Origin of the sequence: Actinomadura decatromicini (assembly GCF_008121305.1) — a bacterium.
GTDB classification, from domain to species: Bacteria; Actinomycetota; Actinomycetes; order Streptosporangiales; family Streptosporangiaceae; genus Spirillospora; species Spirillospora syzygii.
Map to the genome: position 1 here is coordinate 1 of NZ_VSRQ01000015.1, position 55262 is coordinate 55262.

Genomic DNA, 55262 nt, shown 5'->3' on the forward strand with positions numbered 1-55262 from the left:
AAGTAGACGCCGCCGTTGTCGTCGACCTGGCGGGCCAGCGATTCGCTTTGCGCGGCGCCGGAGATGATGCCCAGTTGGTCGCGCAGCCATTGCACCGCCGAGCCCGTCACCGCGATCGACCCCTCCAAGGCATAGACGGGTTTCTCGCGGCCGAATTGGTAGCACACCGTGGTCAGCAATCCCTGCGACGACCGGACCGGCTCGTGTCCGGTGTTGAGCAGCAGGAAGTTGCCGGTGCCGTAGGTGTTCTTGGCCTCGCCCGGTGCGAAGCACACCTGCCCGACCGTCGCCGCCTGCTGGTCGCCGAGCGCGGCGGTGAGCGGGATCTCGCCGCCGAGCGGCCCGTCGCGGCGCGTTACGCCATAGGGCTCGGGCGCGGAGGATGGCTTGATCTGCGGCAGCATCGAGCGCGGGATCCCGAAGAACGACAGGAGTTCATCGTCCCAGTCGAGGGTCTCCAGGTCCATGAGCATGGTGCGGCTGGCGTTGGTCGGATCGGTGACGTGCACACCGCCGTCGACGCCGCCCGTCAGGTTCCAGAGAACCCAGGTGTCGGTCGTCCCGAAAATGGCGTCGCCGTTCTCTGCCGCCTCGCGTACCCCGTCGACGTTCTCCAGAATCCATTGAATCTTGCCGCCGGAGAAATACGTGGCCGGAGGAAGGCCCGCCTTTTGGCGGATGATGTCGCCGCGCCCGTCGCGCTCCAGGGCGGCGGCGATGCGGTCGGTGCGGGTGTCCTGCCAGACGATCGCGTTGTAGTACGGGCGTCCCGTCCGCCGGTTCCATACCACGGTCGTCTCGCGCTGATTGGTGATTCCGAACGCGGCCAGATCCGTGTAATCGAGATTCCTCTTGTGCAGCGTGCTTTGGATGACGGCGCGCGTCCGCTCCCAGATCTCGGTGGGATTGTGCTCCACCCAGCCCGCCCGCGGCAGGATCTGCTCGTGTTCGAGCTGGTGGCGGGCGATCTCGTTCCCGCCGTGGTCGAAGACCATGAAACGTGTGCTGGTGGTGCCCTGGTCGAGCGCTCCGACGAAGTCAGCCATGCGTGGGTTCTCCTGAGGGTGTGCGGTCAGGCCGTCTCGTACTCGGGCTCGGGCTCGGTGGGGACCGACGGGCTCTCGTCGGCGGGCGGCAGGAACCGGCCGACCAGGAGCTTGTAGAGACCGGCGCCGAGCGGGCCGCCGATCAGCGGCCCCACGATCGGCACCCAGAAGTACAGATTCCCGTGCTGGTCCCGCCAGGCGGTGTCGTAGCCGGTCAGGAACGACGCGAGCCGGGGACCGAAGTCGCGGGCGGGATTGATCGCATAGCCCGCGTCGGTGCCGAACGACATCCCGATCGCCACGACCAGCAGCCCGATGAGGAACGGGGCGAGGTTGGCGAGCGGCGGCGCGTTCCGCGCGTCGGTCAGCGCCTTGATCACGAAGAGCAGGATGGCGGTGCCGATCACCTGGTCGCGGAACGCGCCCCAGGTCCCGACCGGCAGCGTCCCGTTGCCCGGCAGGGTGGAGAACACGCCCTGCGTCTTGATCGTGTGCCCGGGGTCGGCCTTGGCGAGCACCTCGCTGTAGTTCCACCGGACGATCAGCGCCGCCAGGAACGCGCCCGCCGTCTGCGCCGCGATGTACGGGACGGTCTTCCGCCACGCGAACTCCCGGAACACGGCGAGCGCGACGGTCACCGCCGGGTTCAGGTGCGCGCCGCTGATCCGGGCCGCGACGTAGACGCCGAGCGTCACGCCGATGCCCCAGGCCCAGGCGATGCTGTCGTGGTCTCCGATGTCCGCGCCGGCGACCTGCGCGACGACGCCGACGCCGAACAGGATGAGGATCAGGGTGCCGGCGAACTCGGCTGCGAGCTCGCCGGCGAGCGCGGGGATTCTCGGACGTTCCGCCATGGGCACTCCTCGTGCTGCTGGGGTGGAAGCTGGCCCCGGGAGGCTGCCCCGGACGCTAGGCCGGGACGGAACGTCCGACAACAGGCGCGTGCCGACAATGTCGGCCACTTTCCCCGCCGCCCGGCGGCGGTTACCCTCCCCGGTGTGCACCAGATCACCGAATCCGGGCAGTTCGGGGCGCACGGCACGGGGATCGCGGCGGGTGCCGACATTGTCGGCGGATCGTCCGCGGAACTAGCATGCGGCCCATGCCCGGACCCGTGCAGTCGATCGAGCGGGCCGCGGCCATCCTGCGCCTCCTCGCCGCCGGTCCGGGACGCCTCGGCGCCGGCGAGGTCGCCGCGTCCCTCGGCCTCGCCCGCGGCACCGCGCACGGCCTCCTCCGCACGCTGGAGCGCGTCGGCTTCGTCGAGCGGGACGACGGCACCGGCAAGTACCAGCTCGGCGCCGCCCTACTGCACCTCGGCACCAGCTACCTGGACGTCAACGAGCTGCGCTCGCGCGCGATCAACTGGGCCGACGCGCTCGCGTCCCGCAGCGGCGAGGCCGTCCGCATCGGGACGCTCCTGGACGGCGAGGTCCTGGTCGTGCACCACGTGTTCCGTCCCGACGACACCCTCCAGGCGATGGACGTCGGCAGCCTGCTGCCCCTGCACGCCACCGCGCTCGGCAAGGCGCTGCTGGCCTACGACGCGAACGCCATGGCGGCCGTCCGCGACGCGGAGCCGGAGTCCTACTGCCGGCGCACGATCACCGATCCGCGCGAGCTCGCACGGGCCGCCGCCCGCGTCCGGGAGAACGGATGGGCCGCGGAGGTCGAGGAGCTGTCCATCGGGGAGGCGGGGATCGCCGCGCCGATCCGCGGGCACGGCGGGCTCGTCGTCGGCGCGATCGGGATCTCCGGCGCCGTCGAGCGGATCTGCGACTCCCGGCGCGTCCCGGAGCCGAGGCTCGTCGCGTTCGTGCGGGACGCGGCCCGCGCCGTCTCCCGCGACCTCGGCGGCTCCCGCTGGTGACGCGCGTCCCGCCCGGGGAGGGGACCGGACGTGACCGAGCGGTTCGTAATGTCGATCGACCAGGGCACCACGTCCACCCGCTGCATCCTGTTCGACCACGCCGGGCGGCTCGTGTCGGTCGCGCGGCGTGAGCACCGCCAGCACTTCCCGAAGCCCGGCTGGGTCGAGCACGACCCGCTGGAGATCTGGCGCAACCTGGAGCGCGTCGCGCCGGAGGCGCTCGCGCGGGCGGGCGCGACGACGTCGCAGATAGCGGCGGTGGGGATCGCCAACCAGCGCGAGACGACCGTCCTGTGGGACCGGCTGACCGGCGTCCCGATCGGCCGCGCTATCGTCTGGCAGGACATGCGCACCGGCGCGCTCGTCGACGAGCTGAACCGCGCCCCCGGCGCGGCGATGGTCACCGAGCGCAGCGGCCTGCCGATCGCGACGTACTTCTCGGCGCCGCGCGTCCGCTGGCTGCTCGACCACACGCCCGGCTTGCGGGCGCGGGCCGAGCGCGGCGAGGTGCTGTTCGGCACGATGGAGAGCTGGCTGATCTGGAACCTGAGCGGCGGCGTCGACGGCGGCGTGCACGTCACGGACGTGACGAACGCCGGCCGCACCCTGCTCATGGACCTGCGCACCCTGAGCTGGGACGACGGCCTCCTCGACTTCTTCGGCGTACCGCGCGCGATGCTGCCGGAGATCAGGTCGTCCACCGAGACGTACGGGACGGCCCGCCGCGTGATCCCCGGCGTCCTGGTCGGCGCGGCGCTCGGCGACCAGCAGGCCGCGCTGTTCGGCCAGACCTGCTTCTCCCCGGGCGACACGAAGTGCACCTACGGGACGGGCGCGTTCCTGCTGATGAACACCGGCACGACGCCGGTCAGGTCCGACAACGGGCTGCTCACCACGGTCGGCTACAGGATCGGCGACGAGCCCGCCGTGTACGCGCTGGAGGGCTCGATCGCGATCACCGGCGCGCTCGTCCAGTGGTTCCGGGACGGTCTCGGCCTGATCAGCACCGCGCCGGAGATCGAGACGCTCGCCCGCTCCGTCGAGGACAACGGCGGCTGCTACATCGTCCCCGCGTTCTCCGGGCTGTTCGCGCCGCACTGGCGCAGCGAGGCGCGCGGGATCATCGTCGGGCTCACGTCCTACATCACGAAGGGCCACCTGGCGCGGGCCGTGCTGGAGGCGACCGGCTGGCAGACCCGCGAGGTCGTGGACGCGATGAACGCCGACTCCGGCCTCGGCCTGAAGGAGCTGAAGGCCGACGGGGGGATGACGTCCGACAACCTCGCCATGCAGATGGTCGCGGACATGCTGAACGTGCCGGTGGAGCGTCCCATGGTGGTGGAGACGGTGTCGCTCGGCGCCGCCTACGCGGCCGGGCTCGCGGTCGGCTACTGGGCGGGGCTGGAGGGGCTGCGCCGCAACTGGCACCGCGCGGCCCGCTGGGTCCCGGCGATGGAGCCCGCGCGGCGCGCCGCCGAGTACGGCAACTGGAAACGCGCCGTGGAGCGCACGTTCGACTGGATCCGCGCGGGCGAGGACCCGGCCGCGCGGCCGTAACAGCGGCGCGTTGTGCGCTTCGCGAAGGGGAATTCGAGTGAGCAGGCTTCAGCAGACGCACGGGCTGACGGACGAGCAGCGCGAGATCGTCGCGACCGTCCGGGCGTTCGCCGAGAAGGAGATCATCCCGGTCGCCGCCGAATTGGAACGTGCCGACGAGTATCCGCACGCGATCGTGGACGGGATGCGCGACCTCGGGCTGTTCGGCCTGATGATCGGCGAGGAGCACGGCGGGCTCGGCGAGTCCCTGCTGACCTACGCCCTCGTCGTCGAGGAACTGGCGCGCGGCTGGATGAGCGTTTCCGGAATCGTCAACACCCATTTCATCGTCGCGTGGATGATCGCCCAGCACGGCACCGCCGAGCAGAAATCGCATTACCTGCCGAGAATGGCCGCCGGTGATATCCGGGGCGCGTTCTCGATGTCGGAGCCGGGCTGCGGCTCGGACGTCTCCGCCATCACGACGCGCGCCGTCCCGGACGGCGACCACCACGTGATCGACGGCCAGAAGATGTGGGTGACGAACGGCGGGTCGGCGAACCTGGTCGCCGTCCTCGTCAAGACCGACCCGGACGCCGGGCACCGCGGCATGACCACGTTCCTCGTCGACAAGACGCCCGGGTTCGGGGAGGTCGCGCCGGGGCTGACCGTCCCCGGCAAGATCGAGAAGATGGGCTACAAGGGCGTCGACACCACCGAGCTGATCTTCGACGGCCACCGCGTCCCATCAGCGCGGATACTCGGCGGGACGCCCGGCCGCGGCTTCTACCAGATGATGGACGGCGTCGAGGTCGGCCGCGTCAACGTCGCCGCCCGCGCCTGCGGGGTCGCCCGCCGCGCCTACGAGCTGGCCCTCGGCTACGCGCGGCAGCGCGAGACGTTCGGCCGCCCGATCGCCGACCACCAGGCCGTGCTGTTCCGCCTCGCCGAGATGGCGACGAAGGTCGAGGCCGCGCACCAGATGACGGTGATGGCGGCGCGCCGCAAGGACGCGGGCGAGCGCAACGACCTGGAGGCCGGGATGGCGAAGTACCTGGCGAGCGAATATTGCAAGGAGGTCGTCGAGGACGCGTTCCGCATCCACGGCGGCTACGCCTACTCCAAGGAGTACGAGATCGAGCGCCTCTACCGCGAGGCGCCGATGCTGCTGATCGGCGAGGGCACCGCCGACATCCAGAAAATGATCATCGGTCGCCGCCTCCTGGAGGGCTGACGGCCCCTCCCCGATACCCACTTTTTTGTGGGTACTTGGCTGGACGCGTCGATGGGGCGAAGGTGGGTGGTGGGCGGTCGACCGGCCGCCCACCAGGGAGAACGGAGGTGGCGCGCTTAATTGACCGGCTGGGCGGCGGTCAGTTTGTCCAGCCGCCGGTGACCCCAGTCGGACAGCGGGGCCAACGCCTCGGAGAGGTCGCGGCCGAACCCCGTCAGGGAGTACACCGTCTTCAGCGGCAGCCCCTCGTGCACCTCGCGGTGCACGAGGCCGTCGTCCTCCATTTCGCGGAGCGCCTGGGTCAGCACCTTCTCGCTGAGCCCCGGAAGCCTCCGGCGCAGTTCGCCGGGACGGTACGGGCGGTCCTCCAGCAGCCAGAGCAGGGCGGTCTTCCATTTGCCGTCGATCACGGCGATCGCGGCGGTCACCCCGCAGACGCCGGTCTCCTGAGCCTGCTTGCGCGTCATCGAATTCCCATTTGCCACTTCGTCGATTCTTTTGTGGAGGTTAATCGATGTCCGATCAGTCTGCCGTCACCGTGATCGGCCTCGGCCCGATGGGACGCGCCTTGGCGGGCGCCTTCGTCCGCGCCGGGCTGCGGACCACCGTCTGGAACCGCACCCCGGGCCGGGACGGCGAACTCGTCGAACTCGGCGCGATCCGCGCCGGATCGCCGGAGGAGGCGGTCGCCGCGAGCGGGCTGACCGTGGTGTGCGTCGTGGACCAGGAGGCGGTGGGCTCCGTGCTCCGGCGCGAGGCGGTCACCAGCGCGCTCAAGGGACGCACGGTGGTGAACCTCTCCGCGAGCACGCCCGCGAAGGCCCGTGACACCGCCGAGTGGGCGTCCGTCCACGGCGTCCGCTACCTGGACGGCGCGATCATGACGCCGATCGGCACCATCGGGACGCCGACCGCCGTGCTCCTCCACAGCGGCCCGAAGGACCTCTACCAGGAGCACCTCCCTGTGCTGGAGGCGCTCGGCGGCACCCACACCCACCTGGGCGAGGACCCCGGCCGCGCCGCCGCGTACGAGATCGCGCTGCTGGACGTCTTCTGGACCGCGATGGCGGGCTACGCGCACGCCCTCGCGGTGGCGCGGGCGGAGGGGATCACCGCCCGCGAGCTGGCCCCGTTCGCCACGGGCATCGGCGCGATCCTCCCGCCGATCTTCGAGGAGCTCGCGGACGGCGTGGACACCGGGAACTACTCCGGCGAGAGCAACCCGATCACCTCGGCGGCATCGTCCATGGCGCACATCATCGACACCTCCGAGGGGCACGGGATCGACTCGGGCGTGATGCGCGCCGTCGAGGGCCTGGCCCGCCGCGTCATCGGGACGGGCCACGGCACGGACGGCTTCATCCGCGTCACGGACCTCCTCCGGGCAGAGGCCGCCGTCCGGTGACCGCGGTCGTCCGGGAGCGGCGGTTATCGTGGACGGCATGGCCAGTCCCGCCTCAGCCCCCGCTCCCGGCCGCCGCCACGAGGAACTGCGCGACTTCCTGCGGACCCGCCGCGCCCGGCTCGCCCCCGCCGACGTCGGCATGCCGGACGGCGGCCGCCGCCGGACGCCCGGGCTGCGCCGCGAGGAGGTCGCGGTGCTCGCCGGGGTCGGGGTGTCCTGGTACACGTGGCTGGAGCAGGGCCGCGACATCAAGGTGTCCGGGGAGGTGCTGGACGCGATCGCCCGCGCCCTCCGCCTCGACCGCGCCGAGCGCGAGCACCTGTACCTGCTCGCCGGGCTGAACCCGCCGCAGGCGGAGGCCGGCCCGGCCGTCCCGATCACGCCGGAGCTGCGCCGGATCCTGGACGCCTGGTCGCCGCGCCCCGCCTACGTCCGCGACCGGCACTGGAACTTCGTCGCGATCAACGACGCGGCGCGCGAGGTGTTCGGGTACGGCGACGTCGACCACAACTGCCTCGTCACGTTCTTCACCAACGTCCGGTACCGGTCGGTGCACGCGCACTGGGTCGCGGCGGCGCCGGGCGTCGTCGCCCGGTTCCGCGCCGACGCCGCGCGCTTCCCCGACGACCCCGAGTTCGCCCGGATCGTCGACGACCTCCTCGCGGTCAGCCCGGAGTTCGCCGAGCTGTGGCCGCGGCACGAGGTGAGCGCGCCCGCGCAGGCGGTCAAGGCGATCAGGCATCCGGAGGCGGGCGAGCTCGTCTTCGAGGGGACGCTGCTGCCGCTCGCCGACCGTCCGGGGCAGATCCTGGTGCTGAACAACCCGCGCCCCGGCACCGGCACGCAGGAGCGGCTCGAAGCGCTGATGGCCCGCCGTGGGCTGATCGCCGCGAACTGACCGGCGTCCGAGGGTGGTGGTGCCACACCCAGTATGAGCAGCGTCTGTCTCATCCCCCTTCCGTGCCGCAGGATCGTTCCCGTAGCGATGACCACGGAGGGAACTGCATGAGGAAGCGTGATTTCGCGGGGACGCGGGTCGGCGCCGTCGGGCTCGGCTGCATGGGGATGAGCGGCGTGTACGGAGAGGCGGCGGACGACGAGGCGTCGGTCGCGCTGATCCGCGAGGCCCTCGACCACGGCGTGACGTTCCTGGACACGGCGCAGGCGTACGGCGCCGGCCACAACGAGACGCTGGTCGGCCGGGCGCTCGCGGGCCGCCGGGACGAGGCGGTCGTCGCCACCAAGACGGGCCTGATCATCGAGACGACGCCCACCTGGAAGATCACCCGGAACGGGAGCCCGGAGTTCGTCACCGCGTCCGCCGAGGAGAGCCTGCGCCGCCTCGGCACCGACGTGATCGACCTGTACTACCTGCACAGGGTCGACCCGGGGTGCCCGCTCGCCGAAACGTGGGGGGCGATGTCCGAACTGGTCGCGGCGGGCAAGGTGCGCAGGCTCGGCCTGTCGGAGGTCAGCGCGGCGCAGGCGGCGGAGGCGCACGCGATCCATCCGGTCGCGGCGATCCAGTCGGAGCTGTCGCTGTGGACGCGCGACCCGCTGGGCGTGCCCGGGGCGCGCGCGGGGTCCGTCCCCGGCGGCGCGGAGGGGGAGGAGATGGGCGACGTGGTCGGCTGGTGCGCCGCGAACGGCGCGGCGTTCGTGCCGTACTCGCCGCTCGGCCGGGGCTACCTGACCGGGACGGTCACGTCCGCCGACTTCGAGTCCTCCGACTTCCGCGGCGGCAACCCCCGCTTCCAGGGGGACGCGCTCAAGGCCAACATGGCGATCGTCGACGTGGTGCGGACGGTCGCGGAGCGGCACGACGCGACCCCGGCGCAGGTCGCCATCGCCTGGACGCTCGCCCAGGGCGACCACGTCATCCCGATCCCGGGCACGAAGAAGCGGCACTACCTGCTCGACAACGCGGCCGCCGCCGACCTCGACCTGACGGCCGCCGACCTTGCCGAGCTGGACGGCGTCCCCGATCCGGTCGGGACACGGTACTGATGAGGGCGGTCGCCATCCCCGGGTTCGGCGGCGCCGACGTCCTGCGCGTGACGGACGTCGGCGTCCCCGAGCCCGGGCCGGGTCAGGTCTCCGTCGACGTGGCGTACGCGGGGGCGAACTTCGCCGAGATCCTCTACCGGCGCGGCGTCGTGGACGTGCCGCTGCCGTTCGTCCCGGGCATCGAGGTGTCCGGGCACGTGCGGGCCGTGGGCCCCGGCGTCGAGGGGCTGCGCGGGGGCCTGCCCGTCGCGGCGCTGACGATCGTGGACGGCGGCGGCTACGCCGAGGTCGCCGTGACCTCGGCGGACCTCGTCGTCCCGCTCGACGGCCCGCTCGCCGGGCTCGGCCTGGACGTCGCGGCGGCCGTGCCGTCCAACGGGACGACGGCGTTCCTCGTCCTGGACCGCGTCGCCCGCATCGAGCCGGGCGAGAGCGTGCTCGTCCACGCGGCGGCCGGGGGAGTGGGCGGCCTGCTCGGCCAGGCCGCCCGGCTGCTCGGCGCCGGCCGGGTCGCCGGGACGGTCGGCTCCCCGGCCAAGATCGAGGCCGCGCGCGGGTTCGGCTACGACGACGTCGTGCTCCGCGCCGACCTGCCCGGCGCCGTCTCCGCCCTGACCGGCGGACGCGGGTTCGACGTCGTCGTGGACATGGTCGGCGGCCCGGCCCGCCGCGCGAGCCTCGACGCCCTCGCGCCCATGGGCCGGATGGTCGTGATGGGCAACGCGTCCGGCGCGGACGACGTGGGCGTCCCGGCGAACGAGCTGTGGTTCGGCAACAAGACCGTGTCGGGGTTCAACCTGGCCGCGTTCGCTGGAACGTTCCCGCAGGAGGCGGGCCGGGCGCTGCGCCGCGCCGTCACCGCCGCCGCCTCCGGCGGCCTGCGGGTCGGGGTCGAGGAACTGCCGCTGGAGAAGGCCGCCGAGGCGCACCGGCGCATCGAGTCGGGCACCACGACCGGCAAGCTCGTCCTCGCCGTGCGCGGCTAGCGGACCAGGAGGGCCTGCTGCGCCGCGATGGCCTCCGCCGCCCTCGCCACGATCGCCTCGATCAGCTCGGCGCAGCCGGGCAGGTCGTCGATCATGCCGACGACCTGCCCGGACGCCATCACGCCGAGATCGGGACGGCCGTCCACCATCGCCGCCTTCAGCAGCATCGGCGTGTTCGCGGCCATCAGGACCTGCGACCACGACAGGTCCTTGCCGTGCTTCATGGCCTTCCCGTCCGCGATCATCGCGCGCCACGACATCCCGGACAGCCTCTTGAACCGGGCCCCGTTGCGCACCGCGCGGACCAGGCCGCCGAGCCGTCCCGACCGCTCCAGCGTGTCGACCAGCTCGCTGCGCAGCACGCGGTGCGGCATGCCGTCCACCTGCCGGGTCACGACGGTCTCGCCGGTCTTCAGGTAGACCCGCTTGACCGCGTCCGGGACGGAGCTGTCCGACGTCAGCAGGAACCGCGTGCCCATCGCGACGCCCGCCGCGCCGTACGCGAGCGCGGCGGCGAGCCCGCGCCCGTCGAAGAAGCCGCCCGCCGCGATCACCGGGATGTCGACGGCGTCCACGACCTGGGGGAGGAGCAGCGTCGTGGCGACGGCGCCGGTGTGCCCGCCGCCCTCGCCGCCCTGCACGAGCACGGCGTCCGCGCCCCACGCCGCGACCTTCTCCGCGTGCCGCCGCGCGCCGACGGACGGGATCACGACGACGCCCGCGTCCTTCAGTTTCCCGATCAGTTCCTGCTTGGGCGCGAGCGCGAAGGACGCGACTTTCACGTCTTCTTTGATGAGGAGGTCGATGCGGTCGCCCGCGTCACCGGCGTCCGCGCGGAGATTGACGCCGAATGGCGCGCCCGTCCGGTCCTTGACTTCGTGGACGGCGTTGGCGAGCTGGTCGAGCGTCATCGTCGCGGACGCCAGGATTCCGAGCCCGCCCGCGTTGGCGACCGCCGTGACGAGCTTTGGCCCGGCGACCCAGCCCATTCCCGTCTGCACGACCGGATGCTTGACGCCGGCCAGCCGTGTCAGCGGCGTGTCGAGCCGTTGTTCGCTCACCCTTTCGCTCACGACGGGACCTCGCGCTCCCGCAGCCCCTTCGGGTCGAGTTCCTCGCGCATGATCCGCAGTTCTTCGGCGTCAGGAAGGCGGGTCTCGGGCACCTCGTCCGGGACGACCAGCTCGAACCCGGTCGCCGCCACGACATCCGCGACGCTCACTCCTGGATGGACGGAGCGGAGCCGCATCCGCCGATCCGGGGTGTCGAAATCGAGCACGGCGAGATCGCTCACGACCCGGCGGATCTCGTGCGCGCCCCGGTCCCAGCCGACGCCGCTCACCATGTCGACCTTCTCGGTGAACACCCGCGCCGAATGCTTCGGCACCCAGTAGCTCGTCGGATTCAGCAGCGTGTTCCCGGGCCCGCCGCGCACCCCGAGCAATTGCCGCGTCGGACGCTCCCAATCTCCGATGCACGAGATGTTCGTGTTGCCGTGCGCGTCGATCTGGCTCGGCCCCATCACCACGTGCCGCCGCCCGTTCAGCACCAGCCACAAATGGTCGCGGAACGGCAGCCATCCTTCGACCGTCGTCGCGGACGCCCCGAGCGGGACGGGCTCGCCGCTCAGCGCGGGCCCGCCGTCCGTGGTCAGCAGGTCGGGCGCGAACGTCGACCGCGCCAGCCGCGAACCCAGCATCGGCACGAATCCGGCCACCGCCGCCGCGACGATCTCGCCGTCACCGCGGAAAAGGTCCGCGCACGCCGCCGCGCACACTTCGGCCCGTGTCACGTCGCTCATCGGTTCTCCTCCCGCCACACCCGGACCGCGTTCTGATAGGCGGCCTCGTCGCCGGACAGGAACCGGTCGCTGAACTCCGCCCATTTCTCCGGGTCGGCCGCCGACTGGGCGTAGAGCTTCTGGAACTTCTCGTCCCGTCCGAAGTCGGGGGCGCAGTCGGTGAAATGCGCGCCGTTCGGCGTCTCCACCACGCCGGTCACGTGCGCCCGGCTGATCAACAAGGACTGCACCGGCCCTTCCTTGGCGAAGTCCTCGGTGTCGACGAGCCGTTCGCATGACACGTACGTGCGGTCGGCGGCTTTCGCGAAGAGGTCGTCCATGTACGGGTCGGGGCCGAGGTACTGGGCGTTGCCGCGCGCGTCGGCGCGGTTCATGTGGACGAGCGCCGCGTCCATCGTCAATGCGGGGACGGCGACGAGTTCCCGACCGTCCTCATAGGGCGAGCGGATCGTCTTCAATTCCGGGTTGATCCGCAGGACGTCCGAGCCGAGCCCGACCGGCGTGGGCAGGAACGGCAGCCGGTGCGCCGCCGCGTAGAGCCCGAACATGAACATGCCCTCGTCGTACTCGGTCAGCTCGATCGTCCCGGACTGGCGCGCCTGCCGGAAATGCGGCTCGAGCGGAATCGAGTCCATCGTCACGAACGCGGTGACGAGCCGCCGCACCTTGCCCGCCGCGCACAGCAGCCCGACGTCCGGCCCGCCGTACGTCACCACCGTCAGATCCGTGATCGGGGACCGGCAGATCGCCCGGACCAGCGCCATCGGCTTGCGCCGCGACCCCCAGCCGCCGATCCCGAGCGTCATGCCGCTCTCCAGCGACCCGACGACCTCCTCGATCGAAAGCACCTTGGAACTCATTCGGCCCCCTTGGCGACGAAGGCGTCGCGGTGCTCGTCGCCCGCGCCGACGAGGTTCAGCTCGAAGGTGAAACCCTGCTCGTAGCGGTAGCTGCGCTTGACGTCGACCGGGTCGATCCCGTTCAGCGACTCCTTGGCGCGGCGGATCACGTACCGGTCCTTGGCGGCGATCGACGCGGCGACCTCCATCGCCTTCGCCCGCAGTCCGTCCGCCGGGACGACCTCAAGGACCGACCCGTGCCGGTGGAGCTCGTCCGCCGTGACGTTGCGGCACGTGTAGACCATCGCGCGCATCAGGTGCTGCGGGACGAGCCGCGCCAGGTGCGTCGCCGCCCCGAGCGCGCCCCGGTCGACCTCCGGCAGGCCGAAGTAGGCGTCGTCGGAGGCGATCACGATGTCCGCGTTGCCGACCAGGCCGATCCCGCCGCCGAGGCAGAAGCCGTGGACGGCCGCGACCACCGGCACCTCGCAGTCGTAGACGGCGGCGAACGCCGCGAAACAACCGCGGTTGGCGCCGACCAGGGCGGTGTGGCCGTCGGTGCGCTGCATCTCCTTGATGTCGACGCCCGCGTTGAAGCCGCGTCCCTCGGCGCGCAGCACGACCGCTCCGACCCGCTGATCACGGCCCGCCGCGAGGACCGCGTCGGCCAGCTCGTACCAGCCCGCGACGGTCAGCGCGTTGACCGGCGGGGCGGCCACGACGATCTCGGCGACCCCGTCCCGGGTCGTGGTGGAGACTCCCATGCGCTACCTTTCCACCAAACATTTGTTAGAACAGAAGGTAGCAGAGGCGGAACACGGGCTCGCAGAGGAGACGGGATGTCACTGACGCTCGATCTGGACGGCCGGACCGCCGTGGTGACGGGCGGCGTGCGCGGGGTCGGGGCGGGGATCACCCGCGCCCTCCTGGACGCGGGCGCCGACGTCGTCGCGGTGGCCCGGCGCGAACCGGAGACGCTGCCCGGGTCCGGCGGCCGGACGCCCCGGTTCGTCTCCCTGGACGCCCGCGACCCCGACGCCGCGGAGGCGTTCGCGGACGGCCTCGACCGCGCCGACATCCTGGTCAACAACGCGGGCGGCGCCCCGTTCCTGCCGGTCGCCGACGGCCCGCTGCGCACCCACGTGAAGATCCTCGAACTGAACCTGACCACCGCGCTGATCATGGCGCGGGCGCTCCGGCCCCGGCTGCTGGAGCACGGCGGCGGCTCGGTGATCAACATCGGCAGCGTCAGCGGGATCCGGCCGTCGCCCGGCACCGCCGCCTACGGCGCGGCCAAGGCCGGGCTGCAGAGCCTCACGCAGTCGCTCGCCGTCGAATGGGCGCCCGACATCCGGGTGAACCTCCTGACGCTCGGAATGGTCCGCACCGAGCAGTCGCACCTCCACTACGGGGACGAGGAGGGCATCGCGGCGGTGGAGCGGACCGTCCCGATGGGCCGTCTCGCCGACCCGTACGAGGTCGGCACGGCCTGCGTCTTCCTGGCGTCCGACCGGGCCGCCTACATAACGGGGTCGTCGCTGCTGCTGCACGGCGGCGGAGAACGCCCCGCCTTCCTGGACGCCGCGACCGTGAACAAGGAGCAGTGATGAGCGGAGCGAACCCGGGGGTGCGGGAGGTCGTCCCCCCGCAAGAAGGAGAAATGATCTGCAGGGACCGGGTGGTCGCCGTCACCGGAGCCGGGCGGGGCCTCGGCCGCGCCCACGCCCTGGAGTTCGCCCGGCAGGGCGCGCTCGTCGTCGTCAACGACCTGGGCGTCGCCCGCGACGGCACGGGCGGGGCGTCGGCGGGCCCGGCGCACGACGTCGTCCGCGAGATCGAGGCCCTCGGCGGACGGGCCGTCGCGAACACCGACGACATCGCCACCGAGGCGGGCGCCGCCGCCCTGGTCGCCGCCGCCCTCGACGCCTTCGGCCGCCTCGACACCCTCGTCAACAACGCCGGCTTCCTCCGCGACCGCATGCTGATCAACCTCGGCGAGGACGAATGGGACGCCGTCCTGCGCGTCCACCTCAAAGGCCATTTCCTCCCGCTCAAGCACGCAGGACGCCATTGGCGCGCCGAGAGCAAGGCGGGCCGCCCGGTGGACGCCCGGGTCGTCAACACCTCGTCCGGCGCGGGCCTGCTCGGCAGCGTGGGCCAGGGCAACTATTCGGCGGCGAAGGCGGGCATCGTCGGGCTGACGCTCGTCGCGTCCGCCGAGTTGGCCCGCTACGGCGTGACGGTCAACGCGATCGCGCCCGCCGCCCGCACCCGCATGACCGAAGAGGTGTTCGCGCGGACGATGGCGGCCCCCGCCGAAGGCGGGTTCGACACGATGGCGCCCGAGAACGTCTCGCCGCTGGTCGTCTGGCTGGGCTCGGCCGCCTCCCGCGACGTCACCGGACGGGTCTTCGAGGCGGAGGCCGGAAGGATCTGCGTCATGGACGCCTTCCGCCACGGCCCCGCCGCCGACAAGGGCGCCCGCTGGGACCCGTCCGAGGTCGGCGGCGTGGTCGCGGACCTGCTCGCGAGATCGCCCGCGCCCGAACCCGTTTATGGGGCCGGTTGACACAAATGTCACTGAACTGAGAGGGCTTGATCACACGTCGTACTTGTCGCCGGTTCACGCGACAAGGGGGCGTTGATGAGAAGGGGACGGGAACGTCCGGGGCCGCAGGGCCTCGCCCACGAGGGAACGCAAGCGTTCCTCATAGCACCGGACGGCTTCCACCGCAGCGAACCGCGAGGCCGCCGCAGCCGGGCCAGGCCCCGGCTCCGGCTCGCGGTCCGCGCGGCCGTCGCGGGGTGCGCCGGGCTGCTCCTCGGGCTCGGCGTCTCGACCGGCGTCCTGCTGCCCGAGCTGCGGGCCGTCGGATCGTTCGTCGACTTCTACTGCGGCGTCTTCGCGCTGGTCTCCCTCTCGCTGACGGTCATGGTCGGGGTGCTGGCCACCGACCAGGCGATCCTCGCGCCGGGCCGGCGCGTCCGGGCGCAGGCCGCGCACCGCGCGCTCGCCTTCCTCGCCGTCGCGACCCTCGTCCTGCACATCGCCTCGCAGATCGCCCGGCACCGGATCGGCGCGGCGCAGGCGTTCCTCCCGCTCTCCGCCGACCACCTGACCGACTACGGCCTCGGCACCCTCGCGCTCTACCTGATGATCGTCGCGTTCGCGGGCGGGATCGCGCGCGGCCGGTTCGCCGCCGCCCGCCGTCCCTGGACGTGGCGGGCCCTGCACCTCACCGCGTACGCGGCCTGGCCGGTCGGCGTCCTGCACGGGCTGACGTCCGGCCGTCCGCCCGCGGCCTGGGTCACCGCCGGATACCTGCTCTGCCTCGCCGGGGTCGCGCTCGCCGTCGCGGCCCGCCCGGTCCTGCGGCGGCGCGCCGGGAGGACGTCGTGACGACCCTCGCGCCCGCGCGCGTCGCGGTCCGGCACATCGGCCCGCCGCGCCTCACCAAGGGCCTCGAAGGCGGCGCCCGCCTCGGCTGGGACGCCCATCGCGCCCTCCACCCGCACCCCCGCCCGCTCACGGCGGCCCAGCTCATCGCCCTGTGCGAGGCGGGACGCCTGCACGGCCGCGGCGGCGCCGCTTTCCCCTTCGCACGCAAGGTGAAGGCGACCGCCGACAGCGCCGTCCGCCGCCGCAAGCGCACGGTCGTCGTCGTCAACGGCACCGAGGGCGAACCCGGCAGCGCCAAGGACAAGGTGCTCCTCCAACGCGCCCCGCACCTCGTCCTGGACGGCGCGGCCCTCGCCGCCACCGCGCTCGGCTCCGTCGAGATCATCCTCGCGGTCACCGACGAGGAGGCGGCCCGCTCGCTCGACGACGCGATCGCCGAACGCGGCCTCGGCGCCCGCGCCCGGACCGTCCGGCTGCCCGAGCACTTCGTGACCGGCGAGAGCGGCTCGGTGATCCGCGGCATCAACGGCAGCCGACCGATCCCGCCCGGACGCAAGGGCCGCGCCTCGACCAGCGGCGTCGACGGCCTGCCCACCCTCCTCTCCAACGCCGAGACCTACGCGCAGCTCGCCGTCCTCGCCGGGCTCGGCCCCCGCGCCTACGCCCGCGCCGGGACGCCGGACGAGCCCGGCACCGTCCTGCTCACCGTGACCGGCGCGGCCCGGTTCCCCGCCGTCGTCGAGACGGCGGCCGGGGCGCCGCTCGGCCACCTGCTCGACCTGTGCGGGGCCCGCGCGGGGGAGGGCGTGCTGGTCGGCGGGTACCACGGCGCGTGGCTGACCGGCGAGCGCGCGTCCCGGACCCGCGTCTCCCGGGCCGGTCTCGCCGAGTCCGGCGGCGTCCTCGGCGCCGGGATCGTCATGCCGCTCGGCCGCGGCACCTGCCCGCTCGGCGAATGCGCCCGGGTCGCCCGCTACCTCGCCGCCGAGTCCGCCGGGCAGTGCGGCCCCTGCCGCCTCGGCCTGCCCGACGTCGCCGGGGCCTTCGCCGACCTCGCCGCCGGACGCGACGCCGCCGCCGCCCGCGACACCGTCCGCCGCGCCGCCCGGATGGCCGCCGGACGCGGCGCGTGCGCCCACCCCGACGGCTCGGCCCGGTTCGTCCTGTCCGCCCTGGACGTGTTCGCGGACGACGTCGCCCGCCACATCGAGGACGGCGGCTGCGGGCGTCCCGTCCGGGGCGTCCTCCCCGCCGGAACCGACGCGCGGCTGAGCCTGGAGGTCGACTGGAGCCGCTGCGACGGCCACGGCCTGTGCGCGGACATCCTGCGCGGCACCGTCCGGATGGACGAACACGACTATCCGGTGATCCCGTCCGAGCCGATCCCCGACCGCCTGGAATCGGACGCACGCCGCGCCGTGGCCATGTGCCCCGGCCTGGCTCTGCGCCTCGTCCCACGCGTCCGCTGAACCCGGCCTACCAGCCGCGAAAGCGGCACGCGCGGCTGCGAGGCCCTCCGGGTGGAGGTCTCGCAGCCGCGCGCCCCTGTGTGTGCCGATGGGCGGTGTCGCGGTTCAGGACGGGACGGAGGTGCGGCGCAGCGCCGGGGCGAGCAGCGCGATCGCGAGGATGGTGACCGCGAGCGCGGTGACGATGATGCCCTTGGTGGTTCCAGAGGTGTCCTGCGTAGTGAGGCCCGGCACCGCGGCGAGGGCCGACAGCGCCCGGGTGGCCGCGACGGCGAGGACGGCGCGGCGGTTCCCCCGCCGCCAGGCGGGGACCAGCGCGGCCAGCGTCGCCAGGCCGAGCGCGACCGCGATCACGATGGCCGGAGCGGGGACGTCCGGCGTCCCGGCGGTGGCGAGGTCCGCCAGGCCCAGCAGGCCCGCCAGCACGAGCCCGGCGGTGACGGTGCCGGATCTCATCGCGAGCCCCCGTCCGTGCCGCGGACGACGGCCGGGGCGGCGGCCGCGAAGCCGACGGCGGTGAGGCCCCAGGCCAGCCCGTCCAGGGTGGCGTTGGGCAGGGCGACGGCGAAGACCGCGTGCAGGGGTTGGGAGGCGATCAGCGCGATGCCCGCCCAGGCCGGGACGACCCGGCCGCGCCACAGCGCGACCCCGAGGAGCACCACGCCGAGGATGTGGCCGGCGACGAACAGAACGCTCCCCACCGCGACGGGGGGCAGGCTCTGCAGGTCGTCCAGCAGGCGCGCCGTGTCGGCGGACGCGAGCCCGCTGCGCGCCGCCGACAACGCGACGTGGTCGCTGAGCCCGACGGCGTAGAGCGAGGAGAACCCGGCGACGGCCAGGACCAGCCCGGCCGTGCCCAGCCGTGGCGAGCGCCGGACGGCCTGCAGGCCGATGGCGATCGTCCCCGGCACCAGGGTGAGGAGCGCGATGAGGCCGAGCCAGAGCACGGCGCCCTGCGCGCCCTGGTGGGCGGACGTCTTGGCGGCGAGCTCGGCGGAGCCGTCGGTCGTGGAGTAGGGCAGGACGGCGCGCAGCACCGCGACGGCCAGCGGACCGACGGGGACGAGCAGCGCGAGCGCGGCGCGGTTCAACGGGACGGTCGCCCGCGGCGCCGCCGCCGTGGTGGCGGTCATGGAGAGCCTCCGGAATGGGTGGGTCGTTGCCTGACGCCGGAAGTGTCCGGCCGCGCCGTTCCGGAGCGCATGGGCCGAGGCCGCCGCCGGGCCGGGAGGAACTCCCGGCCGTCCTGGGAGCACGCACCCAGGACAAACCGGGGCGGCGCGCCTCATCATGAGGCCATGACTGCGTCCGCTGCGCCGGGGCGCCCGCTCGCCGCGCCGGGGCGCCGGTCCGCGATGGCGGCGGCCGGGCTCTTCTGCCTGGCGGTCGCCGAGGTCGCCGTCGCGGTGAGCGGCGCCGTCGCGGCCCGGATGAGCTGGGCCGAGGCGCTGGACCTGTTCGTGGTGACCAACTCGGTGATCGGCCTGTCGTTCCCGGTCTGCGGCGTGCTGCTGGCCTGGCACCGTCCGCGCAACCCGATCGGCTGGCTGCTGCTGGCCGCGGGCGTCGGGTACGCCACGACGGCCGCGCTGGCCCCGCTCGTCGAGGTCGGCGTGCGCGACGGATGGCCGACCCCGCTGCTGCGCGCGCTCACCACGGTCGCCCGGTGGTCGTGGCCGTGGTCGATCGGGCTGTGCCTGCCGGTGGTGCTGCAACTGTTCCCGGACGGGCGTCCGGTGTTCCGGCGGCTGCTGTGGGCGACCGTGCTGACCGCTCCGCTGTTCGCCCTGGAGATGGGGACCGAACCCGGCCCCCTGGTCGGCGACGTCTCCGGCTACCTGACCGTCCACGCCGACCTCGCCCCGGTGTGGACGGCGGTCGAAATCCGCGGCCTCGTCGCGACGGCGATTGGCCTGGTCGCCCTCGTGGTGCGGTACCGGCGCGGGGACGACCGGCAGCGACGCCAGTTGCTGTGGCTGACGCAGGCGGTGCTGCTCGTCCTCATCGTGATGGTGCCCTGGGGTGTCCTGGAGAACGCGCCCGTGTACGTGCTGTTCGCCATCCCGCTGGTGCCCGCGGCGATGACGGTGGCGATCCTGCGCCACCACCTCCTGGACATCCGCCTCGTCGTGTCCCGGACGGTGCTGTACGGGCTGCTCACCACCGCCGTGGTCGCCTCGTACATCGGCCTGGTGGCCCTGCTCGACCGGGTGATGCGGCAGGAGGTCGGGCTGGGCAGCTCGGCGGCGGCGACCGTGCTGATCGCCGTGGGCTTCAACCCGGTGCGCCTGCGGCTGCAGCGCGTCGTCGACCGCGTCATGTACGGGGACCGCGCGGACCCCGTCCGGGCCGTGTCGCGGGTCGGGGCCCGGCTGGACACCGGGCTGCCCGCCGTCCCGGAGGCCGTCAGGCAGGCCCTGCGGCTCCCGTTCGCGGCGCTGCGCGGCCACGACGCCGAGCTCGCCGCGTCCGGCACCGCGCCGGAGTCGCTGCACACCATCCCGCTCACCTATGGCGGCGACCGGGTGGGCGAGCTGGTCATCGGACTGCGCGCCGGGGAACGCCGGCTCGGCGGCCGCGATCACGCCGTCCTCGAACTGCTGGCGGCGCCGCTCGCGGTCGCGGTGCGCTCGGTCGCGCTCTCCGAGCAGGTACAGCGCTCCCGCCAAGCCCTCGTGACCGCCCGCGAGGAGGAGCGGCGGCGGCTGCGCCGCGATCTGCACGACGGCCTGGGCCCGGTGCTGACCGGCGTCGCGTTCAAGGCCGACGCCGCGGGCAACCTGCTGGACTCCGACCCCGCCTCCGCCCGCGCGCTCCTCGCCGAACTGCGCGCCGAGACCGCCGAGGCCATCGACGACATCCGGCGGCTGGTCTACGACCTGCGGCCGCCCGCCCTGGACGACTTCGGCCTCGCCGGGGCGATCCGGCGGCGCGCCGCCCAGCTCGAACGTCCGGACCTCGCCGTCCGGGTCGAGGCCGACGGGCTGCCCGCTCTACCCGCCGCGGTCGAGGCGGCGGCGTACCGGATCGCGGTGGAGGCCCTCACCAACGCCGTCCGGCACTCCGGCGCGTCCCGGGTGGATGTGCGCGTCCGCGCCGACGGGCGCCTGCACGTGGAGGTGGCCGACGACGGGACCGGGCCCGACCGCGCGTGGCGGCCCGGCGTCGGCATACGGTCGATGCGCGAACGCGCCGCCGAGCTGGGCGGCACCTGCGCCGCGGGCCCCGGCCCGGACGGCGGCCGGGTGACCGCCGCGCTACCGCTGGGAGAATCATGATCACGATCGTGCTGGCCGACGACCATCCCGTGGTGCGCAGCGGGCTGCGGGCGCTGCTCGACTCCATCGACGGCTTCACCGTGGTCGCCGAGGCCGCCGATGGCCGCGCCGCCGTCCGGCTGGCGGTCGAGCACCGGCCGGACGTCCTCGTCATGGACATCCAGATGCCCGGCCTGGACGGCATCGAGGCCACCCGCCAGATCGTCCGGGCGGCGCCCGACACCGCGGTGCTCATGCTCACCATGTACGAGGACGACGACTCGGTCTTCTCCGCGATGCGCGCGGGCGCCCGCGGCTACCTGCTCAAGGGCGCCCAGCAGGACGACATCGCGCACGCCATCCGCGCCGTCGCCGCCGGCCAGGCCGTCTTCGGCCCCGGCGTGGCCCGCCGGGTGCTCGGCTTCTTCGCGGACCCGCCCGCGCCGCACCACCCCTTCCCCGGCCTCACCGCCCGGGAGCGCGACGTCCTCGACCTCATCGCGGCGGGGCGTCCGAACAGCGAGATCGCGCACCGCCTCGGCATCGCCCCGAAGACGGTCGCCAACCACATCTCCAGCATCTTCACCAAGATGCAGGTCGCCGACCGCGCCGAAGCGATCGTCCGCGCCAGAGACGCGGGCCTCGGCCGATCCTGACCTGCGCGAGGGCCGAGCGTCGTGCGCGTCCGGGCCTTTCCCATGAACGCCGGGACGGGACGCCGCCGCCCGCTCCGCGACCCGTCACCTCGTCCCCGTGCCGGGCTCTAAGCCCTGTCGTTCACCAGTAGGTCGATCACGCCCGTCAGGTCCTCCTCGCCGCTGCCCTCGGCCAGACGGCGGCGCATCAACGCGAAGTAGGGGCTGAGCAGTTCTGGGCTCACACCCTGTTGCTCGGCAGTGCTCAGGAAGGTCGGTGTACCGGCCACCTGCATGGCCAGGTTGGAGACGACGCCCTTGGTGTAGTCGCCGCTCCGCAGTTGTTCGGCGGTCTTGTGCACTGCCGGGGCCATCGCGACGAGCCAGTCGGCGAGCAGCGGGGCGAGTGCGGTGGGGTCGATGTCCTCCTTGCGGATCAGGGCGAAGGCGTGCGCGGCACCGGCGAACATCCCGTACATGGCGCTGAGCAGGGCCACGTCGTGGAGGGCCGCGAAGCCCGCGTCCTCGCCGACGTAGTCGGTGCCGACCGGGACGCTCAAGGTCTCCTGATGCCGCTCGAACAACTCCCGCGACCCGCTGTAGAAGACGTAGCCGCCCGCTTCCGGGACGCCGATCATCGGAGGGACGGCCATGATCCCTCCGTCCAGGTAGCGGGCGCCGCGCTCGCGGGCCCACCCGGCTCGGGCGCGGGCCTGGGCGGGGGTGCCGGTGGTCAGGTTGACGACGTCCCGGTCGGCCAGGTCGGCGCCTCCCAACACCTCCTCGACGGAGTCATCGTCCAGCAGGCAGACGACGATCAGGGTGTTCGCGGCGACCGCCTCGGCGACGGTGTCCGCGACCTCCGCCCCCTCGGCGGCGAGTGCCTCAGCGCGGGCCGGGTTGCGGTTCCAGACCGTGAGCGGGTGACCGGCGGCAAGCCAGGCGCGGGCCAGCGCGGTGCCCATCGCACCGAGGCCCAGCATCGTGACGGGAGTCTTCTCAGCGGTGTTCTGTGCCATGCCGATTAGGCTGGTCACAGCCGCGGAGCTGATCAAGTACGCACTTTGTGGTGGGTGGTTACTCCGAGGTGAGCGAGCACGTCGGAAGGGCGGGGCATGACGACGTTGAACCGGCCGGTCACCCCAGACGGACACGTCTGCGGGATCGACACCGCGATGGAGGTGATCGGCGGCAAGTGGAAGGTGCTGATCCTCTGGGCGCTCCACGAGCACCCCTGCCGCCGCTTCGGCGAGCTGCGCCGGCTGCTTCCGGGGATCACCGAGAAGGTGCTGGCCTCCCATCTGCGTGAGCTGGAGTCGGACGGCGTCGTGCGCCGCGTCTCCTACGACGAGGTGCCGCCCCGCGTCGAGTACTCCCTGACCGAGGACGGTATACGCCTCAACGCCGCGCTGGAGCCTCTGGCCGCCTGGGGCCGCGACCGGACGTAGCCCGGCCTTTCGATCAGAAGCCGATATCGAGATATCGGCTCACCGGGACCGGGCTCCGGAATGGAACGGTCCTTGTCAATTCTGGCTCGACTTTCAACAGTTCGGCCACCGAGTTGAAATTCGCTGATTGACAGCCCTCGCATACTCGATTACTTTCCCGGTAAAAGATCTTGGTTCAATATTCATTGACAAGACCGTCCAATTCCGTGGAGGGAACCGTATGCGTAGGGGGATCGCACTTTCCGCGGCGGCCGCCGCCGCGCTCGCCCTGACCGCCGCGTCCGTCGCGCCGGCCGCGGCGTCCGCGCCGCCGATCACCGGCGGCCCGGCCGACGACATGGTCGAGATCACGGCCGTACACGGCTCCGGATGCGCGCCCGACAAGACCGCGGCGAGCCTGAAGTGGGGCAAGGACGCCTTCGTCATCGACTACCGTGACTACACGGCCCAAACGGGCGGCTCCTGGGAGCCGATCGACGCTCGCAAGAACTGCCAGCTCGCCGTGAAGGTAACCGCCCGGGAGAACCTGACCTACGCGATCTCGCAGGTGGACTACCGTCTAAACCTCAACCTGCAGGCCGGTGCGACGGCCGCCTTGAAGGCCGAACACAACTTCCTGGGCAGCGACCGGAGCGATGTCAGGACGTTCAACATGTCGGGCCCCTTTAACGGCCCATACCAGATCACCGAGACGGTGCCGATAACCGACCTCGTGTGGAAGGTATGCGGGGACCCGCGCCCCATCGGCATCTACACGGAACTACGAGTCGCCACAGGAACCTCGGACCACACAAAGGTCAGCTCCATCTCCATGAACTCTCCCGACGGCGCCTACCAAACGACGTACCACCTCATCTGGAAGGAATGCCTCTAACCCACTCGCCACCTTCCAAGGCTCAGGGAGCCCGGCGGGTGTCGAGGCGGGGAACAGCCATGCTGTCCGTCAGTGTGGGCGGTAGGTTTCCAGGTATTGGTGGACCTTGTCGGTGTAGGGCTTGAATCTGGCGGGGACGCCGCCTGCCTTCACTATCGTCTTGGACGAGCTGCGGTAGGTCGCCGCCAGGTTCAGGGCCGGGTCGCCCGGGACGTTTTTCAGGTCCTTGCCCCAGTAGCAGAGGAAACGGCCCATCGCTGGGATGGACAGTTCGGGTGTGATCTGCTGCGGTTTCGGTTCGGGGTTGTTGAGGCCGCCCGGCTGCCAGAACACCAGGACGCTCGGCGTCCAGCGGGCGATTCCGTACTCGTTCTTCGCCGGGTCGGCGAGGTGCGGGTCGAAGCCGCTCTCCGCCTTCAGCATCGCGGCGATCAGGGCGGGGGACAGGCCGCGCATCTCGCACCACGTCCCTGCCCGGACGATCAGGTCGCGGTACTGGGCGGGGATGTCGGAGTCGGCGCGGAGCCAGCGGTCGTCCGCTCGGCCCTGCTCGGCGTCGCCGCCGCCGGTGAGCGCCCAGACCGCGCCCGCGGCGGCCATCGCGGCGACCGTCGCGCCGGCCCCGGCGGCCAACGTGACGCGGCGCTTCGTCCAGGAACGCCGACGGGACGGCGGGGGAGCGGCGGGCGGGGCGTCGGGCAGCGGGTCGGTGTCGATGTCGCTGGCGACCTCGGACAGCGCCGCCTCGAACGCCGCCGCGGATTGCCAGCGTTTCTCCCGGTCGGGTTCCAGGGCTCGGAGCACAGCCGCGTCTACGCGGGCGGGGACGCCGGGGCGTAGTTCGGACGGGGGCCGGGCCGGGGACGCGGGCGGCTTCCCGGTCAGCAGGTGGTAGGTGAGCGCGCCCAGGCCGTACACGTCCGAGCGGCGGTCCGGCGCGCCGTCGACCTGCGTCTGCTCGGGGGACATGTAGCCGGGCGAGCCGGCGGGCAGCGTCAGGCTGGACAGGTGGTCCTCGGTGCGGGCGATCCCGAGATCGGAGATCATCAGCCGCTCGCCGCCGCCCGTCGCGGACCGCAGCAGCACGTTCGACGGCTTGAGGTCGCGGTGCACCACGCCGAGCTCGTGCAGCTCCGCGACGCCCAGGATGATCTCCCGGGCGGTGCGCACCGCCTCGTTCAGCGGGAGCGGGCCGTCCGCGAGCCGCTCGGCGAGGGTGCCCCGGTCGGCGTAGGACATGACGAAGTAGGGACGTCCGTCCGGCAGCTCGCCTATGTCGAAGACCTGCACCACGCGGTGCGAGTCGGCCCGGCGCAGCAGGCGGGCCTCGCGGACGAACCGCTCCCGCACGTCGGTCCGGAGCGTCCAGTGCTCGCCCAGGATCTTGATCGCCACGGGGGAGTCGAGCTCGGGATCGTGCCCGAGCCACACCGAGGCGAACCCGCCCGTGCCGAGGAGGCGGTCGATCCGGTAGCGGCCGGCGGCACTCGGCTTGTCCACGCCTCCCAATGATGGACGACGGGGCGGCACGGCGCACCCTTACCGCGAACGACCCGCCACGCTCCGTGGCCGCCAGGGGGCGGAATGCCCCCTTCGGACCCGGCGTTCTACGGTGAAGGCACCGGAAAATGGATCGCCTTCGCCGGGCGTTCCGGTTACGGTGCGAAGGTTTGCGGGGTGAGCGGGACCGGTGGGCCTGGAACCGCCGGACGGCCCGCCGCCCCATCGCTACCCCTAAGGACGAGTGTGAGAACGCCGCTCGCCGACCTGCGCGCGCGCCTGCCGCAGCTCATGCTGCGCGACCAGCACCGGCTGCGCCGCCGGATCGACGGAGCCCGCAAGATGAGCGACGCGGCCCGCCGCGCCGCCGTCTTCGCGGAGATCGCCGCCGACGTCGACGCCGCGGAGCGCAGGGTCGAGCGGCGGCGCGCCGCCGTGCCCGCGATCAGCTACCCCGAGCAGCTCCCGGTCTCGCAGAAGAAGGACGACATCCTCGCCGCGATCCGCGACCACCAGGTCGTGATCGTCGCGGGCGAGACCGGATCCGGGAAGACGACCCAGATCCCGAAGATCTGCCTCGAGCTCGGACGCGGCGTGCTCGGCTCGGTCGGGCACACCCAGCCGCGGCGGCTCGCGGCCCGCACCGTCGCCGACCGGATCGCCTCCGAGCTCGGCACCGAGCTGGGCGACGCCGTCGGGTACAAGGTGCGGTTCACCGACAGGTCCAGCGACGACACGCTGGTCAAGCTGATGACGGACGGCATCCTGCTCGCCGAGATCCAGACCGACCGGCTGCTCCGCCGGTACGACACGCTGATCATCGACGAGGCGCACGAGCGCAGCCTGAACATCGACTTCCTGCTCGGCTACCTCAAGGAGATCCTGCCGCGCCGCCCCGACCTCAAGGTGATCATCACGTCGGCGACGATCGACCCGGAGCGGTTCTCCGAGCACTTCGGGAACGCGCCGATCGTCGAGGTGTCCGGGCGGACGTATCCGGTCGAGGTGCGGTACCGGCCGGTCGTGGACCCGGACGACCCGTCCGCCGACCCGGACCGCGACCCGATCCAGGCGATCCTGGACGCGGTGGACGAGCTGTCCCGCGAAGGCCCCGGCGACGTGCTCGTCTTCCTCAGCGGCGAGCGCGAGATCCGCGACACGGCCGACGCCCTGACGAAGCACTTCACCCGGCGGCGGGAATCGGCGGAGGTGCTGCCGCTCTACGCCCGCCTTTCGTCGGCCGAGCAGCACCGGGTGTTCCAGGCGCATCGCGGGCGGCGGATCGTGCTCGCGACGAACGTCGCGGAGACGTCGCTGACCGTTCCCGGAATCAAGTACGTCGTCGATCCCGGAACCGCGCGCATTTCTCGTTACAGCCACCGGTTGAAGGTCCAGCGGCTGCCGATCGAGCCCGTGTCGCAGGCGTCGGCGAACCAGCGCAAGGGACGATGCGGCCGCGTGTCGGAGGGCGTCTGCATCCGCCTGTATTCGGAGGACGATTTCGAGTCGCGTCCCGAGTTCACCGACCCGGAGATCCTGCGCACGAACCTCGCCTCCGTCATTCTGCAGATGACGTCGCTCGGCCTCGGCGACATCGCCGCGTTCCCGTTCGTCGAGCCCCCGGACCGCCGCAACGTCAAGGCCGGAGTCGACCTCCTGCACGAGCTGGGCGCGATCGACCCGGCGCAGAAGGACCCGCGCAAGCGCCTCACCCCGCTCGGCCGCAGCCTCGCGCAGCTCCCCGTCGACCCGCGCCTCGGACGGATGATCCTGGAGGCCGACAAGAACGGCTGCGTCCGGGAAGTGCTCATCATCACGGCGGCGCTGTCCATTCAGGACCCGCGCGAGCGTCCCGCCGAGCAGCAGCAGGCCGCCGACGAGAAGCACCGGCGTTTTGCCGACCCGACGTCCGACTTCCTGGCCTACCTGAACCTGTGGAACTACCTGCGCGAGCAGCAGCGGGAACTGTCGGGCAGCGCGTTCCGGCGGATGTGCAAGAACGAGTTCCTGCATTTCCTGCGCGTCCGCGAATGGCAGGACCTGCACGGCCAGCTCAAGCAGGTCGCGAAGTCGCTCGGCGTGACGCTCAATGACGCCGACGCCGCGCCCGATCGCGTCCACGTGGCGCTTCTCTCCGGCCTGCTGTCGCACATCGGCCTCGCCGACGCCGACAAGAAGGACGGCAAACCGCAGCGGCGGGGCCAGGAATACCTCGGCGCGCGGGGCGCGAGGTTCGCCGTGTTCCCCGGCTCGGCGCTGTTCAAGAAGCCGCCGCGCTGGGTGATGTCGGCGGAACTGGTCGAGACGTCCCGGCTGTGGGGGCGCATCAACGCCAAGATCGAGCCCGACTGGATCGAGCCGCTGGCCGGGCACCTCGTCAAGCGCAATTACAGCGAGCCGCACTGGTCGAAGAAGCAGGCCGCCGTCATGGCGCACGAGAAGGTGACGCTGTACGGGGTGCCGATCGTCGCCGACCGCCGCGTGAACTACGGGGGCATCGACCCGGCGACGTCGCGTGAACTGTTCATCCGGCACGCGCTGGTCGAAGGCGACTGGGAGACGCACCACCGGTTCTTCCACGAGAACCGCGCCCTGCTGGACGAGGTCGAAGAACTGGAGCACCGCGCCCGCCGCCGCGACATCCTCGTCGACGACGAGACCCTCTTCGACTTCTACGACGAGCGCATTCCCGAGGACGTCGTCTCCGGCCGCCATTTCGACGCCTGGTGGAAGAACGCCCGCCGGTCCGATCCCGACCTGCTCGGGTTCGAGAAGTCGATGCTCATCAACGAGACCGCGGGCGGCGTCAGCGAGGCCGACTACCCGGACGTGTGGAAACAGGGCGCGCTTCGGCTCCGCCTCACCTACCAGTTCGAGCCGGGCGCCGACGCCGACGGCGTGACGGTCCACGTCCCGGTCCAGGTGCTCAACCAGGTGCGGCCGGACGGATTCGAATGGCAGGTCCCGGGCCTGCGCGGCGAACTGGTCACCGAGTTGATCCGGTCGCTGCCGAAGCAGTTGCGCGTCAATTTCGTCCCGGCGCCCGACTACGCGCGCAAGGTGCTCGAAAGGGTCGCGCCGCGCAGCGAGCCGCTGCTGGACGCCCTCGAACGCGAACTGACCGCGATGACGGGCGTGCCGGTCGCGCGGGAGGCGTGGGACACGTCCCGGCTGCCCGCGCATCTGCACATCACGTTCCGCGTCGTCGACGACAAGGGCCGCACTCTCGGCGAGGGCCCCGACCTCGACGAACTGAAACGCCGCCTCGCGGGGAAGGTGCGCGGCACGTTGTCAAAGGCCGCGTCCACCATCGAACGCTCCGGCCTCACCGAATGGACGATCGGCGAACTGCCCCGCACCTACGAGCGGAACCAGGCCGGATACGACGTCAAGGCATATCCGGCGCTCACCGACGAAGGCGGCAGCGTCGCCGTCCGAATGTACGAGACGGAGGCCGAGCAGGCTCGCGCGATGTGGCTCGGCACCCGGCGGCTCATCCTGCTGAACGCGCCTTCCCCGGTGAAACTCATCCAGGGCCGTCTCACCAACAAGGGCAAACTCGCGCTCAGCCACAATCCGCACGGGTCGATCGCGGCGCTGTTCGACGACTGCGTGACCGCCGCCGCCGACCGGCTCATCGCGGCGGCGGGCGGCCCGGCCTGGGACGAGGACGGCTTCCGCGTCCTGTACGACCGCGTCCGCGCCGACCTCCACGACGCGACCGCCGAGGTCGTCGCGCTGGTCGAGCGCGTCCTCGCCGAGGCGCACGAGGTCGACCGCCGCTTGCGCGGGACGACGAGCCTGACGCTCGTCCCGGCGCTCACCGACATCCGCGGGCAGCTCAACGGGCTGATCCGTCCCGGATTCGTCACCGCCACCGGCTGGGCGCGCCTGTCCGACCTGCCGCGCTACCTGCGCGCCCTCCAGGTCAGGCTCGACAAGCTCCCCGAGAACCCGGGCCGCGACCGGATGCTCGCGCACCAGGTGGACGTCCTCAACCAGGAGTACGAGCAGGCGGTGCGGCGGCTGCCCCCGGCCCGCCGCGACGACGAGCCCGTCCGGCAGGTCCGCTGGATGCTGGAGGAACTGCGGGTCAGCCTGTTCGCGCAGCAGCTCGGGACGCGCTACCCCGTGTCGGACAAACGCATCCGCAAGGCCCTGGCCCAGCTCTAGCGCCCGCTCACACCGGGTTGCGCGCGTACAGCTCGAGGTGCCCGCACCGGCGGCACCGCCAGGCGTCGATCTGCCAGCGGGGCCTGCCCAGCCGCTTCGCGCCGCCGAAGACGCCGCGCTCCAGCGCTCCGGCGATCCAGCGCGCGTACCCGCGCGAGTGGTCGCCGGTGTCCTCGACGAAGCCCGGCTCCATGTCCTCGCCGCCGCACTGCGTGCATGTCACCACGGTCACGCCGAGGAGATTAGTGCGGTCCAACCATGATCGTTTATGCGGTACTACTGGGTCGCATGGGTCTACGGGAGTTCTATCCACCGATCGAGCCGTACGAGTCGGGGCTGCTCGACGTCGGCGACGGCAACGAGATCTACTGGGAGACGTGCGGGAATCCGGACGGCAAGCCCGCCGTCTTCCTGCACGGCGGGCCCGGCGGCGGGGTGCTGCCGGACAACCGGCGCTTCTTCGACCCGACCGCCTACCGGATCGTCCTGTTCGACCAGCGGGGGTGCGGACGGAGCCGGCCGCACGCCGGCGACCCGGGCGTGTCGCTGGAGCACAACACGACGCGGCATCTGGTGGCCGACATCGAGCGGCTGCGCGAGCACCTCGCCGTCGACCGGTGGCTCGTGTTCGGCGGGAGCTGGGGGAGCACCCTCGCCCTCTCCTACGCGCAGGCGCACCCCGGCCGCGTCACGGAGCTGGTGCTGCGCGGCATCTACCTGATCCGCCCGGCGGACGAGGAATGGGGCTTCGCCCCGACCGGCCTCGCCCACCTCTTCCCGGCCGAGTGGGAGGCGTTCAGCGGCGCGATCCCCGCCGCCGAGCGGCACGACCTCCTCACCGCCTACGGCCGCCGCATCAACGACCCGGACCCGGCGGTGCGCGTCCCCGCCGCCCGCGCGTTCATGGACTGGGAGCTCGCGGCGAACACGCTGCTGCCCGTCCCGCCGCCCGACCTGGACGACGCCACCGTCCTCGCGTTCACCCGCATCCTGCACCACTACATCGTGAACGGCGGGTTCCTGCCCGAGGGCGGACTGCTCGCGGGAGTCGACCGCGTCCGGTCGATCCCGGCCGTCATCGTCAACGGCCGCTACGACATGAAGACCCCGCCCGACCAGGCGTGGGACCTGCACCGCGCGTGGCCCGAGGCGGAGTTCCACATCGTCGAGGACGCGGGCCACGGCGGCTCCGAACCGGGGATCCGCGACCACCTCATCAGCGCGACCGACCGGTTCCGCGATCGGTGACATCGAGGGAGGCACCGCCCGGCGGGCCTCTCTTCTTCGGTGATTCTCAGGCTCGCTCCGCTACGGCATGACCGTCCCCACATGTCCCTCACAACTCACTGCGACATCGAGGAACAGTGCGTATGGTTCATTCCATGCCTAACAGCGAAGAGCGCGACAATAGCGGCCCGGAGGCGGCCGCGGCTCCCCAGAGCGCGGTCGCCGAAGGCGCGGGGGACGTCGCCGAAGGCACGGCGGACGGGCCCGAGGGCGGCGCCGCCGCGCGGCCCGCGGAGTCCGGCGAGACGGCGGTCGCCCGGCTCGGGGAGCCGGTGACGGTGTGGCCGTGCGCGAACTGCGGGCGTCCCGTCCCGCAGCCGGTGGGCGCCGTCCGGACCGTCCGGTACTGCCAGGACAACGACGGCGCGTGCGCCCGCGAGGCGCGCGAGCGCCGCGAGCGCGGCCGGGACGCGCCGGGCCTCACCGGCCAGGTCGCGTCGACGTGGGAGATGGTGGAGCGGCTGGAGAAGGCCGCCGACCTGCTGGCCGACTCGCTCACCTCCGAGCTGAGCGTCGCCGGGGTGGAGCGGCGCGTCGCCGAGGTGCGGGCCGAGGCCGCCCGCGAGCTGGCCATCGCGCAGAGCGAGCGCGACGCGTCGCAGCGCAAGGCGGAGGAGGCGTGGCACGAGGCGTCGTCCGCCCGGCAGCGCGCCGAGACCGCGGAGCGCGAGTCGTCCCGCGCCCGCGAGGAGGCGAAGCTCGCGACCGCCAAGCGCGACGCCGCCCAGCAGGCGTGGGAGGAGGCGCACCAGGTCGCGCAGCAGTCGATGACCGCGAAGCTCGCCGCCGAGAGCGAGCGCGACCGCATCGCCGCCCGCGAGACCGAGCTGCTCGCCGCGCTGGAGAGCACCCGCGCCGAGCTCGTCGCCGCCCGCTCCAAGCTTGCGGAGGCCGAGGGCGCCGCAGAGTCGCAGCGGGTCGAGGCCGCCGTCGCCAAGCAGGGCGCCGAGGACCTGCGCAACGCCATGCGCGACACCGAGGCGCAGCGGCAGCGCGCGATGCAGGCCGCCAGCAAGGCCGAGGCCGAGCGGACCGCCGCGCTGCGCGCCCAGTCGGAGGCGGAGGCCGAGGTCGTCCGCGCCAACGCCCGCGTGGAGGAGGCCGCCAAGGAGCGGGACGCCGCGCAGGCCCGGGCGAAGGCCGCGATCGCCGAGCGCGACGAGCTCACCGCGAAGGTCAACGACCAGGGCGTGCAGCTCCGCCAGTTGTCGCAGTCGGTCGCCGAGCAGCAGGCCGCGCTCACCGCCCTCGCCGAGGAGCGCGACGCCGCCCGCGCCGAGGCCGACCGCGCCCGCCGCCAGATCGACCAGTTCACGCACCACACGCTGTCGTCGAACTTCCCACCCGGCGGCCGGATGCCCGGCGGCGGCCCCGCGGCCCAGCACCAGCAGGGCCCGCAGCCGCCCGTCCCGCCCGGCGGCCCCCCGCCGATCGGCGGCCCCGCCGGACCGCAGGGCGCACCGATCCCGCCCGGAATGAACGGCCAGCCGAGCGCTCCCGCTCCGGCAGGAGCACAGGGCCAGCCCGGCGCCCCCATCCCGACGGCGACGAACGGCCAGCCAGGCGCACCAATCCAGCCCGGAGCACAGGGCCAACCGGCTCAGAACGGGCCGAACGGCCAGCCCGGCGCGCCCGTTCCGGCCGGGGCGCAGGGGCAGCCGGGCGCGCCGGGGCCGCTGGACGATCCGCTCGGGTCCGGCACGGGCGGCCACTCGCGGCCCGGGGTCGGCGGCCCGCACCGCGGTCGTCCGCTGAACGGCGCGGACCGGGAGGACCCCCTGTTCACCGGCCCCTGACCGGCGGACGCACCCGCTAGCGGTATGTGACCAGCACGAACATCGCCACCACCGCCACCACGGTGACCATCGCGCTCTGGGCGCGCTCGCGCGCGACCGCCTGCCGCAGGTCGCTCATCCGCTGTCGGCTCGACCGCGTGTCGGTCACCGCGCGGCGGGCGCGCCCCCAGTGCACGCCCGTGAAGATCGCCAGGGCGATGATGCCCAGGATCAGTAATCCGTCTCCGCTCATCAGACCCGCCTCCGTTGCCGCGGAAGCTCGATTGAACAGCGGAACCGGACGTCCGCACCACGTCCGGCGACACATTTCCGAACTTGACGCGGGCCCGGCCGACTGTGGCCGGGCCCGGCTCAGCCTCCGAACCGCTCCAGGTCGATCTCGATCCAGATCTGCTCGGCGCGGCCGAGGAGGCGCCCGTCCGCTCCGTAGAGGGCGGTGGCGGCGTGCATCTTGCGGCCCTCGCGGCTGCGCGCGTAACCCATCACCACGCACCGCTCCCCGGCGTCCGGCACGTCCATGACCTGCGCGGTCATCGTGCCCAGCACGGCCGGACGGCCCCCCACGTCGAACGACCAGCCGCCGGGGCAGTCGAGCGCCGCCCACACGAGCTCGCGTCCGGGCACCTGCTCGGGCGTCCACGGCGCGGCGACCGTGCCCTCGGCGACCGGGCCCGGTTCGAGCCGCAGCCCGTCGCCCGCCTCCCGCTCCGGACCGCAGACGAAGCAGCGCGGGAACGGGTGCTCGCCCGCCGCCCGGTACTTCTCCGCCGCGGCCAGCGCGTCCTCGAACGGGACCGGCGGGACGGGCGGCACCACGATCGCCCCCGCCAGCGCCTCGGCGATCAGCAGGTCGCCGTCCCAGAGCCGGACGGCGTTGCCGCGCTCGTCCGCCGCCGTGACGGCCAGCTCGGTGTCGAGCGGCGGCGGCCGCCGCAGCGTCACCGTCACCGTGTCGACCGGCACCCGCCCGGCGAGCCGTCCGGCCACGTAGCCGCCGTTCCCCGAATCGTCCGGCCCGTGGAACCGCTTGTCGATGATCACTCGTGTCCCCCCCGCACTCACACGCACCACACAAAAGCGGCACCGATCATAATGCGCGCCACCGACACCCACCGCCTCCACCTGCCCAAAGCAAGACCGAGGCGGGGGATTCGCTATACAGCTCTGGAGGGTTGGGGGCGGCCGGGGCGGGTGGTGAAGAAGACGGAGAAGGAGCCTTGGAGGCGGGCGCGGGCGGTGGTCTCGTCGACGGGGCCCTCGGCGGGGACGGGAGTCACGTCCAGGGCGCGGTCGATGAGGACGTCGACGTTGCGGTCGGCGACGAGGACGGAGCACGTGTCGCACGCGTACCAGGGGTAGAGCATGTTGAGGACGGCGACCGCCGTGTCGTCGTCGGACAGGTGGGTCGTGTCGAGCTCGACCTCGAACATGTCGGTGTCGTCGGGGTCGAGCGTGGGGTAGTAGAGCCAGCTCGGGCCGTCTGCGCCGCAGAAGTCGCAGCACGGGTCCTGCTGGGCGGGTTCGCCGACGGCGAGTTCGAGTTCGTGGTCCCAGGGTTCCACCCGGCGGTTGTGGCGGTACCCGACGCCGTCGAGGGAGCCCTCGCGGTTGTGCGTGACGTCGTGCACTTCGCCGCCGCAGCGGGCGCACATGAAGCCGATGTCCTCCATGTCCCCCTCCCCTGATCGCTGAGGCACCGGAACTCACAGTATCCGGCCGGGGCCCCGACGCGTACCGGCGGCGCGATCTCGGCTAAATTGAAGATCCATTCTCTTTCGCGGGCGGTCCCCGGCGATCCCGGCCGTCCGCGCCCCTCGTGCGTCCCATCCCGGCGCCTTCTGCAGCCGAACGGGAGGTTTCCGTGTCCGACGTCGTCCTCAACGCCGACAAGATCGATCTCGTCCGGGAGCGGCGGCCGCTGCTCGACCGGGTCACGCTGACCGTGCTCCGCGGCGAGCACTGGGCGCTGATCGGCCCGAACGGGGCGGGCAAGAGCACGCTGCTCGGCATCCTCGGCGCGTACACGCATCCGACGCGCGGCACGGCGGAGATCCTCGGGCGGCGGCTCGGCCGGGTGGACGTCCAGGAGCTGCGCAGGCTGATCGGGCAGGTGAACCCGCGGCATCCGCTGGAGTCGGCGCGGACCGTCCGGGAGGTCGTGCTGACCGGGGTGACGGGGACGATCGAGCTCGTCCCGCGCTGGACGCCGTCCGACGCCGACGTCCGCCGCGCGGACGAGCTGATCGGCCTGCTCGGCCTGACGCACCGGGCGGACGCGCGCTGGCCGAACCTGTCGCAGGGCGAGCGGGGCCGGACGCTGATCGCGCGTGCGCTGATGCCCGACCCGCCGCTGCTCCTCCTCGACGAGCCCGCCACCGGCCTGGACGTCGCGGCTCGCGAGCGCCTCCTCGCCAGCATCGACCAGCTCCGCGCCGAGCGTCCCGACCTGACGACCGTGCTGGTGACGCACCATCTGGAGGAGCTGCCGATCAGCACCAGCCACGCCCTGCTGCTGCGGGAGGGGCAGGTGCTCGCGTCCGGCCCGGCGGCCGAGGTGCTGACGACGGAGCTGGTCAGCGCCTGCTTCGACCATCCGATCACGATCAGCCGGAACAACGGCCGCTGGGCCGCGACCGCCGGACCCGCCTAACCCGCCGCCACGCGGTGCGTGGACAGGTGGGCCAGCACCGACTGGTTCGCCTCCCAGCCGTCCGGGAACTTCACCGGCACGCCGAGGTGCACCGGCTCGGCGGACGGGTGCGCGTCCAGCAGTTCGGGAATCCCCGCCCGCGCGACGACCACGCAGGCGTGCCGGTGCCGGGACGCGAGCACGCACAGCCGTCCCGACTCCAGGTGGAAGGCGGTGGCGTCGCGGCGTCCCGACAGCGGGTGCAGGACGACCGTCACGTCGTACTCGCGTCCCTGGAGCCGGTTCGCCGTGTCGACGGTGACGTCGCCGCCGTGCGGGCCGAGCGCGGCACGGATCGCGGCGACCTGGTCGCGGTGCGCCGCGCCGATCGCGACGCGGGTCGCGTCGACGGGCCGCGAGCCCAGTTCGGAATGCGCGACCGGCCCGCGCTGCAGCAGCCGGACGGCGAGCGCCGCCGTCGCCCGGACGGCCTCGGAGTCGGTGCGCAGCGTGTGCCGCGCGGGCAGCTCGTAGAGGGCCCAGCCGGTCGCGGCGGCCTCCTCGATCGCGCGGTCGTAGGAGGTGTCCATGCCGCGCGTCCCGAACTCCAGGCGGCGGTCGCCGGGGCCCGTCCCGGCACGGAAGCCGGTGAACGGGTAGAACGCCTCGGACACGACGGGCGCGGCCGACGCGGGCAGCCGCCACGACACCGGCAACCGGTGGACGGGCAGCTCCGGGTTGTGCGCGAGGAGCACCGACACGGCGCTGCGCATCGGGTCCCAGGTGAGCCCGGCCCAGCGCTCCACCTCGACCGTGGAGAACGGGTCGAGCTGGCCGGGGTCGCCGACGAACAGCGCCCGCTCGAACCGCCCGGCGATGCGCAGCAGCATGTCGGAGCGCATCTGGTACGCCTCGTCGACGATCGCCCACGGCCACGTGCCGTCCGAGAGCGTGGCCCACTTCGCGGCGGTCGCGATCACGACGGTGTGCTCGGCGAGGTCGTCGGCCTTCTGCGCGACCCGCACCGCCGGATGCGCGAGGACGCGCTCGGACGGCGCGTACCCCGACGCCGACAGCCGCCCGAGGGTGATCCCGGGGTGCTTGCCCGCGATCCGGTCGATCAGGTCGTCGACCTGCTCGTTGGTCTGCGCGACGATCATCAGCCGCTCGCCGGACTCGGCCAGGTGCGCGGCGGCCCGCACGACGAGCGTCGACTTGCCCGCGCCCGGCGGGGAGTCGACCACGACGCCGCGGTGCCCGCCGTCCAGGTCGGCGATGACGGCGCCGACGACCTTCGCGGCCTCGTCGGACGCGGTCACGACCATGCCTCCTCGGCGTCCTCGGCGGTCGGCGCGTACTCGCCGGGCGGGCCGCCGTGCGTCCACGGCGTGTCCTCCCGGTCGGGGAACTTCGCGACGCCGAACGAGCCCTCGGTGAGGGAGGTGAAGCACACCCGGTCGCCCACCTCGGGGACCGCGCCCGGCTCCGGCGTGAGCTTGCGGCCCATCCCGCCGGTCAGCTCCAGCAGGACGGTCCCGTCGCCGATCTCCACGATCTTGCCTTTCAGGCCGGGTCGGGCCGCGTTGCAGACGGTCGTGCCCTCGTCGAGGCGCACCGGGTCCTGCGTCGCGACCCGGATGAGAGGACGCAGCTTCGGGCGCTTGCCGGTCTCGTCCAGGCGGGTCGGGTCGGCGTCGGTGACCGTCCCGCCGAACGCCTGCCCGCCGAGCCGGTACTCGGCCATGACGAGCGGGTCGTCGAACGCGCGCTGCGCGTCGTAGGCGTCCTGGGCGCGTTCCAGGTCGTGCAGCCGCCGCGCCGCGCGGACGGGCGCGTCCCGGCGCGCCTGCGGATACGCCTCGCCGAACGTCTGGTGGTAGTGGGTGAACGCGTCCCGGTCGCGCTCCCACCGCTTCGCGACGCTCGCGCCCTCCGGCAGCCCGCGCAGCAGGCCGACGGCCCGCCACATCAGCTCCCAGGTCGGGGTGAGCTGGTCGGCGAGGACGGCGCGCAGCCGCTCCTCGGCGCGCGGGTCGCCGCCCGACCGGTCGTAGGCGGCGATCGCCGGGGCGAGCACCTCGTTGTCGAACGTCGGGTCGGTCGTCGGGCCCGCGGGCGGGCAGAGCACCGGGTCCTCGGCACGGGCGGCGGCGGACGGGCCGTCCAGGCCGTCCGGCGGGTCGATCCAGCCGACCAGCGCGGCTAGGTTGCCGTCTTCAAGGGAGCTCTGTCCGGTCGCCCAGTGCAGGCGCAGCAGCTCCGTCGTCGCGCCCAGCAGCGACGAGCCGGGATGGTCGAAGCGGTCGGCGAACCAGGTCAGCCAGCGTCCGAGCACGGGGACGGCCGGGTCGACCGCGTACTGGCCCTCCGTGCTGCGGAAGCGCGTGGAACGTCCCATCAGGCGCAGGAACGCGACGCCGCCCCGGTTCGGGACGAGCAGCTGCGGCGCGTCCCCGTACCGGATCCGCTCGTCGCCGTCCTTGCCGGGCGGCAGCTCCTCCACCGCGCCCCGGCTCGTCTCGACGTGCTTCAGGACGATCGTCGCGAGCGACGCGGCGAACGCGAACCGCAGGTCGCGGTTGCGCGGCTGCGGCACCGCCAGCAGGGTCGGGTCGCCGGGACCGCTGCCGACCATGACCGCGAGCGGCGCCGCGGCCTCCCCGGCGAGCTTCAGCGGGACGAGCACCAGCGGCGCGTCCGCGAGACGGCAGTGCCGCACGGTGGCGAGCGGCTGCGCGATCCCGGCGGCCGCCGCCTGCACCCGGGCCAGCGAGGACAGCGCGCTCATCGGCCGATCACGCGACCCCGCCCAGCTTCCCGCCGAGGGCTTCGGCGCGCAGCCGCGCCGCCGCCCGGAGCTGCTCGGCCGTCTCCGCCAGGTCGTCGGACGGCGGCAGCGACCCGTCGGCCAGCGCGAGCGCGGCGCCGATCGTGTCGACGCCGCCGAGGTCGTCGCGGACGGACCGGCCGAGCGCGCCCGTCCGGCCGCAGGCGCGCGCCTCGTCCCGGCAGAACAGCGCCATCTCGCAGCCGGACATGCAGTCGGGCGCGTACCGGGCCTCGACCGCGCGGACCGACGCCGCCAGCTCCTCGCCCGGCTCGAACGACAGGTCGGCGGGCAGCTCCGCGAGGATGTCGTCGACGCGGACCAGCCGCGCGAGCTGCCGCTCCAGGACGGCGAGCTGCGGCCGCACGTCCAGCGGCGTCGCGGTCGGACGGTTGGAGAAGTTCTCCGGGCAGACGAGGAACACGTCGTGCGAGACGCGCGCCGGGTCGTGCCCCAGGTCGGCGACCAGGCGGCGCAGCGCCAGCACGTACACCGCCGACTGCCGGGCCGCCGCGGCGACCTGCTCCGGCTCGGCCTGCCCGTCCACGACCGCGAACGACTTGATCTCGATGACGTGCAGCCGTCCGGCGAGCTGGAACGCGAGGACGTCGGGCTCCAGGTAGGCGGGATGCCCGGCGATCTCCAGCCGGAGCAGCGGATGGTCGAACAGCGTCCCGTCGCCGGACTCCAGCGCCTGGGCGACGAGCCGCCGCGTGCGCGAGTGGCGCAGCTCGCGGGCGTCGTTGCCCGCGACCGACTCCAGGTCGTCGTAGGCGACCTCGGGGACGGTGAGGCCGAGCCGGTCGCGCAGCAGCGCCAGCAGCTCGGCGCAGCCGTCGGCCTTGACCTGCGCCTCGAACGCGTTCCCGCGGGTGATCGCGAACTGCGACTGGCCGAACGGCGCCGGGAAGCCGAGCGCCCGCGCCACCGCGTCCTTGTCGACGGCCGCCGCGTCCATGACGCCGCGCCGCGCGCAGCCGGGGTTGGACGTCAGCGCGGCGATCGTGCGGGCGTCGTGGTTGCGCGGGGGCGCGCCGCCGCGCAGCCGGGACAGGTCCGGCGCGGTCTCGGTCATCCGTCGGTCTCTCTGTCGTGGGCCGTGTCGGGTGCTGCGTTGCGGGCGGCGGGACGCCCGGACTCGCGGACGGCCCGCAGGCGGCTGCCGAACAGCCGTTCCGCGTCGTCCAGCCGGTCGCGGGCGCGGCGCGCGGCGGACTCGCGGCGGCGCAGGTCGCGGTCGCGGTGCACGTCCAGTTCGGCGCGGGCCGCCGCGGCGAGCGCCGCCGGGTCGACCGTACCGACCGTACCGGTCGCGGCGCCGGGGATCGTGGACGCGAACCGCCACAGCAGCCGCCGCGCGTCGGGCGACGGCGTCCCGCGCTCCGCGTGCTCCGCGAGCCGGATCGCGGACGTCAGGAAGTCGGCGCGCGGGCTCAGCGGCCCGACGATCCGCCGCTCCAGCGGCCACGTGCTCACGGTGAGCAGCCCGCGCGCGGGCGCGAGCATGTCGGCGGTGAGCGCGGCGCACAGGTAGTACGGGCGGGCGTAGGGCGCGGTGCGGAACGAGCGCTCCTCGTCGCGGCGCAGGCTCGCCAGCCGGTGCCCGGGGATCTCGCCGGGGAAGAACGCGGCGTACACCGTCCCGATGAGCTTCGGCGCGGCCGGGGCGCCGAGCAGCGTCAGCGCCTGGTGCACCTGCTCGCGGACGGGCTGCAGCCCGCGCCGGTCCTCGTTCCGGGACGCGGCGGCCGGTGCGGTCGCCAGTGCGGGGGCGGGGGCGGGGGCGGTCGCGGGGGCGTCGCCGAGGACGGCGTCGTCCCACGCGCGCTCGGCGTCGCGGAGCGCGGCGCGCAGCCCGCGCGCCTCGTCCCGGTCGCCCGCCGCCATCGCCCGGCGCACCGCGGCGCGCAGCTCGGTGATGCGCGCCTCCAGCTCGTCGGGGGTCGGAACGCCGGGGGAGCGGAACATGCGGCAGACAGTACCGGAGCTTCCAGACAATTCCAGGGTTCTCCAGTTTCGCGACGCCCCGGCGGCCGAAAGGGCCGCCATTCGGGACGTCCCGCCGGAGTCAGCGCGGTTTGCGCCACACGATGGAATAGCGCCAGAGCAGATGCTTCTGGAAGACGGCGCCCGGCAGGAGCCGCAGCGCCTCCTCGCGGACCTCGCGCCACGTCATGTCCGGATCGGCGACCGGGGCGTCCGGGCTGCCCGCCCGCCGCCGGTTCCGCAGCCGGTGGAAATGGTGCGCCGGGACGCCCGCCACCGCGTACGCCCAGTCGCGGGCGCCTTTGTTGTTCGCCAGGCTGATGACCACGAGCGTGCCGCCGGGCGCGACCGCGTCCCGCATCGCCGACAGGCCCTTCGCGAAGTCCATGTGGTGGATCGCGGCGACGCTGCACACGAAGTCGTAGTGGTCTTCGGGCAGGTCGTACTCCAGGAGCCCGGACTCGACGAAGTCGACGTTGCCGATCCCGGCGCTCAGCGTCTTCGCCTTGAGGATCATGTCCGGCGACCGGTCGATCCCGGTGACGTGCGCGGCGCGCGGCGCCATCCGGCGGACGAGCAGGCCGTCGCCGCAGCCGACGTCCAGCGCCTCACCGCAGCCGCGCGGCATGCCGCGCAGGACGATGCCGTGGTAGTGGGTGTTGTGGTTCCAGTAGTCGGTCATCGTCTCCGCCGGGTCAGGAGCGTGGATCGCGACGCATGGGATGGTCGTCCGGAACCTCCACGATAACGATGCGCACGCCGTCCGGGTCCTCGGTCCACATCTCGACGAGCCCCCACGGCTCCAGCTTCGGCTCCCGCGTGACGCGCGCCCCCGCCGCGGCGAGCCGCACGTGCTCCGCGCGGACGTCCCTGACCTGCAACCAGATCATCGGGGACGATCCCGTCTCGCCCGTCCCGTGCCCCGACACCTCCAGGAAGCCGGGCCCGAGGAAGAACACGAGGCCGGGCGAGTCGGCCGGGCCGAACTCGCGGTACACCGCGAGGCCCAGCACGTCGCGGTAGAAGCGTTGCGTGCGCGCCGCGTCGGCGGGACGCAGCAGGATGCGGCTGCTCAGTACGTCCATGCCCGCCACCCTCGCATGCGCCGCCGGACGGCCGCGCCTCGCGTGCCGGTCACGCGGGGAAGCTCGCGCGGTAGGTGGCCGCCATGTCCTCGTCGCCGTGCCCCTGCTCGATGACGCGGCGGAACCGCTCGCCCGCCGCGTCGTTGACGTCCACCCGGATGCCCGCGCTCTCGGCCGCGTCGTGGATCAGCCGCGTGTTCTTCTCCGCGTTGTCGACGGCGAAGCTCGGCGAGAAGTCCCCGGCGAGCATCGCCTTCATCTTCATCTGCAGGTAGACGCTGTCGAGCGGGCCGCCGGTGAGGACGTCCCCGAGCAGCGACGGGTCGAGCCCGAGGCCCTTCGCCAGCGCGACCGACTCGGCCACCACGGCGGTCAGCGAGATCGCGTAGCTCACCGCGGCGAGCTTCAGCTTGGTGCCCGCGCCGGACGCGCCGTCGCCGTCCAGCCAGAGGGTCCGGGAGCCGACCGCGTCGAACAGCGGGTCGAGGACGGCGCGCGCGTCCGGCGGCCCGGCCGCGAGGACGATCAGCTTCCCCTGCTCGGCGGGCTGCCGCGTCCCCTGGACGGGCGCGTCGACGAACACCACCCCGTGCTCGGCGGCGAACTCGGCGAGCACCGGCACGGACGCGACGCCGACCGTCCCCATCTGAGCCCACACCTGGCCGCGGCGCAGCGCCCCCGCCGCGTCGCCGAGGACGGACAGCGCCGTGTCGCCGTCGTTCAGCATCGTGATGACGACGTCGGCGTCGACCACCGCCTCGCCGGGGGAGTCCGCCACCGCCGCGCCGTCGGCGGCCAGGGGCTCGGCCCGCGACCGCGTGCGGTTCCACACCGTCACCTGGTTCCCGTGCTTGAGCAGGTTGCGGGCCATCGCCGCGCCCATGATCCCGGTGCCGAGAACGGCCACTTCCGTCATGATCACCCTCCTTTTGGATCGTATGGTACAGAAACACTCCGCCCCTCAACGCCTACCCAGCGAACGTGTCCTCCTTGCCTCCGAGCGCGCCTGGACTCGCCGCGGCCTCCGGACCGCCGGGACTCGCCTTGATCTCGGAACCCGCCTGGACTCGTTACAGCTCCGTGCACGCCAGGGTTCGCCCCTAGCCGTAGGCGGGGCTGTCGCCGGGAGCGTCGGTGAACGCGGCCGTGTACGGCGCGGCGAACGCGTCGAGGGTGCGGTCGAGATTCGCCGACCACCACGCGACGAGGGCGGCGGAACCGCGCTCGCCGTCGTCGCCGTGCTCGCCGCCGTCCCCGAGGTAGCGGTTCCGCAGCGCCGCCACGTCGCACAGCCGCTCCCACCACTCGCGGTGCACCGCCGCCTGGATCTGCCCGGTGTCCAGCGGGAACGCCGACCGGTGCCCGCGGACGAACGCCGCCACCCGGTCGAGGTCGAGGCCCCGCTCGTCGTCGCACGCGAACAGCCGCGCCGCCGACCGCACCACCTCGCCCGCGACCGGGCCGGTGGTCAGCCCGTCCCAGCCGAGGACGGCCGTCACGTTGCCGGACCCGCCGTAGCGCAGGTGCCCCGCGTCGAACGCGCCGTGCAGATGCCCGACCGTGCTGACCTCGATCTCCGGCGGCTGGTGCCCGGCGAACTCGGCGAGCAGGGCGCGCCGCTCCCGCAGCCGCCGCGCGGTGAGCGCGTCGAAGTCGGTGCCGTCGCCGGCGCCGGGGACGTCCCGCAGCATCTCCTCGACGGCGGCGGCCGCGGCCGCGGCGCGCGGCGTCGGCACGAGCAGGCTCTGCTGCACCGGCGGCGTCAGCCGGTCGAGGGCCTCGTGCAGGCGGCCGAGCAGCTCGCCGAGCGCCTCGCACTGGCCGAACGTCAGCTCCAGGCCGCCGCGCCCGCGCCCGCCGACCCACGGGTACAGGACGTACCCGCGCCCGGCGGCGGTGACCAGCGTCCGGCCGACGCGCGCGGGCAGCGGCGCGAGGACGGGCAGGCCCTCCTCGTCCAGCGCCGCCGTGACGGCGTGCTGGAACAGGACGCGGCGGCGGTCGGGCCGGTCGTGCTCGCGCAGGAAGTACTCCCCGGTCGCCGTCCGGACGCGCCAGGACCGGCGGCCGGACCCGCCGTGCAGCGGGTCCGCGCCGCCGGCCGCGCCGATCTCCCAGCGCCCGAGCAGCCGCGGCGGCGGTCCGGTGTCGGCGCTCTGCTCCGCGCCCCGCTCTTCGGCGCTGTGTGACGTCGGCACCTCGGCACCTCGGCTGCGTCGGACGGACGATGGTCGAAAGGATGTTCTACGTCGACGCTACACGTCCCGTCCCGCACCGCAAAAGGGAATCGCGAAAGGGGCCGGCGCTCGGTCAGACCCTTTCGAGGATGACCACGGGAATCTGCCGGTCCGTCTTCTTCTGGTATTCGTCGTAGTCGGGCCAGACCGCGGCCATCTTCCGCCACAGCGCGGGCTTCTCGTCAGGTCCCGCGACCCGCGCGTGGGCCGTGAACCGGTCGTCCTTCACCTGGACCTTCACCTGCGGGTCGGCCTCGATGTTCTTGAACCAGAGCGGGTCGTCCTCGGCGCCGCCCTTGGACGCCACGATGACGTAGGCGTCGCCGTCCGGCTGGTAGATGAGCGGGGTCGTGTGCTCCTTGCCGGTGCGGCGTCCCTTGGTGGTGAGCAGCAGCGTCACCGTCCCGTTCCAGTCGTGCCCCTCCGCGCCGTCGGTCTCCTGGTAGCGCGCGACGTGCTCTTTCCCGTACAGCATCGGTCTCTCCTCGGCGTTGACGTTGGCCCGGCTCGGGGCCGGCCGCGCGACGCGGCGGCCGTCCGCATAACCTCCGGACGCCCGATGACCTTCCCCGCCGAGCGCCGCTGATTCCGGGCCGTCATTACCCTGGGCGCGTGGACGCGGCAGAGACGGCGCGGCGATGCGCCGAGACGATGTACGCGCGGGACAAGGTGGCGCAGGACCTGTCCATGCGGGTGACCGAGATAGCGCCCGGACGGGCGTCCCTGCGGATGACGGTCGGCGACGCCATGGTGAACGGCCACGACATCGCGCACGGCGGGTACGTGTTCCTGCTGGCCGACTCCGCGTTCGCCTACGCGTGCAACACCCATGACAGCGTGACGGTCGCCGCGTCCGCCGACATCGTGTTCGTCGCGCCCGCCCGCGCGGGGGACGTCCTGGAGGCGACCGCCGTCGAGCGCGTCCGCTACGGCCGCAGCGGGATCTACGACGTGACGGTGCGGCGCGTTCCGGACGGCGCGGTCATCGCGGAGTTCCGCGGCGGCGGCCGCAGCCGCGACCAGCGCGTCCTCGACGAACCCCAGGCGCCCGCGCGGGACTGACGCCGCACGCTCGGGCGAGGTTGACGCCCGCCGTACGGGCGGGCGTCACGGGCGGCGGGTCAGAGGTCGCGGAGGGCGCGGGTCAGGTGGTCGGCGGTGGCGTCGGGGCGCGCCGCCGTGACGCACAGGTTGTTCATGGCGCGCATGTAGGTGTCGACGTCGGTCGGCTTGTCGAGGTAGAGCGCGCTGGTGAGCTGCTCCAGGTACACGACGTCGGACAGGCCCGGCTCGGCGAAGCGCAGGATCGTGAACGGCCCGCCCGCGGCGGCGTGCCCGCCCGCGCCGAACGGCACGATCTGCAGCGTCACGTTGGGCAGCTCCGACACCTCGATGAGGTGCTCGATCTGGCGGCGCAGCACGGCCCGCCCGCCGAGGGGGCGGCGGATGACGGCCTCGTCCACGACGGCCCACAGCGTCGGCGCGCCGGGGGAGGTGAACCGCTCCTGCCGGGTCCGGCGGAGCAGGACGCGCCGCTCGACCTCCTCCTCGGAGGCGTCCGGGAAGCCCAGGCGCACGACGGCGCGGGCGTAGTCCTCGGTCTGGAGCAGCCCGGGGACGAACTGCAGCTCGTAGGTGCGCAGCAGGGACGCCGCCTCCTCCAAGCCGAGGTAGACCTCGAACCAGCTCGGCAGCACGTCGCCGTACCGGTGCCACCAGCCGGGGGTGTTGGCCTCCTTCGCGAGCTGCAGCAGCGGCGCCCGCTCGGCGGGGTCGGACACCCCGTACAGCGTCAGGAGGTCGGAGACGTCGCGCTCCTTGAAACCGACCCGGCCGAGCTCCATCCGGCTGATCTTGGAGTGCGAGCCGCGGATCTCGTAGCCGGCCTGCTCGGTGGAGATGCCGCGCGCCTCGCGCAGCCGACGCAGCTGGGCGCCGAGCAGAATGCGCAGGACGGTCGGACCGCCGCGCCGGGGATAATCGATCAGCCGTCCGGCCGGATCACCTTCGGACGGAGGTGTTGGGGCAGCGGAATCCTGGGCCAAGGGGTCACCAGCCAGTCGAAGGGTCTGCTCGTAGGACGGAGAGGCACCGACCCATGTTAGAGGATCCCGCACCGTTTTTGGGAAGCGCGGAAAATGCTTCCGCATGAAAACATCCGGTACGGGTCGGCCGGGTGAGGTTCGCGTGGTGTTGGTGTGGTGATCGTCGGCCGTTCCCGGGCGAAGGGCGGCGCGGCGATCGCGGAGACGGCCGATGACCAGTGCTGTCGGTGGCGTAATGGCTCCGCAGCGTGGTTCGGTCACTATGCGTGAGTACCTCCCGGTGTCAATTCCGGGCCGGGCCGCACCGCCGTCGGCGGGCCAATTGGGGACGGTTCCACCGCGCCGGCGCGGCCAATCGGACGGAACATTCCCGCCGGTCGGTATGGCCCGCGAATGACGGCCGCCGGGCATTCCGGTGAATTCGCGGTTCGGCGCCGCCGGGGTTGTCCCGGATCTTCGTGACGAAGCTCTCGTCGGATCGGGGTGATGTTCGGGACGCGCGTGGCGTTGATAAGGCAGAGGGGCGATCGGTGACGGGCCGCCGCCGCGGCGGGGACCGACCGCCGCCGCCGCTCACGCAACGAAGCGAACAGCACTGGGGGGATCATGAACGCGACCCGAGAGCGACCGGAGATCCGGTTCCTCACCTCGGGGGACGTCACGGCGCACGAGCGCGGGGCGGCGGAGCGCGCCGTCCGGGACGCGCTGGCCGGAGCGCGCAACGTCACGTCCGTCAAGGTCACGCTCAGCGTCGTGGCCGACCCGTCGCTGCCGCGCCCGGCGCTCGCCCAGGCCGTCGTCGACCTCGACGGCCGCCGCGTCCGCGCCCAGGCCGCCGCGCGGCGCATCGACGAGGCCATCGACATGCTCCGTGAACGCCTGGCGATCCGGACGTACGCGCTGCGCACCGGCTGACCCGGCACGACACGTCCGACGGCGGCGCCCCGATCCCGGGACGCCGCCGTCTTTCCGTTCCGCGGGCGGGCCTCACGCTCCAGCCCGGACCAGGACGGGACTCGCGTCCCAGCGCTCGGCTCAGGCGTCGCGGCGGCGCAGGACGGCGGCCGCCAGGACGAGCGGCACGACCGCGTACGCCGCGAGCAGCGCCGCCGCCGCTCCCGGCGGGAGCAGGTCGCCGTAGATGGAGTCCTCCGCGTCGCGTCCGGCGATCCGCGCGGGCAGGCCGCCGATCATCACCGAGCCGAGCCGCTCGTTCCACGGTCCCGGCAGGTGGTACACCAGCAGCGGCAGGACGTGCCACGCGAACACCAGCGAGACGATCGAGCCCGCGGCCGAGCGCAGCAGCGCGCCGAGCGCGAGGCCGAGCAGCGCGTACACCGCCGGCGTCGCGCCGACGACGGCGAAGCCGGGCAGCTCGTGCGCGAGGGACGCGCCCTGGTCCGCGAACCGCCGGTCGCCGACGACGAGCCGCGTCCCGGCGAGCGAGCCGACGGTCACCGCCTCGCCCGCGACCAGCGCGACCGTCCCGACGACGACGGCCTTGGCGGCGAGGAGCACGCCGCGCGGCGGCACCGCCGTGAACGTGGTGCGGATCATGCCGGTCCGGTACTCGGGCGTGATCGCCAGCACGCCGAGGACACCGACGCCCGGGCCCGCCGCCCAGCCGCCCGTCTCCTGCAGGGGACGCAGCTCGAACCTCGCCCGATCCGCGGCGGACAGGCCGTCCCATGCGTGCGCCACCTGGACGCTCAGCAGCAGGACGAGCCCGAGCGTCAGGGCCGTCGCCGTCAGCACCCAGTACGTCGACCGGACCGAACGGAGCTTCCACCATTCGGCCGCGACGGCGTCCGCCGCCCCGCGCCCGTTCAAGCGTCCCTGCGCACGAACGAGAACGCGCCCACCGCCAGCGCGACCGCCGCGTACACCGCCATCAGCACGGCCGCGACCGGCGCCGAGAGGACGCCGTCGCCGCCGGACGTCCCGGGCGCCGCCGCGATCTGGCCGGGCAGCGCCTCCGGCAGCAACGACCAGGCGCGGTCGTCCCATGGCGACGGCAGCAGCCGCGTCAGGACCGGCACCGCGATCAGCAGCCCCAGCATGGACGCGATCGTCGCCGCGGTCGACCGGAGCACCGCGCCCACCCCGTACGTGATCAGCGTCAGCGACGCCGCCGCCAGCCCGACCCACAGCAGATGCGCCGCCGTCGCGCCCGCCGGACCGTGGAACGTGGCCGGCGCCCGGTCGCCCACGACCGCCTTCCCGCCGAGGAACCCGGCGGCGAGGCTCGTCAGCGCCGCCGCGAGCATGGTGCCTCCGGCCACCCCCGCCTTCGCGGTGAACAGGGGCAGCCGGCGCGGCAGCGCGGTGAGGCTCGTCCGGTGCAAGCCGGTCGCATACTCCGACGTCAGCGTCAGCGCCCCGAGGACCACGGCGCACACCGGCAGCGTGACGGCCAGCGGTTGGTCCGGGGGAGCCGCCTCGGCACGCGATCGCTCGGCCGCCGGCAGGCCGTCCCAGTAGTGCCCCACGTACCAGGAGTAGAGGACGCAGAGCAGCATGAACGCCCCGACCGCACCGAAGACGGCCGCGGTCGAACGGACCGTCCGGAGCTTGTACCACTCCGCCGCGAGCGCGTCGATCATGACGTCCTCCTTGCGGTGGCCTCGGTGGTGGGCTTCGTTTCGGCTGCGGCGGTGAACTCGGCGTCGCCGGAGGTCAGCTCCATGTACGCCTCCTCCAGCGAGGCGCTGTGCGGCGTCACCTCGTGCAGTGGGATGCCCTTCGCGGCGGCCATGTCGCCGATGGCGGCGACGTCCAGCCCGCCGACCGTCAGCCTGCCGCCGTCCGCCGGGCCGCCGGGGGCGGGCTCGACGCTGCCGCCCGCCGCCTCCAGCACCTCGGTCAGCTCCGCCGGACGCGGCGTCCGGACGAGCACCCCGCGCCCGAACCGCTCCGCCAGCTCGCGCACGGACGTGTCCGCGATCAGGCGTCCGCGGCCGATGACGATCAGCCGGTCTGCGGTCAGCTCCATCTCGCTCATCAGATGGCTGGAGATCAGCACGGTCCGGCCCTCGGCGGCGAGCGCCCGCATCAGCTCCCGGATCCAGCGGACGCCGTCCGGGTCGAGGCCGTTCACCGGCTCGTCGAACATGAGCACGCCGGGGTCGCCGAGCAGGGCCGCCGCGATCCCGAGCCGCTGCCGCATGCCGAGCGAGAACCCGGCGACACGCTTGCGCGCCACGCCCGCCAGGCCGACCTGTTCGAGGACCTCCGCCACCCGCCGCGCCGGGATGCCGTTGCTGCGCGCCAGCCAGCCGAGATGGTCGAACGCCCGGCGCCCGCCGTGCACGGCGCCCGCGTCCAGCAGCGCGCCGACCTCCCGCATCGGCCGCCGCAGCGCCGCGTACCGGCCGCCGTTCACCAGCGCCTCTCCGGACGTCGCCGCGTCCAGCCCGAGCAGGACGCGCATCGTCGTCGACTTCCCCGCGCCGTTCGGACCGAGGAAGCCGGTCACCGTCCCGGGCCTGACGGCGAAGGACAGCCGGTCCACCGCCGTCGTCGCGCCGTAGCGCTTGGTCAGCTCGCGTACTTCGATCATGCGGTCGACCCTCGTACGGGACGCCTTCGCCGCACATCGGATCGGGGGCGGGACTCGCCCGTCGGAGCATGCTCCGAGACCGTCCCGCCCGCGTCGGACCCTGGTATGAGGCGGCGGTTCCGGGCGTCCGGATAACGTCGTGACGTGGACGAACCCGACCCGCGCTCCTTCGCCCCGTGGCCGGACGAGCGTCCGCTGATCGGCCTGGACGCGGTCGCCGCAGTGCTGTGCACCCTCGCGCTGCTGGTCCTCCCCGGCGAGACGGGCGTTTCGGCGCTCGTCGCCCTTCCCGTCGCGGCGGCGACCGGGCTGCCGCTCGCGGCGCGGCGGGTGTGGCCGGTTCCGGTGTTCGCCGTCGTGCTCGCCGCCTCGACCGCGTCGCTGCCGCTCGACCTGCCGTGGGACTCCTACGTCGCCGCCGGGTTCGCCCTCTACCCGGTCGCGCTCACCCGCCGCCGGCGGCGCTGGATCCCGACGCCGCTCATCGGAATCGTCAGTGCAGTCCTCATCTTCGCCGGCGGGATCGCCGGGCCCGCCGACTGGCACGCGGAGACCGCCGGCCGGGTGCTGATGGGGCTCGCGGTGCTCGGCGCGTCCTGGACGCTCGGACGGGTCGTCCGCGAGCGCCGCGCGCAGACCGCGCGGTCCGCCCGCCAGCTCGCCGACCAGGCCGTCTCGGACGAACGGCTCCGCATCGCCCGCGAACTCCACGACGTCGTCGCGCACAGCATGAGCCTCATCGCGGTCAAAGCCGGGGTCGCGGTGCACGTCGCAGAGGCCCGGCCGGAGGAGGCCGTCGACGCCCTCCGGGTGATCGAGACGACGAGCCGCGCGTCCCTCGCCGAGATGCGCCACCTGCTCGGCGTGCTCCGGACCGGCGAGCCCGACCTCGCGCCGTCCCCGGGCCTGTCCGGCCTGCCGGGCCTCGCGGAGCGCGCCGCGATGGCCGGTGTGCACGTCGACCTGGAGGTGGACGCGGCCGGCCTCCCCGAAGGCGTCGAACTGTCCGCCTACCGGATCGTGCAGGAGGCCGTCACCAACGTCGTCAAGCACGCCGCCCCCGCCCGTTGCCGCGTCCGCGTCCGGGTGGACGGGCTGCGGGTGCGGATCGACGTGACCGACGACGGGCCGGGCGTCCGCGTCCTCCCCGGTGGGGACGGGCATGGACTCATCGGGATGCGCGAGCGCGTCATGATGTACGGCGGCGACTTCACCGCCGGGCCGCGTCCCGAGGGAGGCTTCGCCGTGTCCGCCGCCTTCGCCTACGAGCCCTAGGAGCCCCGTGGATCTGCGCGTCCTCGTCGCCGATGACCAGGCACTCGTGCGGGGCAGCTTCCGCGTCCTCGTCGACACCGCGCCCGGGCTGCGCACCGTCGGTGAGGCCGGGACCGGGGCAGATGCCGTCCGGCTCGCCGAACGCGAACGGCCCGACGTCGTCCTCATGGACGTCCGGATGCCCGAGATGGACGGCATCGAGGCGACCCGGCGCATCTGCTCCGACGTGCCCGGCGTCCGCGTCCTGATCCTCACCACCTTCGACCTGGACGCCTACGTCTACTCCGCGCTCCGCGCCGGGGCCAGCGGCTTCCTCCTCAAGGACACCCCGCCCGCCGACCTCCTCTCCGCCGTCCGCGTCGTTGCCTCCGGCGAGTCGCTCCTCGCTCCCTCGGTGACCCGGCGGCTGATCGCCGAGTTCGTCCGGCGCCCCGGACCGGCTCCGGACGCGCCGCCCGACCTCGGCGCCCTGACGGACCGCGAACGCGAGGTCCTCACGCTCATCGCCCGCGGCCTCTCCAACACCGAACTCGCCGCGCATCTGCACCTGAGCCCGGCGACCGTGAAGACGCACATCGGCCACCTCCTGTCCAAACTCCAGGCCCGCGACCGCGCCCAACTGGTGATAGCCGCCTACGAATCCCGCCTAATCCACCCGCGGTAACCACCCGCGAACCAGCCTCCGCAGGACAGCCCAGCCCCGAGGGACAGCAGAGTCCCGAGCCACGGAAAACGCCAGTTCCGCAGGCTATGAACAACTGGTCGAGTCCGCCCTGCAAAAGGACGACAGGGCCCGGCCCTATGGGAAGAGATAGTGACTCATAGGCGGACAGTTAGAGCTGGCCTATGAGTCGACGGCGAGGCTCCATCATGGAAAGGCCGATGGACTAAGGAGGTGGTCTGTCCTGAAGAGCGGCGGACTTTGGACTCCGGAGGTCCAGCTTCTGATAGGACGGCAAAGGCTAGCCTGTGAGAAGAGGGCGAATTCTGACGTGCTCTAGGAGGACGAAGGCTGGCTTATGAGAGGTTTGAGAGGGTTTGGCCTGTGAAGGGCCGACGACGGTTCGAGCTATGAAAAGGACGGCGAAGGTTCAGGCTGCGAATGGACGGCCAAGCTCGCTGGCCACGAGGGGAGGGCGATGGCCCGGGCTGCGGAAGGAAAGCGAATGCTCGTGCCCTGAGAAGACGGCGCAGGTTCGGGCTGTGAAGGGACAGTAGGGTCCGCGGGCCGCGGTAGGGGGCGGAGGCTCGGGCTGCGAGAGGAGGGCGAAGGGCCGAGCTATCAAAGGAGGTCGGAGGCACGGGGTGCGAAAATGCGATCACGGCTCGGGCTATGAAAGAACAGCGGGGGCTAGGCGCTCGAATTGGTCGGCGGACGAGCTCGGGTCGGGTGCGAAGACGCTGAGGCACACATGGTCGGCCCCGGCGTCCAGGTGGTCCTGGATTCGCTTGGCGATCGCGGCTTCGTCGCCCCAGCCGTAGCAGGCGTCGATGACTTCGTCCGAACCGCCGCCGGCCAGTGCTTCGTCCGAGTAGCCGAGGCCCTTGAGCGCGCGTGTGTACGGTGAGCCCGGCATTTCGAGCATCCGCGTCTGCCGTGCCGCCCCGCGTGCCTTCTCCGGATCCGTCTCAAGAATCACGCCCTGAAGAACGATCAGCAGCTTGTCATCTCCGAGCCTTTCTCTCGCCAGCCTGGTGTGCTCGACCGGCATGGCGGCGGGCAGCGCGCCGTCGGCGCGGTCCCTGGCCAGGCCCTGCATCTTCGGCCCGAGGGCCGCCAGCAGCCGCGGGAACGGAGTCTCCGGGACGGGCGCCGCGTCGACCGCAGCGTCCATTCCGTCGAGGTATTCACGCATTCGGTTGAGCGGACTCGTCCATTCCTGCCCGCTCTGCTCGACGAGCGCGCCCATGCTGACGCCGATTCCGAGCGCGAGTCGTCCCGGATACGCGTCGGCCAGCACGGAGGCGGCGCCCTGCATGGCGGCGGGATGCCGCGCCCACAGATTCGCGATGGACGATCCGAACACGATGCTGTCGGTCGCCGCCAGCATCACGCTCAACTGGGTGAACACCTCCCGCCCCCCGATCGCCTCGTTCACCCAGATCGATCCGTAACCGGCGTCCTCCACCCGCCGGGCGGCGCGCCGCCACTCCTCCGCCGGTGCGATCGGTGTGGTGAGCGTGGCACCGACCCTGCCCAGCCTGCTTCGCATCTCGTCAACCGCCGTGACCGTCATCGGTCCTCCTATACTCGGAACGGACAACCCGCTTAGCGACGTTACCGGAACGATCGCCCCGTTTGTCAAACCCGAGGAGACCCGATGAGCGGACAGCCCCGGCGCGCCGACGCGCGCCGCAACCGCGAGCGGATCCTCCAGGCCGCGTTCGAGGCGTTCGCCGCCGACGGACACCTCGTCCCGCTGGACGACATAGCCCGCCGAGCCGGAGTCGGGCCTGGGACGGTCTACCGAAACTTCCCCACCAAGGAAGCCCTCTTCCACACCGTCATCACCGAGCGCATCGCCCAGATGGTGGACGAGGCCCAGGCCCTAGCCGACGCGGACGATCCCGCAGACGCCTTTCAGGGCTTTCTGCTGTGGGCCGTCGAACGCGCGATGTTCAACCACGCGCTCTGCGACGCCCTCGCAGCCGACATCGGCACCTTCAACGTGAACGGCCTGGACGAGAGGTTCACCGCGGCCCTAGACGTCCTCCTGCGCCGTGCCCAAGAAGCCGGAGCCGTACGTGCGGACGTGGACGTCCGCGATGTACGAGCCCTCATGGTCGGCACCATGCTGATGGAGCGCCTGCGCCGCCAGGACTCCCCGCCCGGCCGCATGACCTCCCTCGCCTTCGACGCCCTCCGCCCCGTAACGAAACAAAACGAAACTGAACCAGAGCCCCGTAACGAAACTCGCTGCGAAATGTGCGAGACCCCCATCACCCGCGCCTCCACCGGCCGCCCACCCCGCTACTGCAGCCCGTCCTGCCGCCAGAAGGCCCACCGCCGCCGCGCGACCCACGCATGACCCCGACATCACCCAGTCGGCCGAGTTGATTCATCAGGGTGGGCTGGTCAGGGTGAGATGAGTCAGGTGGGGAACGGCTGGTCGGGGTCGTGGGTGAGGACTTCGTGCAGGATCGGCGGGACTTCGTCCCATAGCCACTCGTTCAGCGTGCCGGGGAAGCCCGCGGGCGGGGCGATGCCCAGTCGCCCCGGCGCGGGTTCGGTCAGGCGGACGAGGACGGGCCCGTCGTCCCAGACCGGGTCGAGGCTTCCCCAGTACGCGGCGAAGTCCAGGCTCGTGAGGAGCAGCTCGTCCGGGACGGTGTGCACACCCGGATGCCGGGCCAGGGGCAGCAGCCGCTGCGCGGTCGTCCGGACGAGGTTGAGCGCTGCGATCCCGTGCGGGCAGGCCGCTCCCGTGATCTCCAGTTCGGGCAGGCCGAATTGGCGCAGGCCGCGGCTCGCCAGATCGACGCAGGCGCAGCCGTCGATGTCGTCCTCGTCGGCGGCGCACCTGCCGGAGTCGCGGTAGGGCGGTAACGAGGCGCCGATCCAGTTGTCCGCCAAGATGAACTCGTCGAAGCGTCCGAAGGGGGCGATCGGCGAGACCTCGTTGGAGGCGAGGTCCACCAGGACGCCGCACACCGATTCGGCGATCACCGTCGCCGTGGCGCGGGCGAGGTGCGGACCGGACGGAAGGTCCCCGACCGGCAGGACGGACGTCACGCCGATGTGCCGCGTGGCGGCCTCGGCCCGCTCCGCGTCGTCGTCCTCCTCGGCGGCCACGTCGTCGAGGTTCCATGGCGAGTCGGCGGCGCGGTGGCTGGTCACGACGAGGCCGGGAGTGCCGAGGCGCAGCGAGACCGCCTCGGCGAACGGCGCGGGAAGCCGACGCCGGATCGTGGTGCGCAGGTCGTCGAGGTCCCGGTCGGCGGCGACGACGAAGCCGGTGGTCGTCTCCTCGGGAACCGTGATGGTGACGGGCATTGCGGCCTCCTCGGGCCTTGAACCGGCAGGTGTCGACAAGCATCGAGGAGCGCCGCCCGCGGCGGCCACACATTCGCCGCCTGTGGATAACCGCCCGAGAAATGGCGGCGAATGTCGGACTTGAGGTGATTAGAACGCGCAGGGCACCGATCGGATGCCGTGGATGAAGCTGGTGCGTTGCCTGACCGGGGCGTCCGTCGCGTGGAGATTCGGCAGGCGCGTGTACAGCTCTCGCAGCAGGACTGTCACCTCACGGCGTGCGAGGTGCGCGCCGAGGCAGAAATGCGGTCCCGGTGCTCCGAAACCGAGGTGTGGGTTCGGGGAGCGTGTGATGTCGAATACGTACGGGTCCTTGAAGACGTTCTCGTCCCGGTTGGCCGAGTTGTAGTAAAGGATGACGCGATCACCCGTCCGGTACACCTGGCCCTGCAGTTCGTAGTCGCGGGTCAGGGTTCGGCGCATCCAGGTCACCGGTGTGGCGTAGCGGACGATCTCCTCGACGGCGCCGGGCAGGCGTGCGTCCAAGTCGGCCAGGAGCAGGTCCCTCTGGACGGGGTGCTCGGTGAGCAGGACGAGGGCGTGCGAGAGCGCGTTGCGAGTGGTCTCGTTGCCGGCGATGACGAGCAGGGAGAAGAACCGTCCAAGGTCACGGTCGTCGAGGGCCTCGCCGTCCACGTTCGCGTGGGTCAGCGCGGTGACGAGGTCGTCGGCCGGTTGCTCGCGACGGAGCCTGCCGAGGTCGGCCATGAGCCCGTGCAGGTAGGAGAACTTCTCGGCCAGGCTCGTCGCGCGGTTCTTGCCGTCCCCGTCGCGGTGGTCGGGGTCGCCGACGGCGAGGATGAGGTTCGTGGCGTCGATGACGTCGTCGAACTCGGACTCGGGGATGCCCATCATGGAGCAGATGATCTGGAGGGGCATCGGCGTCGCGACGTGCTCCACGAAGTCGCACGGGCCCCGCTCGGCGAGATCCTCCACGATGTGGCGTGCGAGTGACGCGACGTCTCCGGAGACCCGCTCGATCAGACGCGGGGTGAAGGAACGGGAGACGATCCGCCGCAGCCG

55 protein-coding genes (1 of these 55 running past the window's edge) are annotated in these 55262 nt (G+C 72.9%); 24 read left to right on the plus strand and 31 right to left on the minus strand.

Annotation, left to right across the window (positions count from 1 at the left end; all coding sequences use genetic code 11):
• Positions 1–1046, minus strand: a 1046-nt coding sequence (gene glpK / locus FXF68_RS41090; RefSeq protein WP_148768252.1) for a glycerol kinase GlpK, incomplete at its 3' end; no start/stop codon positions are given.
• A gap of 26 nt (positions 1047–1072) precedes the next feature.
• Positions 1073–1900, minus strand: coding sequence for an MIP/aquaporin family protein (locus FXF68_RS41095; protein ID WP_148768253.1), 828 nt, complete (start codon positions 1898–1900; stop codon positions 1073–1075).
• Between the two features lie 248 nt (positions 1901–2148).
• On the opposite strand from FXF68_RS41095, the gene FXF68_RS41100 reads away from it, so the two are divergent.
• The 3 genes from FXF68_RS41100 to FXF68_RS41110 are packed head-to-tail and all read left to right on the plus strand — an operon-like array spanning position 2149 to position 5686.
• Positions 2149–2916, plus strand: a complete 768-nt coding sequence (locus FXF68_RS41100; protein ID WP_148768254.1) for an IclR family transcriptional regulator — start codon at positions 2149–2151, stop codon at positions 2914–2916.
• Between the two features lie 30 nt (positions 2917–2946).
• On the plus strand, positions 2947–4473 hold the full coding sequence (gene glpK / locus FXF68_RS41105) for a glycerol kinase GlpK (protein WP_148768255.1): 1527 nt from the start codon (positions 2947–2949) through the stop codon (positions 4471–4473).
• 37 nt (positions 4474–4510) lie between these two features.
• On the plus strand, positions 4511–5686 hold the full coding sequence (locus FXF68_RS41110; RefSeq protein WP_148768256.1) for an acyl-CoA dehydrogenase family protein: 1176 nt from the start codon (positions 4511–4513) through the stop codon (positions 5684–5686).
• Between the two features lie 116 nt (positions 5687–5802).
• Here FXF68_RS41110 and FXF68_RS41115 read toward each other — a convergent pair whose 3' ends face one another.
• On the minus strand, positions 5803–6153 hold the full coding sequence (locus tag FXF68_RS41115) for a winged helix-turn-helix transcriptional regulator (RefSeq protein WP_148768257.1): 351 nt from the start codon (positions 6151–6153) through the stop codon (positions 5803–5805).
• Positions 6154–6200: 47 nt separating this feature from the next.
• Between FXF68_RS41115 and FXF68_RS41120 the strand changes: the two genes are divergently transcribed.
• The 4 genes from FXF68_RS41120 (at position 6201) to FXF68_RS41135 (ending at position 10084) form a co-directional block, all read left to right on the plus strand.
• Positions 6201–7091: an NAD(P)-dependent oxidoreductase gene (locus FXF68_RS41120; protein ID WP_148768258.1), complete on the plus strand. Its 891-nt coding sequence runs from the start codon at positions 6201–6203 to the stop codon at positions 7089–7091.
• Positions 7092–7128: 37 nt separating this feature from the next.
• A complete protein-coding gene (locus tag FXF68_RS41125; protein WP_148768259.1) occupies positions 7129–7989 on the plus strand; it encodes a helix-turn-helix transcriptional regulator in 861 nt (286 codons plus the stop codon).
• 107 nt (positions 7990–8096) lie between these two features.
• Positions 8097–9098, plus strand: coding sequence for an aldo/keto reductase (locus FXF68_RS41130; protein ID WP_148768260.1), 1002 nt, complete (start codon positions 8097–8099; stop codon positions 9096–9098).
• Positions 9098–10084: a quinone oxidoreductase family protein gene (locus tag FXF68_RS41135; protein ID WP_148768261.1), complete on the plus strand. Its 987-nt coding sequence runs from the start codon at positions 9098–9100 to the stop codon at positions 10082–10084. The genes FXF68_RS41130 and FXF68_RS41135 overlap by 1 nt, the downstream gene beginning before the upstream one ends.
• Here FXF68_RS41135 and FXF68_RS41140 read toward each other — a convergent pair.
• From FXF68_RS41140 to FXF68_RS41155, 4 genes are read right to left on the minus strand one after another with little or no spacing between them, the layout of a single operon-like run.
• Positions 10081–11157 carry an NAD(P)H-dependent flavin oxidoreductase gene (locus FXF68_RS41140; protein WP_246179231.1) on the minus strand — a complete coding sequence of 359 codons (1077 nt, stop codon included), beginning with the start codon at positions 11155–11157 and terminating at the stop codon, positions 10081–10083. The two genes, FXF68_RS41135 and FXF68_RS41140, sit on opposite strands and share 4 nt — an antisense overlap.
• On the minus strand, positions 11154–11885 hold the full coding sequence (locus FXF68_RS41145; RefSeq protein WP_148768262.1) for a CoA-transferase subunit beta: 732 nt from the start codon (positions 11883–11885) through the stop codon (positions 11154–11156). The genes FXF68_RS41140 and FXF68_RS41145 overlap by 4 nt, the downstream gene beginning before the upstream one ends.
• Positions 11882–12745, minus strand: a complete 864-nt coding sequence (locus FXF68_RS41150; protein ID WP_148768263.1) for a CoA transferase subunit A — start codon at positions 12743–12745, stop codon at positions 11882–11884. The genes FXF68_RS41145 and FXF68_RS41150 overlap by 4 nt, the downstream gene beginning before the upstream one ends.
• Positions 12742–13488: an enoyl-CoA hydratase family protein gene (locus FXF68_RS41155; RefSeq protein WP_148768264.1), complete on the minus strand. Its 747-nt coding sequence runs from the start codon at positions 13486–13488 to the stop codon at positions 12742–12744. Before FXF68_RS41155 ends, FXF68_RS41150 begins: the two co-directional genes overlap by 4 nt.
• Positions 13489–13563: 75 nt before the next feature.
• Between FXF68_RS41155 and FXF68_RS41160 the strand changes: the two genes are divergently transcribed.
• The 4 genes from FXF68_RS41160 (at position 13564) to FXF68_RS41175 (ending at position 17593) form a co-directional block, all read left to right on the plus strand.
• Complete coding sequence (locus FXF68_RS41160) at positions 13564–14331, plus strand: SDR family oxidoreductase (protein WP_148768265.1); 768 nt, start codon at positions 13564–13566, stop codon at positions 14329–14331.
• Between the two features lie 53 nt (positions 14332–14384).
• Positions 14385–15293, plus strand: coding sequence for an SDR family oxidoreductase (locus tag FXF68_RS41165; protein ID WP_148768336.1), 909 nt, complete (start codon positions 14385–14387; stop codon positions 15291–15293).
• Positions 15294–15368: 75 nt separating this feature from the next.
• Positions 15369–16124: a hypothetical protein gene (locus tag FXF68_RS41170; RefSeq protein ID WP_148768266.1), complete on the plus strand. Its 756-nt coding sequence runs from the start codon at positions 15369–15371 to the stop codon at positions 16122–16124.
• On the plus strand, positions 16121–17593 hold the full coding sequence (locus FXF68_RS41175; RefSeq protein ID WP_148768267.1) for an NADH-quinone oxidoreductase subunit NuoF family protein: 1473 nt from the start codon (positions 16121–16123) through the stop codon (positions 17591–17593). The genes FXF68_RS41170 and FXF68_RS41175 overlap by 4 nt, the downstream gene beginning before the upstream one ends.
• Before the next feature lie 105 nt (positions 17594–17698).
• Here FXF68_RS41175 and FXF68_RS41180 read toward each other — a convergent pair whose 3' ends face one another.
• Entirely contained in the window at positions 17699–18049 is a 351-nt protein-coding gene (locus tag FXF68_RS41180; RefSeq protein WP_148768268.1) for a hypothetical protein, read from the minus strand.
• Complete coding sequence (locus tag FXF68_RS41185) at positions 18046–18726, minus strand: hypothetical protein (protein ID WP_148768269.1); 681 nt, start codon at positions 18724–18726, stop codon at positions 18046–18048. Before FXF68_RS41185 ends, FXF68_RS41180 begins: the two co-directional genes overlap by 4 nt.
• A gap of 165 nt (positions 18727–18891) precedes the next feature.
• Between FXF68_RS41185 and FXF68_RS41190 the strand changes: the two genes are divergently transcribed.
• Together FXF68_RS41190 and FXF68_RS41195 are read left to right on the plus strand one after the other, a co-directional pair.
• The gene (locus tag FXF68_RS41190) at positions 18892–20871 is read left to right on the plus strand and encodes a sensor histidine kinase (protein WP_222870343.1); all 1980 of its coding nucleotides are present in this window, start codon (positions 18892–18894) and stop codon (positions 20869–20871) included.
• Positions 20868–21506, plus strand: a complete 639-nt coding sequence (locus FXF68_RS41195) for a response regulator (RefSeq protein WP_148768270.1) — start codon at positions 20868–20870, stop codon at positions 21504–21506. The genes FXF68_RS41190 and FXF68_RS41195 overlap by 4 nt, the downstream gene beginning before the upstream one ends.
• A gap of 107 nt (positions 21507–21613) precedes the next feature.
• Here FXF68_RS41195 and FXF68_RS41200 read toward each other — a convergent pair whose 3' ends face one another.
• A complete protein-coding gene (locus tag FXF68_RS41200; protein ID WP_148768271.1) occupies positions 21614–22504 on the minus strand; it encodes an NAD(P)-dependent oxidoreductase in 891 nt (296 codons plus the stop codon).
• A 96-nt stretch (positions 22505–22600) separates the two neighbouring features.
• Between FXF68_RS41200 and FXF68_RS41205 the strand changes: the two genes are divergently transcribed.
• The gene (locus FXF68_RS41205) at positions 22601–22933 is read left to right on the plus strand and encodes a winged helix-turn-helix transcriptional regulator (RefSeq protein WP_148768272.1); all 333 of its coding nucleotides are present in this window, start codon (positions 22601–22603) and stop codon (positions 22931–22933) included.
• A gap of 127 nt (positions 22934–23060) precedes the next feature.
• Positions 23061–23807 (plus strand): DUF4360 domain-containing protein, encoded by a 747-nt coding sequence (locus tag FXF68_RS41210; RefSeq protein ID WP_148768273.1) that lies wholly within the window; start codon positions 23061–23063, stop codon positions 23805–23807.
• Positions 23808–23876: 69 nt separating this feature from the next.
• Here FXF68_RS41210 and FXF68_RS41215 read toward each other — a convergent pair whose 3' ends face one another.
• The gene (locus FXF68_RS41215) at positions 23877–25307 is read right to left on the minus strand and encodes a serine/threonine-protein kinase (protein WP_148768274.1); all 1431 of its coding nucleotides are present in this window, start codon (positions 25305–25307) and stop codon (positions 23877–23879) included.
• A 246-nt stretch (positions 25308–25553) separates the two neighbouring features.
• On the opposite strand from FXF68_RS41215, the gene hrpA reads away from it, so the two are divergent.
• The gene (gene hrpA / locus FXF68_RS41220) at positions 25554–29480 is read left to right on the plus strand and encodes an ATP-dependent RNA helicase HrpA (protein WP_222870344.1); all 3927 of its coding nucleotides are present in this window, start codon (positions 25554–25556) and stop codon (positions 29478–29480) included.
• Positions 29481–29487: 7 nt separating this feature from the next.
• Here hrpA and FXF68_RS41225 read toward each other — a convergent pair whose 3' ends face one another.
• Positions 29488–29712 (minus strand): hypothetical protein, encoded by a 225-nt coding sequence (locus tag FXF68_RS41225; RefSeq protein WP_246179232.1) that lies wholly within the window; start codon positions 29710–29712, stop codon positions 29488–29490.
• A gap of 56 nt (positions 29713–29768) precedes the next feature.
• On the opposite strand from FXF68_RS41225, the gene pip reads away from it, so the two are divergent.
• Both pip and FXF68_RS41235 read left to right on the plus strand, forming a co-directional pair.
• Positions 29769–30728, plus strand: coding sequence for a prolyl aminopeptidase (gene pip / locus FXF68_RS41230; protein ID WP_148768276.1), 960 nt, complete (start codon positions 29769–29771; stop codon positions 30726–30728).
• A 134-nt stretch (positions 30729–30862) separates the two neighbouring features.
• Positions 30863–32563: a collagen-like protein gene (locus FXF68_RS41235; RefSeq protein ID WP_246179233.1), complete on the plus strand. Its 1701-nt coding sequence runs from the start codon at positions 30863–30865 to the stop codon at positions 32561–32563.
• A gap of 16 nt (positions 32564–32579) precedes the next feature.
• Here FXF68_RS41235 and FXF68_RS41240 read toward each other — a convergent pair whose 3' ends face one another.
• The 3 genes from FXF68_RS41240 to FXF68_RS41250 all read right to left on the minus strand — a co-directional run bounded on the left by FXF68_RS41240 (position 32580) and on the right by FXF68_RS41250 (position 34233).
• Positions 32580–32795, minus strand: coding sequence for a hypothetical protein (locus FXF68_RS41240; protein WP_148768277.1), 216 nt, complete (start codon positions 32793–32795; stop codon positions 32580–32582).
• Positions 32796–32914: 119 nt separating this feature from the next.
• Positions 32915–33604 (minus strand): hypothetical protein, encoded by a 690-nt coding sequence (locus FXF68_RS41245; RefSeq protein WP_148768278.1) that lies wholly within the window; start codon positions 33602–33604, stop codon positions 32915–32917.
• Positions 33605–33717: 113 nt separating this feature from the next.
• Positions 33718–34233 carry a hypothetical protein gene (locus FXF68_RS41250; protein ID WP_148768279.1) on the minus strand — a complete coding sequence of 172 codons (516 nt, stop codon included), beginning with the start codon at positions 34231–34233 and terminating at the stop codon, positions 33718–33720.
• A gap of 191 nt (positions 34234–34424) precedes the next feature.
• Between FXF68_RS41250 and FXF68_RS41255 the strand changes: the two genes are divergently transcribed.
• Entirely contained in the window at positions 34425–35213 is a 789-nt protein-coding gene (locus tag FXF68_RS41255; RefSeq protein WP_148768280.1) for an ABC transporter ATP-binding protein, read from the plus strand.
• On the opposite strand, the gene FXF68_RS41260 is transcribed toward FXF68_RS41255, so the two are convergent.
• The 9 genes from FXF68_RS41260 to FXF68_RS41300 all read right to left on the minus strand — a co-directional run bounded on the left by FXF68_RS41260 (position 35210) and on the right by FXF68_RS41300 (position 43802).
• Entirely contained in the window at positions 35210–36517 is a 1308-nt protein-coding gene (locus FXF68_RS41260; protein ID WP_148768281.1) for an AAA family ATPase, read from the minus strand. The two genes, FXF68_RS41255 and FXF68_RS41260, sit on opposite strands and share 4 nt — an antisense overlap.
• Complete coding sequence (locus FXF68_RS41265; RefSeq protein ID WP_148768282.1) at positions 36508–37980, minus strand: hypothetical protein; 1473 nt, start codon at positions 37978–37980, stop codon at positions 36508–36510. Before FXF68_RS41265 ends, FXF68_RS41260 begins: the two co-directional genes overlap by 10 nt.
• Before the next feature lie 7 nt (positions 37981–37987).
• Positions 37988–39094 carry a hypothetical protein gene (locus FXF68_RS41270; RefSeq protein ID WP_148768283.1) on the minus strand — a complete coding sequence of 369 codons (1107 nt, stop codon included), beginning with the start codon at positions 39092–39094 and terminating at the stop codon, positions 37988–37990.
• Positions 39091–39987, minus strand: coding sequence for a hypothetical protein (locus FXF68_RS41275; RefSeq protein WP_148768284.1), 897 nt, complete (start codon positions 39985–39987; stop codon positions 39091–39093). Before FXF68_RS41275 ends, FXF68_RS41270 begins: the two co-directional genes overlap by 4 nt.
• A gap of 100 nt (positions 39988–40087) precedes the next feature.
• Positions 40088–40687, minus strand: a complete 600-nt coding sequence (locus tag FXF68_RS41280) for a class I SAM-dependent methyltransferase (RefSeq protein ID WP_148768285.1) — start codon at positions 40685–40687, stop codon at positions 40088–40090.
• Between the two features lie 13 nt (positions 40688–40700).
• Positions 40701–41090 (minus strand): VOC family protein, encoded by a 390-nt coding sequence (locus FXF68_RS41285; protein WP_148768286.1) that lies wholly within the window; start codon positions 41088–41090, stop codon positions 40701–40703.
• Positions 41091–41139: 49 nt separating this feature from the next.
• Positions 41140–42006 (minus strand): NAD(P)-dependent oxidoreductase, encoded by an 867-nt coding sequence (locus FXF68_RS41290; protein ID WP_148768287.1) that lies wholly within the window; start codon positions 42004–42006, stop codon positions 41140–41142.
• A gap of 184 nt (positions 42007–42190) precedes the next feature.
• Complete coding sequence (locus tag FXF68_RS41295; RefSeq protein ID WP_222870345.1) at positions 42191–43288, minus strand: phosphotransferase enzyme family protein; 1098 nt, start codon at positions 43286–43288, stop codon at positions 42191–42193.
• A 112-nt stretch (positions 43289–43400) separates the two neighbouring features.
• Entirely contained in the window at positions 43401–43802 is a 402-nt protein-coding gene (locus FXF68_RS41300; RefSeq protein WP_148768288.1) for a nitroreductase family deazaflavin-dependent oxidoreductase, read from the minus strand.
• A gap of 137 nt (positions 43803–43939) precedes the next feature.
• On the opposite strand from FXF68_RS41300, the gene paaI reads away from it, so the two are divergent.
• Entirely contained in the window at positions 43940–44389 is a 450-nt protein-coding gene (gene paaI / locus FXF68_RS41305) for a hydroxyphenylacetyl-CoA thioesterase PaaI (RefSeq protein ID WP_342787238.1), read from the plus strand.
• 59 nt (positions 44390–44448) lie between these two features.
• On the opposite strand, the gene FXF68_RS41310 is transcribed toward paaI, so the two are convergent.
• Positions 44449–45315 carry a helix-turn-helix domain-containing protein gene (locus FXF68_RS41310; protein ID WP_067891989.1) on the minus strand — a complete coding sequence of 289 codons (867 nt, stop codon included), beginning with the start codon at positions 45313–45315 and terminating at the stop codon, positions 44449–44451.
• Between the two features lie 663 nt (positions 45316–45978).
• Between FXF68_RS41310 and FXF68_RS41315 the strand changes: the two genes are divergently transcribed.
• The gene (locus tag FXF68_RS41315; protein WP_148768289.1) at positions 45979–46287 is read left to right on the plus strand and encodes a hypothetical protein; all 309 of its coding nucleotides are present in this window, start codon (positions 45979–45981) and stop codon (positions 46285–46287) included.
• Positions 46288–46407: 120 nt separating this feature from the next.
• Here the strand turns inward: FXF68_RS41315 and FXF68_RS41320 are convergent, their stop codons facing one another.
• From FXF68_RS41320 to FXF68_RS41330, 3 genes are read right to left on the minus strand one after another with little or no spacing between them, the layout of a single operon-like run.
• Positions 46408–47202 carry an ABC transporter permease gene (locus FXF68_RS41320; protein WP_148768290.1) on the minus strand — a complete coding sequence of 265 codons (795 nt, stop codon included), beginning with the start codon at positions 47200–47202 and terminating at the stop codon, positions 46408–46410.
• Positions 47199–47975 carry an ABC transporter permease gene (locus tag FXF68_RS41325; protein WP_148768291.1) on the minus strand — a complete coding sequence of 259 codons (777 nt, stop codon included), beginning with the start codon at positions 47973–47975 and terminating at the stop codon, positions 47199–47201. Before FXF68_RS41325 ends, FXF68_RS41320 begins: the two co-directional genes overlap by 4 nt.
• On the minus strand, positions 47972–48931 hold the full coding sequence (locus tag FXF68_RS41330; RefSeq protein ID WP_148768292.1) for an ABC transporter ATP-binding protein: 960 nt from the start codon (positions 48929–48931) through the stop codon (positions 47972–47974). The genes FXF68_RS41325 and FXF68_RS41330 overlap by 4 nt, the downstream gene beginning before the upstream one ends.
• A gap of 144 nt (positions 48932–49075) precedes the next feature.
• Between FXF68_RS41330 and FXF68_RS41335 the strand changes: the two genes are divergently transcribed.
• Both FXF68_RS41335 and FXF68_RS41340 read left to right on the plus strand, forming a co-directional pair.
• Complete coding sequence (locus FXF68_RS41335) at positions 49076–50206, plus strand: sensor histidine kinase (RefSeq protein WP_222870346.1); 1131 nt, start codon at positions 49076–49078, stop codon at positions 50204–50206.
• A 7-nt stretch (positions 50207–50213) separates the two neighbouring features.
• Complete coding sequence (locus FXF68_RS41340) at positions 50214–50870, plus strand: response regulator transcription factor (protein ID WP_187438378.1); 657 nt, start codon at positions 50214–50216, stop codon at positions 50868–50870.
• Positions 50871–51537: 667 nt separating this feature from the next.
• Here the strand turns inward: FXF68_RS41340 and FXF68_RS41345 are convergent.
• Positions 51538–52443, minus strand: a complete 906-nt coding sequence (locus tag FXF68_RS41345) for a TIGR03620 family F420-dependent LLM class oxidoreductase (protein WP_148768293.1) — start codon at positions 52441–52443, stop codon at positions 51538–51540.
• Positions 52444–52527: 84 nt separating this feature from the next.
• Here FXF68_RS41345 and FXF68_RS41350 point away from each other — a divergent pair, with 84 nt between their 5' ends.
• Positions 52528–53235 (plus strand): TetR/AcrR family transcriptional regulator, encoded by a 708-nt coding sequence (locus FXF68_RS41350; RefSeq protein WP_148768294.1) that lies wholly within the window; start codon positions 52528–52530, stop codon positions 53233–53235.
• A gap of 62 nt (positions 53236–53297) precedes the next feature.
• On the opposite strand, the gene FXF68_RS41355 is transcribed toward FXF68_RS41350, so the two are convergent.
• Together FXF68_RS41355 and FXF68_RS41360 are read right to left on the minus strand one after the other, a co-directional pair.
• The gene (locus FXF68_RS41355; protein ID WP_148768295.1) at positions 53298–54200 is read right to left on the minus strand and encodes a hypothetical protein; all 903 of its coding nucleotides are present in this window, start codon (positions 54198–54200) and stop codon (positions 53298–53300) included.
• Between the two features lie 129 nt (positions 54201–54329).
• Positions 54330–55262: the 3' portion of a cytochrome P450 gene (locus FXF68_RS41360; protein WP_148768296.1), read on the minus strand. 291 nt of this gene lie beyond the right edge of the window; only the last 933 of its 1224 coding nucleotides appear in the window; the start codon falls outside the window, past its right edge; the stop codon is at positions 54330–54332.

What these genes read in the sequence shown, in the direction of transcription:
- FXF68_RS41300 (WP_148768288.1), bottom strand. Translation starts at nt 43,802, where the DNA reads ATGCTGTACGGGAAAGAGCACGTCGCGCGCTACCAGGAGACCGACGGC.
- FXF68_RS41180 (WP_148768268.1), bottom strand. Translation starts at nt 18,049, where the DNA reads ATGAGATCCGGCACCGTCACCGCCGGGCTCGTGCTGGCGGGCCTGCTG.
- FXF68_RS41150 (WP_148768263.1), bottom strand. Translation starts at nt 12,745, where the DNA reads ATGAGTTCCAAGGTGCTTTCGATCGAGGAGGTCGTCGGGTCGCTGGAG.
- FXF68_RS41235 (WP_246179233.1), top strand. Translation starts at nt 30,863, where the DNA reads ATGCCTAACAGCGAAGAGCGCGACAATAGCGGCCCGGAGGCGGCCGCG.
- FXF68_RS41120 (WP_148768258.1), top strand. Translation starts at nt 6,201, where the DNA reads ATGTCCGATCAGTCTGCCGTCACCGTGATCGGCCTCGGCCCGATGGGA.
- FXF68_RS41145 (WP_148768262.1), bottom strand. Translation starts at nt 11,885, where the DNA reads ATGAGCGACGTGACACGGGCCGAAGTGTGCGCGGCGGCGTGCGCGGAC.
- FXF68_RS41095 (WP_148768253.1), bottom strand. Translation starts at nt 1,900, where the DNA reads ATGGCGGAACGTCCGAGAATCCCCGCGCTCGCCGGCGAGCTCGCAGCC.
- FXF68_RS41135 (WP_148768261.1), top strand. Translation starts at nt 9,098, where the DNA reads ATGAGGGCGGTCGCCATCCCCGGGTTCGGCGGCGCCGACGTCCTGCGC.
- FXF68_RS41100 (WP_148768254.1), top strand. Translation starts at nt 2,149, where the DNA reads ATGCCCGGACCCGTGCAGTCGATCGAGCGGGCCGCGGCCATCCTGCGC.
- FXF68_RS41200 (WP_148768271.1), bottom strand. Translation starts at nt 22,504, where the DNA reads ATGGCACAGAACACCGCTGAGAAGACTCCCGTCACGATGCTGGGCCTC.
- FXF68_RS41240 (WP_148768277.1), bottom strand. Translation starts at nt 32,795, where the DNA reads ATGAGCGGAGACGGATTACTGATCCTGGGCATCATCGCCCTGGCGATC.
- FXF68_RS41195 (WP_148768270.1), top strand. Translation starts at nt 20,868, where the DNA reads ATGATCACGATCGTGCTGGCCGACGACCATCCCGTGGTGCGCAGCGGG.
- FXF68_RS41280 (WP_148768285.1), bottom strand. Translation starts at nt 40,687, where the DNA reads ATGACCGACTACTGGAACCACAACACCCACTACCACGGCATCGTCCTG.
- FXF68_RS41125 (WP_148768259.1), top strand. Translation starts at nt 7,129, where the DNA reads ATGGCCAGTCCCGCCTCAGCCCCCGCTCCCGGCCGCCGCCACGAGGAA.
- FXF68_RS41275 (WP_148768284.1), bottom strand. Translation starts at nt 39,987, where the DNA reads ATGTTCCGCTCCCCCGGCGTTCCGACCCCCGACGAGCTGGAGGCGCGC.
- FXF68_RS41205 (WP_148768272.1), top strand. Translation starts at nt 22,601, where the DNA reads ATGACGACGTTGAACCGGCCGGTCACCCCAGACGGACACGTCTGCGGG.
- FXF68_RS41330 (WP_148768292.1), bottom strand. Translation starts at nt 48,931, where the DNA reads ATGATCGAAGTACGCGAGCTGACCAAGCGCTACGGCGCGACGACGGCG.
- FXF68_RS41155 (WP_148768264.1), bottom strand. Translation starts at nt 13,488, where the DNA reads ATGGGAGTCTCCACCACGACCCGGGACGGGGTCGCCGAGATCGTCGTG.
- FXF68_RS41165 (WP_148768336.1), top strand. Translation starts at nt 14,385, where the DNA reads ATGATCTGCAGGGACCGGGTGGTCGCCGTCACCGGAGCCGGGCGGGGC.
- FXF68_RS41270 (WP_148768283.1), bottom strand. Translation starts at nt 39,094, where the DNA reads ATGACCGAGACCGCGCCGGACCTGTCCCGGCTGCGCGGCGGCGCGCCC.
- FXF68_RS41290 (WP_148768287.1), bottom strand. Translation starts at nt 42,006, where the DNA reads ATGACGGAAGTGGCCGTTCTCGGCACCGGGATCATGGGCGCGGCGATG.
- FXF68_RS41260 (WP_148768281.1), bottom strand. Translation starts at nt 36,517, where the DNA reads ATGGTCGTGACCGCGTCCGACGAGGCCGCGAAGGTCGTCGGCGCCGTC.
- FXF68_RS41265 (WP_148768282.1), bottom strand. Translation starts at nt 37,980, where the DNA reads ATGAGCGCGCTGTCCTCGCTGGCCCGGGTGCAGGCGGCGGCCGCCGGG.
- FXF68_RS41130 (WP_148768260.1), top strand. Translation starts at nt 8,097, where the DNA reads ATGAGGAAGCGTGATTTCGCGGGGACGCGGGTCGGCGCCGTCGGGCTC.
- pip (WP_148768276.1), top strand. Translation starts at nt 29,769, where the DNA reads ATGGGTCTACGGGAGTTCTATCCACCGATCGAGCCGTACGAGTCGGGG.
- FXF68_RS41185 (WP_148768269.1), bottom strand. Translation starts at nt 18,726, where the DNA reads ATGACCGCCACCACGGCGGCGGCGCCGCGGGCGACCGTCCCGTTGAAC.
- FXF68_RS41325 (WP_148768291.1), bottom strand. Translation starts at nt 47,975, where the DNA reads ATGATCGACGCGCTCGCGGCGGAGTGGTACAAGCTCCGGACGGTCCGT.
- FXF68_RS41170 (WP_148768266.1), top strand. Translation starts at nt 15,369, where the DNA reads ATGAGAAGGGGACGGGAACGTCCGGGGCCGCAGGGCCTCGCCCACGAG.
- FXF68_RS41115 (WP_148768257.1), bottom strand. Translation starts at nt 6,153, where the DNA reads ATGACGCGCAAGCAGGCTCAGGAGACCGGCGTCTGCGGGGTGACCGCC.
- FXF68_RS41190 (WP_222870343.1), top strand. Translation starts at nt 18,892, where the DNA reads ATGACTGCGTCCGCTGCGCCGGGGCGCCCGCTCGCCGCGCCGGGGCGC.
- FXF68_RS41315 (WP_148768289.1), top strand. Translation starts at nt 45,979, where the DNA reads ATGAACGCGACCCGAGAGCGACCGGAGATCCGGTTCCTCACCTCGGGG.
- FXF68_RS41355 (WP_148768295.1), bottom strand. Translation starts at nt 54,200, where the DNA reads ATGCCCGTCACCATCACGGTTCCCGAGGAGACGACCACCGGCTTCGTC.
- FXF68_RS41350 (WP_148768294.1), top strand. Translation starts at nt 52,528, where the DNA reads ATGAGCGGACAGCCCCGGCGCGCCGACGCGCGCCGCAACCGCGAGCGG.
- FXF68_RS41345 (WP_148768293.1), bottom strand. Translation starts at nt 52,443, where the DNA reads ATGACGGTCACGGCGGTTGACGAGATGCGAAGCAGGCTGGGCAGGGTC.
- FXF68_RS41250 (WP_148768279.1), bottom strand. Translation starts at nt 34,233, where the DNA reads ATGGAGGACATCGGCTTCATGTGCGCCCGCTGCGGCGGCGAAGTGCAC.
- FXF68_RS41160 (WP_148768265.1), top strand. Translation starts at nt 13,564, where the DNA reads ATGTCACTGACGCTCGATCTGGACGGCCGGACCGCCGTGGTGACGGGC.
- FXF68_RS41285 (WP_148768286.1), bottom strand. Translation starts at nt 41,090, where the DNA reads ATGGACGTACTGAGCAGCCGCATCCTGCTGCGTCCCGCCGACGCGGCG.